This is a genomic window from Streptomyces sp. TSRI0281 (assembly GCF_001905125.1).
In the GTDB taxonomy this organism is placed as follows: Bacteria; Actinomycetota; Actinomycetes; order Streptomycetales; family Streptomycetaceae; genus Streptomyces.
Window position 1 is genome coordinate 508,854 of record NZ_LWLE01000034.1, and the last position, 57,671, is coordinate 566,524.

General features: G+C 71.3%; 48 protein-coding genes and 2 pseudogenes (2 of these 50 cut by a window edge). 30 read left to right on the forward strand and 20 right to left on the reverse strand.

What is annotated here, in order from left to right; genetic code table 11:
* From A6A29_RS34390 to A6A29_RS34405, 4 genes and pseudogenes are all read right to left on the reverse strand, one after another.
* Positions 1-282 carry the 5' portion of a roadblock/LC7 domain-containing protein gene (locus tag A6A29_RS34390; protein ID WP_073726374.1) on the reverse strand. The gene continues 189 nt to the left of window position 1, outside the view, so the window shows 282 of its 471 coding nt (coding positions 1-282); its start codon is at positions 280-282; the stop codon falls past the left edge of the window.
* 38 nt (positions 283-320) lie between these two features.
* Positions 321-1,064: a DUF4388 domain-containing protein gene (locus A6A29_RS34395; protein ID WP_073726595.1), complete on the reverse strand. Its 744-nt coding sequence runs from the start codon at positions 1,062-1,064 to the stop codon at positions 321-323.
* An 80-nt stretch (positions 1,065-1,144) separates the two neighbouring features.
* Positions 1,145-1,558: a hypothetical protein gene (locus tag A6A29_RS34400; RefSeq protein WP_073726376.1), complete on the reverse strand. Its 414-nt coding sequence runs from the start codon at positions 1,556-1,558 to the stop codon at positions 1,145-1,147.
* A 242-nt stretch (positions 1,559-1,800) separates the two neighbouring features.
* A pseudogene (locus tag A6A29_RS34405) lies at positions 1,801-2,892 on the reverse strand (APC family permease); the annotation flags it as partial.
* Between the two features lie 88 nt (positions 2,893-2,980).
* Between A6A29_RS34405 and hutU the strand changes: the two are divergent.
* Positions 2,981-4,651 carry a urocanate hydratase gene (hutU, locus tag A6A29_RS34410; RefSeq protein WP_073726378.1) on the forward strand — a complete coding sequence of 557 codons (1,671 nt, stop codon included), beginning with the start codon at positions 2,981-2,983 and terminating at the stop codon, positions 4,649-4,651.
* A 40-nt stretch (positions 4,652-4,691) separates the two neighbouring features.
* Here hutU and A6A29_RS45585 read toward each other — a convergent pair whose 3' ends face one another.
* On the reverse strand, positions 4,692-4,841 hold the full coding sequence (locus A6A29_RS45585) for a hypothetical protein (RefSeq protein ID WP_158074500.1): 150 nt from the start codon (positions 4,839-4,841) through the stop codon (positions 4,692-4,694).
* A 4-nt stretch (positions 4,842-4,845) separates the two neighbouring features.
* Here A6A29_RS45585 and A6A29_RS34415 point away from each other — a divergent pair, with 4 nt between their 5' ends.
* From A6A29_RS34415 to hutI, 3 genes are all read left to right on the forward strand, one after another.
* Positions 4,846-6,075: an allantoate amidohydrolase gene (locus A6A29_RS34415; protein WP_073726380.1), complete on the forward strand. Its 1,230-nt coding sequence runs from the start codon at positions 4,846-4,848 to the stop codon at positions 6,073-6,075.
* A complete protein-coding gene (locus tag A6A29_RS34420; RefSeq protein WP_073726382.1) occupies positions 6,066-7,433 on the forward strand; it encodes a formimidoylglutamate deiminase in 1,368 nt (455 codons plus the stop codon). Before A6A29_RS34415 ends, A6A29_RS34420 begins: the two co-directional genes overlap by 10 nt.
* A gap of 95 nt (positions 7,434-7,528) precedes the next feature.
* Positions 7,529-8,701, forward strand: a complete 1,173-nt coding sequence (gene hutI / locus A6A29_RS34425) for an imidazolonepropionase (protein ID WP_073726384.1) — start codon at positions 7,529-7,531, stop codon at positions 8,699-8,701.
* Positions 8,702-8,852: 151 nt separating this feature from the next.
* Here hutI and A6A29_RS34430 read toward each other — a convergent pair whose 3' ends face one another.
* Entirely contained in the window at positions 8,853-9,866 is a 1,014-nt protein-coding gene (locus A6A29_RS34430; RefSeq protein ID WP_073726386.1) for an RNA polymerase sigma factor SigF, read from the reverse strand.
* A gap of 285 nt (positions 9,867-10,151) precedes the next feature.
* Between A6A29_RS34430 and A6A29_RS34435 the strand changes: the two genes are divergently transcribed.
* From A6A29_RS34435 to A6A29_RS34460, 6 genes are all read left to right on the forward strand, one after another.
* Complete coding sequence (locus A6A29_RS34435; RefSeq protein ID WP_073726388.1) at positions 10,152-10,520, forward strand: STAS domain-containing protein; 369 nt, start codon at positions 10,152-10,154, stop codon at positions 10,518-10,520.
* 190 nt (positions 10,521-10,710) lie between these two features.
* Positions 10,711-11,202, forward strand: a complete 492-nt coding sequence (locus A6A29_RS34440) for an ATP-binding protein (protein ID WP_073726390.1) — start codon at positions 10,711-10,713, stop codon at positions 11,200-11,202.
* Positions 11,203-11,406: 204 nt separating this feature from the next.
* Positions 11,407-12,096, forward strand: coding sequence for a peptidase (locus tag A6A29_RS34445; RefSeq protein WP_073726392.1), 690 nt, complete (start codon positions 11,407-11,409; stop codon positions 12,094-12,096).
* 110 nt (positions 12,097-12,206) lie between these two features.
* Positions 12,207-13,175, forward strand: coding sequence for a COG1470 family protein (locus tag A6A29_RS34450; protein WP_073726394.1), 969 nt, complete (start codon positions 12,207-12,209; stop codon positions 13,173-13,175).
* A 53-nt stretch (positions 13,176-13,228) separates the two neighbouring features.
* Entirely contained in the window at positions 13,229-14,344 is a 1,116-nt protein-coding gene (locus A6A29_RS34455) for a hypothetical protein (RefSeq protein WP_073726597.1), read from the forward strand.
* Between the two features lie 14 nt (positions 14,345-14,358).
* On the forward strand, positions 14,359-15,705 hold the full coding sequence (locus tag A6A29_RS34460; RefSeq protein WP_073726396.1) for a hypothetical protein: 1,347 nt from the start codon (positions 14,359-14,361) through the stop codon (positions 15,703-15,705).
* Between the two features lie 200 nt (positions 15,706-15,905).
* Here A6A29_RS34460 and A6A29_RS34465 read toward each other — a convergent pair whose 3' ends face one another.
* Positions 15,906-17,393: a peptide MFS transporter gene (locus tag A6A29_RS34465; RefSeq protein ID WP_073726398.1), complete on the reverse strand. Its 1,488-nt coding sequence runs from the start codon at positions 17,391-17,393 to the stop codon at positions 15,906-15,908.
* Positions 17,394-17,889: 496 nt separating this feature from the next.
* Here A6A29_RS34465 and A6A29_RS34470 point away from each other — a divergent pair, with 496 nt between their 5' ends.
* Both A6A29_RS34470 and A6A29_RS34475 read left to right on the forward strand, forming a co-directional pair.
* Positions 17,890-18,567, forward strand: a complete 678-nt coding sequence (locus tag A6A29_RS34470) for a response regulator transcription factor (protein ID WP_073726400.1) — start codon at positions 17,890-17,892, stop codon at positions 18,565-18,567.
* A gap of 35 nt (positions 18,568-18,602) precedes the next feature.
* Positions 18,603-19,868, forward strand: coding sequence for an ATP-binding protein (locus A6A29_RS34475; RefSeq protein ID WP_073726402.1), 1,266 nt, complete (start codon positions 18,603-18,605; stop codon positions 19,866-19,868).
* Positions 19,869-20,091: 223 nt separating this feature from the next.
* Here A6A29_RS34475 and A6A29_RS34480 read toward each other — a convergent pair.
* Positions 20,092-20,601, reverse strand: a pseudogene (locus A6A29_RS34480) (GtrA family protein); the annotation flags it as partial.
* A 134-nt stretch (positions 20,602-20,735) separates the two neighbouring features.
* On the opposite strand from A6A29_RS34480, the gene A6A29_RS34485 reads away from it, so the two are divergent.
* Genes A6A29_RS34485 through A6A29_RS34495 form a run of 3 tightly spaced genes read left to right on the forward strand, consistent with a single transcriptional unit; the run spans position 20,736 to position 23,639 of the window.
* The gene (locus A6A29_RS34485; RefSeq protein ID WP_198953474.1) at positions 20,736-21,887 is read left to right on the forward strand and encodes a 5-(carboxyamino)imidazole ribonucleotide synthase; all 1,152 of its coding nucleotides are present in this window, start codon (positions 20,736-20,738) and stop codon (positions 21,885-21,887) included.
* The gene (purE, locus tag A6A29_RS34490; protein WP_073726406.1) at positions 21,884-22,438 is read left to right on the forward strand and encodes a 5-(carboxyamino)imidazole ribonucleotide mutase; all 555 of its coding nucleotides are present in this window, start codon (positions 21,884-21,886) and stop codon (positions 22,436-22,438) included. The genes A6A29_RS34485 and purE overlap by 4 nt, the downstream gene beginning before the upstream one ends.
* A gap of 7 nt (positions 22,439-22,445) precedes the next feature.
* Entirely contained in the window at positions 22,446-23,639 is a 1,194-nt protein-coding gene (locus A6A29_RS34495) for a dipeptidase (protein ID WP_073726408.1), read from the forward strand.
* A 64-nt stretch (positions 23,640-23,703) separates the two neighbouring features.
* On the opposite strand, the gene A6A29_RS34500 is transcribed toward A6A29_RS34495, so the two are convergent.
* Positions 23,704-24,075 carry a VOC family protein gene (locus A6A29_RS34500; RefSeq protein ID WP_073726411.1) on the reverse strand — a complete coding sequence of 124 codons (372 nt, stop codon included), beginning with the start codon at positions 24,073-24,075 and terminating at the stop codon, positions 23,704-23,706.
* Between the two features lie 96 nt (positions 24,076-24,171).
* Between A6A29_RS34500 and A6A29_RS34505 the strand changes: the two genes are divergently transcribed.
* Positions 24,172-24,705, forward strand: a complete 534-nt coding sequence (locus A6A29_RS34505; protein WP_073726413.1) for a CGNR zinc finger domain-containing protein — start codon at positions 24,172-24,174, stop codon at positions 24,703-24,705.
* A 73-nt stretch (positions 24,706-24,778) separates the two neighbouring features.
* Here A6A29_RS34505 and A6A29_RS34510 read toward each other — a convergent pair whose 3' ends face one another.
* Entirely contained in the window at positions 24,779-26,122 is a 1,344-nt protein-coding gene (locus A6A29_RS34510; RefSeq protein ID WP_073726415.1) for a UDP-glucose dehydrogenase family protein, read from the reverse strand.
* Between the two features lie 209 nt (positions 26,123-26,331).
* Between A6A29_RS34510 and A6A29_RS34515 the strand changes: the two genes are divergently transcribed.
* Positions 26,332-27,489 (forward strand): acyl-CoA dehydrogenase family protein, encoded by a 1,158-nt coding sequence (locus tag A6A29_RS34515; protein WP_073726417.1) that lies wholly within the window; start codon positions 26,332-26,334, stop codon positions 27,487-27,489.
* 191 nt (positions 27,490-27,680) lie between these two features.
* Here the strand turns inward: A6A29_RS34515 and A6A29_RS34520 are convergent, their stop codons facing one another.
* Positions 27,681-28,979 carry an LCP family protein gene (locus A6A29_RS34520; protein ID WP_073726599.1) on the reverse strand — a complete coding sequence of 433 codons (1,299 nt, stop codon included), beginning with the start codon at positions 28,977-28,979 and terminating at the stop codon, positions 27,681-27,683.
* Positions 28,980-29,097: 118 nt separating this feature from the next.
* Here A6A29_RS34520 and A6A29_RS34525 point away from each other — a divergent pair, with 118 nt between their 5' ends.
* Complete coding sequence (locus tag A6A29_RS34525; RefSeq protein WP_073726601.1) at positions 29,098-29,646, forward strand: acyl-CoA thioesterase; 549 nt, start codon at positions 29,098-29,100, stop codon at positions 29,644-29,646.
* A gap of 148 nt (positions 29,647-29,794) precedes the next feature.
* Here A6A29_RS34525 and A6A29_RS34530 read toward each other — a convergent pair whose 3' ends face one another.
* Positions 29,795-31,282, reverse strand: coding sequence for an LCP family protein (locus tag A6A29_RS34530; protein ID WP_443333367.1), 1,488 nt, complete (start codon positions 31,280-31,282; stop codon positions 29,795-29,797).
* A gap of 181 nt (positions 31,283-31,463) precedes the next feature.
* Here A6A29_RS34530 and A6A29_RS34535 point away from each other — a divergent pair, with 181 nt between their 5' ends.
* Positions 31,464-32,486, forward strand: coding sequence for a glycosyltransferase family 2 protein (locus tag A6A29_RS34535; protein WP_073726421.1), 1,023 nt, complete (start codon positions 31,464-31,466; stop codon positions 32,484-32,486).
* Between the two features lie 152 nt (positions 32,487-32,638).
* Here the strand turns inward: A6A29_RS34535 and A6A29_RS34540 are convergent, their stop codons facing one another.
* The 4 genes from A6A29_RS34540 to A6A29_RS34555 form a co-directional block, all read right to left on the reverse strand.
* Positions 32,639-34,372, reverse strand: coding sequence for an LCP family protein (locus A6A29_RS34540; protein WP_073726423.1), 1,734 nt, complete (start codon positions 34,370-34,372; stop codon positions 32,639-32,641).
* Positions 34,373-34,419: 47 nt separating this feature from the next.
* Positions 34,420-36,207, reverse strand: coding sequence for an LCP family protein (locus A6A29_RS34545; protein WP_079183147.1), 1,788 nt, complete (start codon positions 36,205-36,207; stop codon positions 34,420-34,422).
* Between the two features lie 223 nt (positions 36,208-36,430).
* Positions 36,431-37,936, reverse strand: a complete 1,506-nt coding sequence (locus A6A29_RS34550; protein ID WP_073726425.1) for an LCP family protein — start codon at positions 37,934-37,936, stop codon at positions 36,431-36,433.
* Positions 37,937-38,111: 175 nt separating this feature from the next.
* Positions 38,112-38,864: a TIGR03089 family protein gene (locus A6A29_RS34555; protein WP_073726427.1), complete on the reverse strand. Its 753-nt coding sequence runs from the start codon at positions 38,862-38,864 to the stop codon at positions 38,112-38,114.
* 137 nt (positions 38,865-39,001) lie between these two features.
* Between A6A29_RS34555 and A6A29_RS34560 the strand changes: the two genes are divergently transcribed.
* From A6A29_RS34560 to A6A29_RS34570, 3 genes are all read left to right on the forward strand, one after another.
* A complete protein-coding gene (locus tag A6A29_RS34560) occupies positions 39,002-40,309 on the forward strand; it encodes a peptidoglycan recognition protein family protein (protein ID WP_073726429.1) in 1,308 nt (435 codons plus the stop codon).
* 81 nt (positions 40,310-40,390) lie between these two features.
* Positions 40,391-41,482 (forward strand): nucleotidyltransferase family protein, encoded by a 1,092-nt coding sequence (locus A6A29_RS34565; RefSeq protein ID WP_073726431.1) that lies wholly within the window; start codon positions 40,391-40,393, stop codon positions 41,480-41,482.
* A 61-nt stretch (positions 41,483-41,543) separates the two neighbouring features.
* Positions 41,544-42,554, forward strand: a complete 1,011-nt coding sequence (locus A6A29_RS34570) for a DNA-3-methyladenine glycosylase family protein (RefSeq protein ID WP_073726433.1) — start codon at positions 41,544-41,546, stop codon at positions 42,552-42,554.
* Between the two features lie 541 nt (positions 42,555-43,095).
* Here the strand turns inward: A6A29_RS34570 and A6A29_RS34575 are convergent.
* From A6A29_RS34575 to A6A29_RS34585, 3 genes are read right to left on the reverse strand one after another with little or no spacing between them, the layout of a single operon-like run.
* On the reverse strand, positions 43,096-44,418 hold the full coding sequence (locus A6A29_RS34575; protein ID WP_073726436.1) for a coenzyme F420-0:L-glutamate ligase: 1,323 nt from the start codon (positions 44,416-44,418) through the stop codon (positions 43,096-43,098).
* Positions 44,415-45,371 carry a 2-phospho-L-lactate transferase gene (cofD, locus tag A6A29_RS34580; protein ID WP_073726438.1) on the reverse strand — a complete coding sequence of 319 codons (957 nt, stop codon included), beginning with the start codon at positions 45,369-45,371 and terminating at the stop codon, positions 44,415-44,417. The genes A6A29_RS34575 and cofD overlap by 4 nt, the downstream gene beginning before the upstream one ends.
* Before the next feature lie 13 nt (positions 45,372-45,384).
* Entirely contained in the window at positions 45,385-45,885 is a 501-nt protein-coding gene (locus tag A6A29_RS34585) for a cysteine dioxygenase (protein ID WP_073726440.1), read from the reverse strand.
* 682 nt (positions 45,886-46,567) lie between these two features.
* Here A6A29_RS34585 and A6A29_RS34595 point away from each other — a divergent pair.
* The 3 genes from A6A29_RS34595 to A6A29_RS34605 all read left to right on the forward strand — a co-directional run bounded on the left by A6A29_RS34595 (position 46,568) and on the right by A6A29_RS34605 (position 52,834).
* A complete protein-coding gene (locus tag A6A29_RS34595) occupies positions 46,568-46,831 on the forward strand; it encodes a WhiB family transcriptional regulator (protein ID WP_014046372.1) in 264 nt (87 codons plus the stop codon).
* A gap of 445 nt (positions 46,832-47,276) precedes the next feature.
* On the forward strand, positions 47,277-51,278 hold the full coding sequence (locus A6A29_RS34600) for a glycosyltransferase (protein WP_073726442.1): 4,002 nt from the start codon (positions 47,277-47,279) through the stop codon (positions 51,276-51,278).
* Positions 51,275-52,834 carry a DUF5719 family protein gene (locus A6A29_RS34605; RefSeq protein ID WP_073726444.1) on the forward strand — a complete coding sequence of 520 codons (1,560 nt, stop codon included), beginning with the start codon at positions 51,275-51,277 and terminating at the stop codon, positions 52,832-52,834. Before A6A29_RS34600 ends, A6A29_RS34605 begins: the two co-directional genes overlap by 4 nt.
* 129 nt (positions 52,835-52,963) lie before the next feature.
* Here the strand turns inward: A6A29_RS34605 and A6A29_RS34610 are convergent, their stop codons facing one another.
* Complete coding sequence (locus A6A29_RS34610; protein WP_073726446.1) at positions 52,964-53,392, reverse strand: metallopeptidase family protein; 429 nt, start codon at positions 53,390-53,392, stop codon at positions 52,964-52,966.
* A 321-nt stretch (positions 53,393-53,713) separates the two neighbouring features.
* On the opposite strand from A6A29_RS34610, the gene A6A29_RS34615 reads away from it, so the two are divergent.
* The 5 genes from A6A29_RS34615 to manA form a co-directional block, all read left to right on the forward strand.
* Positions 53,714-54,091 carry a DUF3499 domain-containing protein gene (locus tag A6A29_RS34615; RefSeq protein ID WP_198953476.1) on the forward strand — a complete coding sequence of 126 codons (378 nt, stop codon included), beginning with the start codon at positions 53,714-53,716 and terminating at the stop codon, positions 54,089-54,091.
* A gap of 57 nt (positions 54,092-54,148) precedes the next feature.
* Positions 54,149-55,519 carry a phosphomannomutase/phosphoglucomutase gene (locus A6A29_RS34620; RefSeq protein ID WP_073726448.1) on the forward strand — a complete coding sequence of 457 codons (1,371 nt, stop codon included), beginning with the start codon at positions 54,149-54,151 and terminating at the stop codon, positions 55,517-55,519.
* A 576-nt stretch (positions 55,520-56,095) separates the two neighbouring features.
* Positions 56,096-56,278, forward strand: a complete 183-nt coding sequence (locus tag A6A29_RS34625; RefSeq protein WP_030927015.1) for a Trm112 family protein — start codon at positions 56,096-56,098, stop codon at positions 56,276-56,278.
* 106 nt (positions 56,279-56,384) lie between these two features.
* Positions 56,385-57,521, forward strand: coding sequence for an SIS domain-containing protein (locus A6A29_RS34630; protein ID WP_073726450.1), 1,137 nt, complete (start codon positions 56,385-56,387; stop codon positions 57,519-57,521).
* A 148-nt stretch (positions 57,522-57,669) separates the two neighbouring features.
* A protein-coding gene (gene manA / locus A6A29_RS34635; RefSeq protein WP_073726452.1) for a mannose-6-phosphate isomerase, class I crosses the window boundary here: on the forward strand, positions 57,670-57,671 show a 2-nt sliver of it. It continues 1,177 nt past the right edge of the window; a 2-nt sliver of its 1,179-nt coding sequence is all that appears in the window; its start codon straddles the right edge of the window (only 2 of its three bases are visible, at positions 57,670-57,671); the stop codon falls past the right edge of the window.

Genomic DNA, 57,671 nt, shown 5'->3' on the forward strand with positions numbered 1-57,671 from the left:
CACGGCGGCGGAGCCGGCCGCGTACGTGGCGATGTAACCGTTCTCGCCGCGGACCAGGAGTTCACGGAAGCCGCCCCGGCCGGTGGCGTCGGTCATCCGGATCGCGACGCCGAGTGCGGCGGCCGTCAGCGCGGCGACGCCTTCGGCCTCCACCCCGGGGGTGTCATGGGCCAGGACCAGGCCGTCGGTGCTGGCCGCAAGGGCACCGGCGAGGAGGGGCACCCGGGCCCGTAATCGCTGAAGTTCGGCGAGGACATCGCGCACGTCGACCTCGGGCACCATCAGCTGTCTCCTCCCGGCACGCTGTCTGAGCGCGCGTATCACAGGGCCTCCAATGCGTCTCTGAGCCGGCGCAGCAGGGCGACATCGGGGTCGGCCGTGACCTCGGGCAGCGTGACCCGGTCCGTCGCGAGGCCGGCCGTCGCCGCGGTCGGACCGACCGCCTCGACCAGCCCGGCCGCCGTGAGCCGTCGCAGGCCGACCAGGATGTGGAACGCCGAACGGCCCAGCTCCCGCGCGATGTCCGAGGCCGTACGCACGCCGTCGACCAGGTCCAGGACCCGGCGCTGACGGGGCGGGACCGGGGCGTCCACGGGGTGCGCCGTCCGGGCGAGCGGGGCGCTGTCGGTCACCGCGTCGGGCCAGATCCGGTCCAGCAGCTCCCGGCGCCGCAGCGTCTCGCGCTGCACCGCCGCCACCGGTACGGGGCGGACGGGGCCGATCCAGTGCGAGACCCCGTAGCGGAACCTGGCCGGGGTCCCGGTCGGGGAGAGCGCGAAGAACGCCGCGTCGTACAACGCCCCCAGATGGCACAACTCCAGTGCACCGCCCGGCACATGGCCGCTGTCCACGAGGTAGCGGCCCACCCGCTGCCCGGCACCCGCCTGGGCGATCGCGTCCCACCAGCCCTCGTGCCGCAGGGTCCCGCCCGTGGTGAGCAGGACGTCGATACCGGGGGTGGCCGGGCTTTCGGCGTGCACCACCTGGCCGTCGGCGAGGTAGAGCGTGCCGCGATCGCGCAGCAGGGCGCCGGTGGCCCGTTCGGCGGCGAGGCGCTGGAGCATCGGGGAGAGCACGGTGCCCGGTCCGGTGTCCTCCCCGGAGCCGGAGGGGGCTGTGGCACCGGAGGCGGTCGCCCCGGCACTCATGCCAGGACCATCCGCTCGGCCATCTCGCCGAGCCGGATCCGGGCGAGGGCGAGGTTGCCCTGCGTACGGTCCAGCCAGAGATGCAGGAAGACGCTGCTGTCGAACGCCGTCTCGACGAACCGGAGGATGTGGTACCCGGCGCGGGTGGTGATGATGACGTCCTCGACCGGGGTGCCCGGCGATCCCGACGGCTGCACGGGGCCGTCCTGCGACGGGAGGAGAGCGAAGGCGGGCTGCTCGGCCGCCATTCTCGCCACCTCGGCCGTCTCGGCGGCGGTGGCCTCGTGATCGCCGTTGGGCGAGTCGCCGATGGTGCCGAGGGCGAGACCGCTCGTCCAGTCGACCACCGCGGCACCGCGGGCGCCGGGCAGCCTCATGACTTCGAGCAGGCACTCGTCGATTCCGGGCACACGCACTCCCCTCCCGGCATGGCGTTCGGCTGTGACCCCGAGGCTACGCAACGTATTTACGGCAGGCGGAGGTTCCGGCATTTTCGCTTGGTACATGCGCCGGTGCGTATATAGGGGCGTACGACCGGCGCGTGGGAGCGTGCGCATAGGCGTGCGAGGGGAGCGTGTGAGCAGGCGTGCGGAGGAGACCGCGAGACCGCAGCGGGGTCGGCCGGTGACCGGAGCCGCGCACGGGACAGCCCTCAGGGGGTCTTCTCGCGGGCCGTCATCACCACCTTGTTGACGGCCCGGAGGCCGATGCCGATCAGCAGCAGGACCCCGGCCCGGACGTAGACGTCCGCGTCCCGGTCGGCGAGCGGGCTCGCCAGGATCAGGGCCGTGATCGCGCCGAGTACGGGCAGCGCCGTCGGCGTACGGAAGTGCCGGTGGTCCACGGGGTCCCGGCGCAGGACGAGGACGGCGATGTTGACGACAGCGAAGACGCAGAGCAGCAGGAACGAGGTCGTGTCGCCGAGCCCCTCGATCTCACCGGTGGAGACCAGCCCGACGGCGAGCACGGAGACGAGGAGGATGCCGGCCCAGGGGGTGCGCCGCCGGGGCAGGACGCGGCCCATGGCGCGCGGCAGGATGCGTTCGTCGGCCATGCCGTAGCAGAGCCGCGAGGCCATCATGATGTTGATCAGCGCGGAGTTGGTCACGGCGAACAGCGCGATCAGCGCGAAGAGCCGGGGGCGGGAAGTCGATGCCGCCCGCCTTCACGACTTCGAGGAGCGGGCCGCTCGACTGCTCCAGGGTGCGGTGGTCGACCAGCAGCGAGGAGACCAGGGCGACCAGGAGGTAGAGGGTGCCCGTCACGGCCGCGCCGATGAAGATGGCGCGCGGGAACGTACGGGCCGGGTCCTGGGTCTCCTCGGCCATGTTCACCGAGTCCTCGAAGCCGACGAAGGCGCAGAAGCCGAGCGCGGTCGCGCCGAGGACCCCGGTGATCAGGGCGTATCCGGTGCCGCTCGCCTCGAACCCGGTCGGCCGGGAGGCTCGCCGTCGCCGTTCAGGACCGCGTACGCGCCGATCGACAGCATCACCAGCAGCCCGATGACCTCGACGGCCGTCAGGACGACGTTCGTCTTCACGGACTCCGCGACTCCGCGCAGGTTGAGCGCGGCGAGGATCAGGATGAACAGGATCGCGACCGGGGTGGGCGGCACAGCGGAGGTGAATTCGCCGAGGTAGTCGCCGCTGAAGGCGCGGGCCGCGGCGCTCGCGGACGACAGGCCCGAGCACATCACCATGAAGGCGACGACGAACGTCAGGAACGGGACCTTGAACGCCTTCTCCCGGCGGCGTGGCGCGCACCTGTTGACTATAAGTATTCAGACCTCCAGGATATGAATACAGAATTCACAGTCGCGAGGAGGCATCCCCATGTCAGGACCCCGCCCCGTACGGGCACCGCGCGGTACCGAACTGAGCGCCCTGGGATGGCAGCAGGAAGCCGCCCTGCGCATGTTGCAGAACAACCTCGACCCCGAGGTCGCCGAGCACCCCGACAAGCTCGTCGTCTACGGCGGTACCGGGAAGGCGGCCCGCGACTGGCGCTCGTTCGACGCCATGGTCCGTACGCTGCGCACGCTCAAGCAGGACGAGACGATGCTCGTCCAGTCCGGGCGGCCGGTCGGCGTCATGCAGACCCACGAGTGGGCGCCGCGCGTCCTGATCGCCAACTCCAATCTGGTGGGGGACTGGGCGAACTGGGAGGAGTTCCGCCGCCTGGAGGCGCTCGGGCTCACCATGTACGGCCAGATGACCGCCGGGTCGTGGATCTACATCGGCACGCAGGGCATCCTCCAGGGCACGTACGAGACGTTCGCCGCCGTCGCCGCGAAGAAGTTCGGCGGAACGCTCGCCGGGACGATCACCCTGACCGCCGGGCTCGGCGGCATGGGCGGCGCCCAGCCGCTCGCCGTCACCATGAACGACGGCGTCGCGATCTGTATCGACTGCGACCCGCGCGCCATCGAGCGCCGGATCGAGCACCGCTTCCTCGATGTGAGGGCCGACAGCCTGGAGCACGCCCTCCAGTTGGCCGTCGAGGCGCGCGACGCCCGGCGCCCGCTCTCCATCGGGCTGCTCGGCAACGCGGCGGAGCTGCTGCCCCGCATGCTCGCCGAGGGCGCCCCGGTCGACATCGTCACCGACCAGACCAGCGCGCACGACCCGCTGGCCTATCTGCCGCGCGGCGTCGACTTCGAGGACATGGCCTCGTACGCCGCCGAGAAGCCGGCCGACTTCACCCTGCGGGCGCGGGAGTCGATGGCAGCGCACGTCGAGGCGATGGTCGGCTTCATGGACGCCGGGGCGGAGGTCTTCGATTACGGCAACTCCATCCGGGGCGAGGCCCAACTCGCCGGATACGAGCGGTCCTTCGACTTCCCGGGCTTCGTGCCCGCGTACATCCGGCCGCTCTTCTGCGAGGGCAGGGGGCCGTTCCGCTGGGCGGCGCTGTCCGGCGAGGCGTCCGACATCCGCAAGACGGACAAGGCGATCCTGGAGCTCTTCCCGGAGAACGAGTCCCTGCACCGCTGGATCAAGATGGCCGGCGAGCGGGTCCAGTTCCAGGGGCTCCCGGCGCGCATCTGCTGGCTCGGCCAGGGCGAGCGCGACAAGGCGGGCGACATGTTCAACGACATGGTCGGCAACGGCACCCTCGCCGCGCCCCTCGCGATCGGCCGCGACCACCTCGACTGCGGCTCGGTCGCCTCCCCGTACCGCGAGACGGAGGCCATGCTCGACGGCTCCGACGCGATCGCCGACTGGCCGCTGCTGAACGCCATGGTGAACGTCGCGTCCGGCGCCTCCTGGGTCTCCATTCACCACGGCGGCGGCGTCGGCATGGGCCGCTCCCTCCACGCGGGCCAGGTCTCCGTCGCGGACGGCACGAAGCTCGCGGGCGAGAAGATCCGCCGCGTGCTCACCAACGACCCCGGCATGGGCGTCATCCGGCACGTCGACGCGGGCTACGACATCGCGGAGCGCGTGGCCGACGAGAAGGGCGTCCGCATCCCGATGCGCGAGGGTGGGGGCGAGGACGCGTGAGCGACCTCCGGGGCGACGATTCCCCCTCACCCGTCCCGCCTCACCCGCGGACCTCACCCGCCTCACCGACCTCACCGGCTTCGTCCGCCTCACCGACCTCACCGGTCTCGTCTGCCTCACCGACCTCACCGACTTCGTCTGCCTCACCGGTCCCGTCCGCTTCGTCCTCCTTCTCGTCCGCCTCGTTCACCGAGATGTGGGCCGAGCTCGCGCCCCTCGGGCGGGACTCCGGCAGCGGCGGATACCGGCGGTACGCCTGGTCCGGGGCGGACGCCGACTGCCGGGCCTGGTTCCGGCAGCAGGCCGAGGCCCGCGGGCTCACCCATGAGGTCGACCGCAACGGCAACCAGTGGGCCTGGCTCGGCGACCCCCTGGCCGGTGACGCCGTCGTCACCGGCTCGCACCTCGACTCCGTACCGGACGGGGGCGCCTTCGACGGCCCCCTCGGCGTCGTCTCCTCCTTCGCCGCGCTCGATGAGCTCCGCCGCAGGGGAGCCCGGCTCGTCCGGCCGCTGGCCATCACCAACTTCGGTGACGAGGAGGGCGCCCGCTTCGGCCTCGCCTGCGTCGGCTCCCGGCTCACCGCCGGACGGCTGACCGCGCAGGACGCCCACCGGCTCCGCGACGCGGACGGCATCACCCTCCCGCAGGCCATGGAGGCCGCCGGATACGACCCCGAGGCCATCGGTCCCGATCCGGAACGCCTCGCCCGCGTCGGAGCGTTCGTCGAACTCCACGTCGAACAGGGACGCGCCCTCGACCTCAGCGGTGACCAGGTCGGGATCGCCTCCGCCATCTGGCCCCACGGGCGCTGGAGGTTCGACTTCCGGGGCGAGGCCAACCATGCGGGCACCACCCGCCTCGTCGACCGGCGCGACCCCATGCTCACGTACGCCGAGACCGTGCTGGCCGCCCGCCGCGAGGCGGAACTGACCGGCGCCCTCGCCACCTTCGGCAAGATCGCGGTCGAGCCCAACGGGGTCAACGCCATCCCCTCCCTCGTACGCGGCTGGCTCGACTCGCGCGCCGCCGACCAGGCCACCCTCGACGCCGTCGTCACCGGCATCGAGCGCGCCGCCCGGGAGCACGCCGAACGGGCCGGGATCGATCTCGATGTCGTACGGGAGTCCTTCACGCCCGTGGTGGAGTTCGAGCACGCCCTGCGCGACGAGCTCTCCAAGATCCTCGAAGGCGGTCGCGGAGCGCGGGGCGGCGCCGGTGACACGGGGCGCGCCGTACCCGTCCTCGGCACCGGCGCGGGACACGACGCGGGTATTTTGTCCGCTTCGGTACCTACCGCCATGCTGTTCGTACGGAACCCCACCGGAATCTCGCACTCGCCGGCCGAGCACGCCGCCGAGGACGACTGCGTGGCCGGGGTGATCGCACTCGCCGACGTACTGGAAGGTCTCGCGTGCAGCTGACAACGGAGCCCACCGGCAAGCCCGTCACCGCGACGTACTGGATGTCCCACGCCTGGCTCGGCACCCATGTCGAGCCGGGCGTCACCCTGGACGTCGCCGGGGACCGCATCGCCGGGGTCCGCACCGGCGTCGACACACCGCCGCCCGGCGCCACGGTGCTGCGCGGCCTGACGCTCCCCGGCCTCGCCAACACCCACTCGCACGCCTTCCACCGGGCCCTGCGCTCCACGGTCCAGGTGGGCTCCGGCACCTTCTGGACCTGGCGCGAGCTGATGTACCAGGCGGCCGCCCGGCTCACCCCCGACACCTACTTCGACCTCGCCCGTGCCACGTACGCCGAAATGGCCCTGGCCGGCATCACCTCCGTCGGCGAATTCCACTATCTGCACCACGCGCCCGGCGGCACGCCCTACGACAACCCGAACGCGATGGGCGAGGCGCTCATCGCCGCCGCGGCCGAAGCGGGCATCCGCATCACCCTGCTGGACACCGCCTACCTCGCCGCCGGATTCGGCGAGAAGCCCAACCGGCACCAGCTGCGCTTCTCCGACACCACCGCCGATGCCTGGGCCGAGCGCGCCTCCCTCCTCAAGGGCGACGACCACACGCTGATCGGCGCCGCCATCCACTCCGTACGGGCCGTCCCGGCCCCGCAGCTGGCCACCGTCGCGGCCTGGGCCGAGCAACGGCAGGCCCCGCTCCACGTCCACCTCTCCGAGCAGACCGCGGAGAACGACGCCTGCCGCGCCGCCCACGGCCGTACCCCCACCCGGCTCCTCGCCGACCACGGGGTCCTCGGCCCGCGCACCACCGGGGTCCACAACACGCATCTCACCGAGGAGGACATCGGGCTGATCGGCTCCTCCGCCACCGGCACCTGCATGTGCCCCACCACCGAACGCGACCTCGCCGACGGCATCGGTCCCGCCGCCGCCCTCCAGCGGGCGGGCTCGCCGCTCTCCCTGGGCAGCGACAGCCACGCCGTCATCGACCTCTTCGAAGAGGCCCGCGCGATGGAGCTCAACGAGCGCCTGCGCACCCATCGACGCGGCCACTGGACGGCGGCGGCCCTGCTCCGCGCCGCCTCCGCGGGCGGGCACACCGCACTCGGCCGGCCGGACGCGGGCACCCTCGAACCCGGTGCGCCCGCCGACCTCACGACCATCGCCCTGGACTCCGTCAGAACAGCGGGGCCGGTGCCCCGGATGGCAGCCGAAGCAGCCGTATTCGCCGCCTCCGCCGCTGATGTACGCCATACGGTCGTGGGGGGACGGCACATCGTCCGGGACGGTCTGCACACACGGATCGAGGATGTCCCCGGAGCACTCGCCTCAGCCATCGCCGCCCTGCACGGCTGAGCCCCGAACCGCCGGAGCCACGGGAAACCCCCCAACCGCCGGAGCCACCCGAACCGGCACAACCCAAGCCGGAACCCAAGGAGAACGGTCTCCAGATGACGACGACCGCCATCACCAACATCGCCAGCCTGGTCACCAATGACCCCTCCCTCGGAAACGGGACCCCCCTGGGCCTGATCCGGGACGCGGCCGTCGTCATCGAGGGCGACCGCATCGTCTGGACCGGTGAATCAAGCAAAGCACCCGCCACTGACAACGCCCTCGACGCGGCCGGCCGAGCGGTGATCCCCGGCTTCGTCGACTCCCACTCCCACCTCCTCTTCGCGGGCGACCGCACCCAGGAGTTCAACGCCCGGATGTCGGGCCGCCCCTACACCGCGGGTGGCATCCGGACCACGGTCGCCGCCACCCGCGCGGCCTCCGACGACGAACTCTCCGCCAACGTCGCCCACTACCTCGCCGAGGCCCTGCGCCAGGGCACCACCACGTTCGAGACCAAGTCCGGCTACGGGCTCACCGTCGAGGACGAGGCCCGCGCCCTGCGCATCGCCGCCCGCCACACCGACGAGGTCACCTATCTCGGCGCCCACGTCGTGCCCGCCGAATACGCCGACGACCCGGCCGGCTACGTCGACCTCGTCACCGGTCCGATGCTGAACGCCTGCGCCCCGCACGCCCGGTGGATCGACGTCTTCTGCGAGAAGGGCGCCTTCGACGGCGACCAGGCCCGCGCCATTCTCACCGCGGGCCGGGCCAGGGGCCTGCACCCCCGCATCCACGCCAATCAGCTGACGTACGGCCCCGGCGTCCAGCTCGCCGTCGAACTCGACGCCGCCTCCGCCGACCACTGCACCCACCTCACCGACGCCGACATCGACGCCCTGGGACAGGGCGCCACGGTCGCCACCCTGCTCCCGGGCGCCGAGTTCTCCACCCGCGCGAGCTGGCCCGACGCCCGCCGACTCCTCGACGCGGGCGCGACCGTCGCGCTCTCCACGGACTGCAATCCGGGCTCGTCGTTCACCTCGTCCATGCCGTTCTGCATCGCGCTCGCCGTACGCGACATGGGCATGACCCCCGATGAAGCCCTCTGGTCCGCGACCGCGGGCGGCGCCGCCGCACTGCGCCGTACGGACATCGGCCGCATCACGCCCGGCGCCCGCGCCGACCTCGTACTCCTGGACGCTCCCAGCCATGTCCACCTCGCCTACCGGCCGGGAGTTCCGCTGGTCGGCGCGGTGTGGCAGCGCGGCGAACGCACGGTCTGACCGCGCGACGGGGCCGCGTGACGTTGGCCGCGCGACAAGGCACGTGACCGCTCTGCGGGCCGCGTGACGGGGCCGTACATGCGGAAGGACCCGCGCCCATGGCTGGGGCAGGTCCTTCCGCAAGTGATCTCCGGTGCCGGGGGCGGACCGGTCATTCCTCCAGGGTCAGGCCCTTCCGGAGCTTGACCAGCGTCCGCGAGAGCAGCCTGGACACATGCATCTGCGAGATGCCGAGCTCGTCACCGATCTCCGACTGGGTCAGATTGGAGACGAACCGGAGCGAGAGGATCATGCGGTCCCGCGAAGGCAGCGCGGCGATGAGCGGCTTCAGGGACTCGACGTACTCGATGCCTTCGAGTCCGTGGTCCTCGTAGCCGATGCGGTCCGCGAGCGCGCCCTCGTGCTCGTCCTCCTCGGGCTTGGCGTCCAGCGAACTCGCGGTGTACGCGTTGCTCGCGGCCATGCCCTCGACGACCTCGTCGGCGGTGATGCCCAGGCGCCCGGCCAGCTCGCTCACGGTGGGCGAGCGGTCCAGCTTCTGGGCGAGCTCGTCGCCCGCCTTGGCCAGGTCGAGCCGCAGCTCCTGCAGGCGGCGCGGCACGCGCACGGACCAGCTGGTGTCGCGGAAGAAACGCTTGATCTCGCCGACGATGGTCGGCATCGCGAACGTCGGGAACTCGACTCCGCGGCTCAGCTCGAACCGGTCGATCGCCTTGATCAGGCCGATGGTGCCGACCTGGACGATGTCCTCCATCGGTTCGCTGCGGGAGCGGAACCGGGAGGCGGCGAACTTGACGAGGGCCAGGTTGAGTTCGACCAGGGTGTTACGGACGTAGGCGTACTCGTGGGTGCCCTCTTCGAGGGATTCGAGCCGCTCGAAGAGCGTCTTCGACAGCGCCCTGGCGTCCAGCGCCCCTACTTCGGCGTAGGGCGGGATCTCGGGAAGCCCTTCGAGCCCCGTGTCGCCGGTGTCCGCGGCGGTGCTGTCTGTGGTGGTGCTGTCTGTGGTGGTTCCTGTGTTGCCGGCGGTACTGAGGGTGGTGCTGGTGGTGCCGGTGCGCGGGCCGGGTACGGCGTTCGCGGCAGGGAATTCGGAATCGGTCGGTCCCTGAGGACATATCGACGTCGCGTTGTGGGTACGCGCCTCGTCGAGCCGGGGTGACATGCTTCTCCTCCATCGTTCTCGGCATATGGCTGCCGATGCCCATACGTGTTCCTGCGGTGAAGCGGCGCCTCCAAAGCCGGCCGTGTTTCTGGTGTCCCTCTACCCTTACCCGGTTCGTACGGGGACTTACAAGCGCCAAATACCGCTATATGTCCGCTTTGTTGAGTTCTTCGACTACCGCGTGGCGTACGGAACGCGTACTGTTTTACGAACGTCGGCGGCAGCTACGCATGCAGCCGCACAGGCAGTGACGCGCACAGTGACGAGCGGCGAAGAGGGACGGGCATGGACCGCGGGACGGTCGGCAGTGCGAACCGGGGGCGACTTCACGTCGAGGCCCGGACCGAGGGATGCAGCGAGATCGTGACGCCGGTGGGTGAGCTCGATCACCACACCGCCGATCTGCTGCGGGAACCTTTGGAGAGCGCGGTCGAGCAGGGGCGTGCGCGCCTGGTGGTCGACTGCTCGCGCCTCGAATTCTGTGATTCCACCGGGCTGAATGTGCTGCTCGGTGCCCGCCTCAAGGCTGAGGCGGCCGGGGGAGGGGTCCATTTGGCCGGCATGTTGCCCGTCGTGGCGAGAGTTTTCGAGATCACCGGGGCCGAGGCGGTTTTCACCGTCCACGCCACTCTCGCGGAGGCGCTGGACACCTGACCGCGCCGCGTTTCGTGGCTCCCGGCGCCTTGAGTGTCGCCTGTGTCACGCGATCGTGTGGGTGAAGTGGGTGTTGTCACGATTCGGCCGGGCAGGAGACACCCCGGCGGTGTCCTGGCGGCCCGCACACTCTGTATCTGATCAGTATCTGTTCGATGGCGACACGGTGAATCGGTGAGGTGAAGCGCTGATGAGCACCACCCGGCAGCATCCGCCGGGCGACCTCGGCCGCGAGCCGGACGGCGCGGGCGCACCCTCGCCCGTTCCGGCGGAGCGGCAGTGGCGCACGCTCTCACTGGGGCAGGCCAGTGGCATTGTGCCGATGGCCCGCGACTTCGCCCGGCAGGCGCTCCACGACTGGGGCTGGCTCCCGGCGTCCACCGCCGACCGCCGCGCCGCCGCCGAGGACGTCCTGCTGGTCGTCTCCGAGCTGGTCACCAACGCCTGCCTGCACGCGGAGGGCCCCGAGGAACTCCGGATCGGCTGCATGGCGAAGGTGCTGCGGGTGGAGGTCGTCGACCGCGGTGCCGGGCAGCCCGCACCGCGCACCCCGCACCGGGCCGGACGGCCCGGTGGTCACGGCATGTTCATTGTGCAGCGGCTCTGCCTGGACTGGGGCGTGCAACGTACGCCGGACGAGCCGGGCAAGACCGTCTGGGCGGAACTCGCCGCTCCTGCGTAACTCGCGGCGCGTCACCGCGCCCGCCCCTCCCCGCACATCGCCCCCACCCATGAACACCCAAGAGCGCGCCGGATCGGCGCGCTCTTTGTCTTCCCTCCACAAGGCGCCGGGCGTACCTTGAGCGCCCAATCTGATGTGTCGTCAGCAAATCGCGCCGGTACGGAACACGGCGCGCGGCGACTTCCGGCGTGAGGGGAACACGAGGTGTCGAACCAGAAGCGGACAGCGCTGGCGCTGGCGTCTGCGCTGGCGGGCTCGGTGGTGCTGATGGCCGCACCCGCCGCGCATGCCGAGGTCGTGGACGTCAACTACCAGTGTCAGACGCCCATCGGGCCCAAGGGCGCGGTGTCGCCCATCGATATCAAGGGCGTCAAGAGCGGCAGCGGCTACCAGCTCACCATGTCCTTCCAGAAGGGCGTCTCCTCCAGTCCGGTCGAACTGGGCAAGGGGGCCATGAAGCCGAGCGCGGTGATCAAGCTGGGCGGCGCCGAGCAGGGGCAGATCCAGGTGACCGGACCCGCCAACGCGGAGGCGATTCCGCCCAACACCCCCATCAAGATCAGTGACTTGACGGGCATGTACACCCCGAAGAAGAGCGGCAAGGTCACCTTCACCGCCGGGGTGCTCACCATCAAGGCCGTCGGTACGACCACCACCTGCACGCCCAAGAACAGCCCCGGTCCTTCGCTCGAACTCGATGTGCAGGGCTCGGGCGGTTCCTCGGGCGGCTCGGGCGGCGCCCCCGCGGCCCCTCCGGCGGGTGGCGGCGAACTGCCGAAGACCGGCCCGCTCGACTCGGCGGCAGCGCTCGGCACGCTCGGCGGCACCGTGCTGCTGACCGGGGCGGCCGGGGTGCTGTGGCTGACCCGGCGCGGGCAGCGGACCACGGGCTGAGCCCCTGCCGCCGAGCCGCCCGCGCCGAAGAACGCGCGGGTCGCGCGGGCGCAAAGGGCGCAAAGGGCGTGAACGTCGCACAGGGAGCATCAAGGGAGCGGGAGCCGTCCATGTCGCCGTTGACCGCGTACGCCGCCCGAGCGGCGCTCACCGTACTGCTGTGCGCCTGCTCCATCACCCCGGTGGCGGCGGCGGACGGCTCCTCGGACACCGCGGGCTCCGCCGGCTGGGTGGCGCGGCCGGCGGCCGGGGGCGCCCGTACCGGCGACAGCGGGCGGCCGTACTTCTACCTGGAGGGCGTACCCGGCACGGTCCTCCAGGACCGGCTCTCGGTGACCAACCCCGGCCGGACCCCGCTGACCGTACGGCTGCGGGGCACCGACACGTACCGGCGAGAGGGCGCCGACCCTGCCGTACGGGAGGCGAAGGGCTCCACCGGGGCCGGGGCATGGCTGCGGCTCGCCTCGGGGAAGGTGACCGTGCCCGCCCGCACCCGCGCCGAGGTGCCGTTCGCCGTCACCGTGCCCCCGGACACGGCGCCCGGCGACCACGCAGGGGCGATCGTGGCGGAGAGCGGCGGCCGTACGGTGGGCGTCCCGATCCGGCTGCGGGTCGGCGGGCCGACGCTGGCGGCGCTCACCGTGGAGGACGTCGCGGTGTCCGGGCGCACCATCCACTACACGCTGGTCAACCGCGGCAACGCGACCCTGGCGCCGCGGCTGGCCGTGAGCGCGGACGGGGTCTTCGGCGCGCTGCTGCGCCGCGAGGCCCGCGCCCTGCCGCTGGAACTGCGCCCCGGACAGCGGGTGGAGCTCACCGAACCCTGGCGGGACGCCCCTGCCCTCGACTCCGCGACGGTCCGGCTGCGGGTCACGGCCGCGGGCGGTGCGCACGACGAGGCGTCGGCCTCGGCGACGTACGTCCCCGGAGCCCCGTTGGCGGGCGGTGCGCTGCTGGTTCTGGGCGCCCTCGCCGCAGGCGCGTACCGGCTCCGGCTCGGGCACCGGCTGCGGCTTCGTCACGGACATCGACAGGACTCCGACGAAAGGCACGTGGTGAAGGCGGGAGCGGACACGTGAGGGAACTGACCGGACCGGCGACCCCAGGACGCGGCAACCACCGCCGACCCCCCATACCGCTTCGCGCGCCGCTGACCGTACCGCTTCGCGCTCCGCTGCCGAAGCTGCTCGTCGCGCTGCTGCTCTGCCTGCTGCCCGCGCTGCTGCTCCTGGGCTCCACCGGAGCCCGTGCGGCGGACGGCCGGCCCGCCGTCACCCTGTCCAAGAAGGAGGCGGGCAAGGGCGGCGAGATCACCGTCAAGGGCAGTGGCTGGCGGGCCGACACCCTGCTGATGCTGCTGATCTGCGGGCAGTCCACCCCGGACAAGGGCGTGATCGGCGGCACCAACTCCTGCGCCAACGCCGAGGGCAGGGCCGTCACCACCGACAAGTCCGGCGCCTTCAGTAAGAAGATGCCGGTGGCCGAGCCGCCGAAACCCTGCCCGTGTGTCGTGCATGTCGTCACGGTGACCGGGGAACAGGCCGTCGCCGACGCGGTGTTCACGGTCGCCGGGCACCCGACGGCACCGCTGCCGCGGCCGACCGGCGGGAAGCTCGCGGTACTGGCCACCACCCGGCTGGAGGGTGACAGCTCACTGCTCACCTGGTTCGGTGCCCCGGCGTCGCGGCGGCTGGTCGTCACCGTCGGCAATCTCGGCTCCGCCCCGGTCACGGACCCCGTCTTCGAGGTGGGCACCGCGCACGGCGTGTACGCCCCGCAGTGGGAGGAACACCAGTGGCGCGGCACCGTCGCGCCAGGCCGCAAGGCACAGATCAAGCTCCCGGTCGAACTGGCGGCGGGCGCCCACGGCGACTACCAGGTCTCCCTGCGGTACGGCACGAAAGTGCTGGCCGAGCAGCCCTGGGGAGTGGGCCGCCCCTGGGGCGTGACGCTCTTCTGGATCCTGCTGTGCGTCGTCGTCCCGGCCGCCGTCTTCCGTATCGGCATGGCGATCGTCGACAAAGTACGGCCCCGCTCGGACCGGGCGGGCGCCCGTTCCGGCCGCCACCGCCCCCCGCAGCCGCCGGAGGCGACCGCGAACCTGCCCGTCCTGCGCCGCAGAGGCGGCACGGCACCGCAGGCGCCCCCGGCCGAAGGCCCGACGACGACGACCACGGCCGCGCTGCCGTGGTTCACCCCGGATTCCGCACCGTCAGAGAACCGACCCACGACGAAGGGACATTCGTGAGCACGCAACGGAGGATGAGCGCGGCCGGAGTCGCGCTGATGCTCGGCGGCGCGGGCATTCTGCTGGCCGCGAGCCCGGCCCAGGCCGCCGACGTCTCGTACAGCACGGAGTGCATACCGCCACCCATTTCGGGGCTGCCCGCCGTGCAGGGCACCACCAAGGTGCAGCTGACCGCGCCCGCCGAGGCGAAGGTCGGTGACGAGATCGAGGTCGTCTGGAAGACGGTGGCCGCCGCTTCCAAGAATCCCGACATCCTCGACCTGGGCAAGGACACGGTGAAGCCGACCGGCACCATCAAGGTGGGCGGTGCGGCGAGCGGCGAGCTGAAGCTGGAAGGGCCGCGGCAGAACCCGCCGATCCCCAAGAACAGCCCCATGGTGCTGCCCGACATGAAGGGCACACTGAAGCTGGACATGGCCGGGGAGATCACACTGACCCCGGACGCGTACAGCATCAACGTGTCCAAGCCGATCTCCACGGACACCAAGTGCGCCCCGAAGGAGGCCGTCCAGCCCGGCGCCACGATCAAGGTGACGGAGGGCGGCGGCACCACGACCGGCGGCACGGCCAACGGAGGCACGACCGTCGGCGGCACGACGGCAGGGGGCACGACCGCCGGTGGTACGACGGCGGGTGGTACATCGGCCGGTGGCACGGACTCCGGGGGCTCCGGCCCCGGCGGGTCCGGCGGCTCCAGCGGCGGCGGCGAGGGGCAGACCGACTTCCCCGGCAAGGAAGTGTCCGTCGCGTACGCCTGCAAGACGCCCATCGGGGACAAGAAGGCCACGTCCCCCGTGAAGATCAGCGCCAAGAAGAGCGGCGGCGGCTACGCCCTCACCGTGAAGTTCAGCAAGTCGGTGATGGACAGCCCGATCGACATCCCGGCGAACCAGGTGAAGCCCTCCATGGAGGTCAAGCTCGGCGGGGCGGACAAGGGCACCGTCCATGTCGTGGGCCCCCTGAACAAGGAGGTCATCAAGACCGGCGCACCGATCGAGATCCCCGATCTCACCGGTACGTACAAGCCGGGCGCGAGCGGGAAGTCCACGCTGAGCCCCGGCGTACTGACCGTGCTGGCCGCCGGTACGACGACGACCTGCACCCCGCCCGCGGGGGTCGCCGTCTCGCTGGAACTGGACACCTCCGCCCAGCCGGGCGGGGCGTCCGGCGGTGACACGGCGGGCTCCGGCGGCGCCGCGGCATCGGGCGGCGGTACGGACTCCGGCGGTGGCCTGGCCGCCACCGGCGCCGAGGACGACGGCGCCCTGCGCGCACTCGGTCTGGTCGCCGGTACGGCGATCCTGCTGGGCGGCGCGGTGTTCACGTTCACCCCGTGGCGCAGGCTGCGCGGTACTCGCTGACGCACCGCGCGACGAGCCGTACGGCACGACGAGCCGTAGCCGTATGGCACGACGAGACACCGCACGACGAGACACACCGCACGACGAGCCGTACCGCACGACGAAGAGCCGCCGCACCGTTCTCCCGGTGCGGCGGCCCTTCCGTTCACGGACGGGGTGCGGCGGCCCTTCCGTTCACGGACGACGAGTGTCAGTACCCGTCAGCGCACATCACCCATGAGGGTGGCGACCTTCTTGCGGTACATCCAGATCGAGAACCCGGCCACGATCGCGAGCGCCGCTTCCAGCCCCACCATCCCGGTTCTGTTCAGATCCACCCCGGCCAGCGACAGCAGGCTGGTGGTGCAGTCGCCCGCGGTGACGGCCAGGAACCAGACACCCATCATCTGGCTGCCGTACTTCGCCGGAGCCATCTTCGTGGTGACCGAGAGGCCGACAGGCGAGAGGCACAGCTCACCGACGGTCTGCAGGAAGTAGATCGATACCAGCCACATCGGGCTGACCTTGTCGCCGTCCGAGGCCAGCGTCAGCGGCATCATGAAGACGAGGAACGACACACCGACGAGGAAGAGACCCGAGCCGAACTTGACGACCGTGCTCGGCTCCTTGCCGCGCCGGTTGAGCGCCAGCCAGATCCAGGCCACCACCGGCGCGAGCGCCATGATGAAGACCGGGTTCACCGACTGGTACCAGGAGGTCGGGAAGTCCACACCGAACAGGCTGTTCGAGGTCGAGGACTCGCCGAAGAGCGACATCGTCGAGCCGCCCTGGTCGTAGATCATCCAGAAGACGGCCGCCGCCACGAAGAACCAGATGTAGCCGGACATCTTCGACTGCTCGGTGGCGGAGAGGTCCTTGTCCCGCTTTATGCGCGCCAGCACGGCGACCGGAATGATCAGACCGGCGACGGTGATCGGGACGAGCGCCCAGTTCAGCGTGTAGACGTCCGTGGCCACCAGTACGCCGTAGAAGACGACGGCGACGATCAGCCACAGCAGACCCTTGCGCAGGGTGGAGCGGCGCTCCTGGGCCGACAGCGGCTTCGGGACGATGCTGGAGCGGGCGTCCAGGTGGCGCGTACCGATGAGGAACTGGGCCAGACCCAGCGCCATGCCGAGCGCGGCGATGGCGAAACCGAGGTGCCAGTTCACCTTCTCGCCGATCGTGCCGATGATCAGCGGGGCGGCGAAGGCACCGAGGTTGATGCCCATGTAGAAGACGGTGAAGCCACCGTCGCGTCGCGGGTCGTCCGGGCCGGAGTAGAGGTGGCCGACCATCGTGGAGATGTTGGCCTTCAGCAGACCGGAACCGAGTGCGACCAGCGCCAGACCGGCGAAGAACGTGCCGGTGCCGGGCAGGGCCAGCGTCAGGTGGCCGAGCATGATGACCCCGGCCGAGATGGTGACCGTCCTCCGCGGCCCCCAGACGCGGTCTCCGAACCAGCCGCCGGGCATGGCGAGCAGGTAGACCATCGCCATGTAGATGGAGTAGATCGCGGTGGCGGTCGCCGCGTTCATGTCCAGGCCGGAGCTGGAGACGAGGTAGAGCGGAAGCAGGGCCCGCATGCCGTAGAAGCTGAAGCGCTCCCACATCTCGGTCATGAAGAGAGTGGCCAGGCCGCGGGGGTGGCCGAAGAAGGTCTTTCCGCCGGTCGTACTGGCCGAATCCTTCGTCAGGCTGGACGCCATGGTCGATCCTTGCTGGTCGGGACGCGTCGCCTGGTGAGCGTTACGCGCCCGGTGGGGGGTAGCCGGCACCGACACGGGCAGCCCCACCCCCGACGCCCGAAGGGGGATTCGCCCCGTACGCCGGGCTCCGTAGGGGAGAGCTCGGCGCCGCGGGCTGGGGAAGAACCGCATCGGGATCCACGCCCGACGCGCGTCCTCGCGCTCCGGGCCCGGCCCACAGGTCATTCACTCATGTCACGGCCGGCGGGTAACCGGCCCGCACACAAAAGAGACCCTTGGCGCTTAAAGCTGCCCAAAGGTCCTTGAGTAGTGCAACAGGCGTCGGGACACCATACGACACGACACAGCCGGATATGAAAGGACATGAGACCTGGATCACAGGTGTTGAAGGAATCGGGCTCGCACATTCAAAGGTGTCGGTCCGTTCTGTGGCCCAGACCCGCAGGCGTTGGCGAGCGCTTCACCCTGGGCGCCCCGTGCGGTCTACCATCACCACATGACCCGTGTACTGCTCGCCGAGGACGACGCATCCATCTCGGAGCCACTGGCCCGCGCCCTGCGTCGGGAGGGTTACGAGGTCGAGGTCCGCCAGGACGGTCCGACCGCGCTCGACGCCGGACTCCAGGGGGGCGTCGACCTGGTCGTCCTCGACCTGGGCCTGCCCGGGATGGACGGCCTCGAAGTCGCCCGCCGGCTCCGCGCCGACGGACACACCGTGCCGATCCTGGTGCTGACGGCCCGTGCCGACGAGGTCGACACGGTGGTCGGCCTCGACGCGGGGGCCGACGACTACGTCACCAAGCCGTTCCGCCTCGCCGAACTCCTCGCCCGGGTCCGCGCCCTGCTGCGCCGCGGTGCCACCGAGCCCGCCCCGCAGCCCGCCACCCACGGCGTCCGGATCGACGTCGAGTCGCACCGGGCCTGGATGGGCGAGGAGGAACTCCAGCTCACCGCGAAGGAGTTCGACCTGCTGCGGGTCCTGGTCCGGGACGCCGGACGGGTCGTCACCCGCGACCAGCTGATGCGCGAGGTCTGGGACACCACCTGGTGGTCCTCCACCAAGACGCTCGACATGCACATCTCCTGGCTGCGCAAGAAGCTCGGCGACGACGCGGCCAACCCCCGCTACATCGCGACGGTCCGGGGCGTCGGCTTCCGGTTCGAGAAGAGCTGAAGCGGAACCGGAAGAGCTGACGAAACGAAGCAGTCATGCGCCGTCGACTGATCAACTCCACGCTCGCCGTGGTGCTCGTGGTGATCGCCGTCTTCGGTGTCTCCCTGGTCATCGTGGAGACCCGCACCATCAGCGCCAGCGCCCAGGAGAGCGTCGACACCGAGGCGCTGCGGCTGATCAGCGTCGTGGAGAGCCGGCTGCTGGGCGAGGAGCGGATCACCTCCCCGGTACTGGCCGAACAGGTCGACTCCAGCCGCTACGCCCTGGTCGAGATCCGCGGCCGGGCCCCCATCGAGGTCGGCGAGCGCCCCACCGGCAACGTCATCCGCAGCACGGCCGAGGGGGAGCAGGGCGAGAAGGTCACCGTCGAGGAGTCCCGCTCGGCCGTCACCCGTGAGGTCGGCCGGACCCTGCTGATCATCGGCGCGGTGGCGCTGCTCGCGATCGTCTCCGCGGTACTCCTCGCCGTACGCCAGGCCAACAAGCTGGCCTCACCCCTCACCGACCTCGCCGAGACCGCCGAACGCCTCGGCTCCGGCGACCCGCGCCCCCGCCACAAGCGCTACGGGGTGCCGGAGCTGGACCGTGTCGCCGACGTCCTGGACTCCTCGGCCGAACGCATCGCCCGGATGCTGACCGCCGAGCGACGGCTGGCCGCCGACGCCTCGCACCAGCTGCGCACGCCGCTGACCGCGCTCTCCATGCGGATCGAGGAGATCTCCGTCACCGACGACCCGGACACGGTGAAGGAGGAGGCGAACATCGCGCTCACCCAGGTCGAGCGGCTCACCGACGTGGTGGAGCGGCTGCTGACCAACTCCCGCGACCCGCGTACCGGCTCCGCCGTCGCCTTCGACCTGGACGAGGTCGTCAAGCAGCAGATCGAGGAGTGGCGCCCGGCCTACCGCAGCGCGGGCCGCGCCATCGTCTGCTCGGGCAAGCACGGGATGCGGGCCGTCGGCACCCCCGGCGCGGTCGCCCAGGTCCTGGCCGCGCTGATCGAGAACTCCCTGATGCACGGCGGCGGCACCGTCGCCCTGCGGACCAGGGTCACCGGCAACCAGGCGGTCATCGAGGTGACGGACGAGGGCCCCGGAGTCCCCGCCGACCTCGGGGCGCGGATCTTCGAGCGGACCATCAGCGGCCGCAACTCCACCGGGATCGGCCTGGCCGTCGCCCGGGACCTCGCGGAGGCGGACGGCGGGCGGCTCGAACTGCTCCAGCAGCAGCCCGCGGTGTTCGCGCTCTTCCTCAGCCGGGTGGCGCTCAACCGCAAGGATCCGGAGCGCCCGGTCCGCTGAGCGCGGCCTCGGCGGCGTACGGGTTCCGGAGCGGTCGGCGGACGCCGGCGGGACAGCGTCAGCGGGGCAGCGTCACCGGACCGGGGGCCACCGAACCGGGGGCCACCGAACCGGGGGCCACCGAACCGGGTGCCACCGGGCCGGACGGCATCACCGGGGCGGGGGGTGTCACCGAACCGGACGGCAGCACCGGGGCAGCCGGGGCGGCCGGGGCCGCCGGTGTCACCGGGGCCGACGTCATCGGGTCGGACGGTCCCCGCTGCTCCAGAAACTTCTCCGGGCTGAGCACGGCCTCCTCGGCGGGAAGCGCCTTGAAGACCCAGGTGCGGTAGGACCAGAAGCGGAACAGGGTGGCGATCCCGATGCCGAGGATCTTGAAGACATTGCTCTGGACCGGGCTGTTCCAGCCGAAGCCGTACGTCGCCAGGTACAGCACACCGGTCTCGATGACCGCGCCCACCGCGCTGAACAGCAGGAACAGCATCAGCTCGCGGGTCCGGCCGCTCTTGTCGCGGTCCCGGTAGGTCCAGTAGCGGAACCCCACGTAGTTGAAGAGGATGGCGACGCAGGTCCCCATCAGCCCGGCCCGCACCACCGGGATGTCCGTGGTGCGCCAGATCAGGTTGGAGACCGCGATATTGACCAGCAGGCCGAACGCGCCGACCGCGCCGAACTTGGCGACCTCCCGGGCCAGCAGATCAAGCCGGGTCCGCAGTGCGCCCCGTTCGCTCATGGTGATCGCTCAGCCCCGTCCGTAGGTTTCGTCAACCCGGTCATGCTATCCAGCCCTCCCGTGTGATGCCCATGAGGAGGAGAGGGAGCCGGACGGCGTAGGGGGAGCACCTGGACGGCGGATACCCTGGAGGCGTGACGTTCCCGGTAGTCGGCATGGTCGGCGGCGGTCAGCTCGCCCGTATGACCCACGAGGCGGGTATCCCCCTCGGCCTGAAATTCAAGCTCCTCAGTGACACTCCTCAGGACTCGGCCGCCCAGGTGGTCGGGGAAGTCGTCGTCGGCGACTATCGCGACCTGGAGACGCTGCGTGCCTTCGCGCAGGGCTGCGATGTGATCACCTTCGATCACGAGCATGTCCCGACCGAGCACCTGCGGGCCCTGGAGGCGGACGGCATCCCCGTGCGCCCCGGCCCCGATGCCCTGGTCCACGCCCAGGACAAGGGGGTGATGCGCGCCAAGCTCATGGAGATCGGCGTGCCCTGCCCCCGCCACCGCATCGTGACCGACCCGGCCGACGCCGCGGCCTTCGCCGAGGAGGTCGGGGGCTTCCCCGTCGTCCTGAAGACCGTGCGCGGCGGCTACGACGGCAAGGGCGTGTGGGTGGTCCGCTCCGAGGCGGACGCCGCCGAACCGTTCCGGGCCGGGGTCCCGGTCCTGGCGGAGGAGAAGGTCGACTTCGTACGGGAGCTGGCGGCCAACATCGTCCGCTCGCCGCACGGCCAGGCCGTCGCCTACCCGGTCGTGGAGTCGATACAGACCGACGGCGTCTGCGACACGGTCATCGCGCCCGCCCCCGGTCTCGACGAGAAGCTGGCGGGCGAGGCCCAGCAGCTCGCCCTGCGGATCGCGGCCGAGCTCGGCGTCGTCGGCCACCTCGCGGTCGAGCTGTTCGAGACCCGGGGACCGGACGGGAAGCCCGGCATCCTCGTCAACGAACTGGCGATGCGCCCCCACAACTCCGGACACTGGACCCAGGACGGCGCGATCACCTCGCAGTTCGCCAACCACGTGCGGGCCGTCCTCGACCTGCCGCTCGGCGACCCGCGTCCGCGCGCCCCCTGGACGGTCATGTGCAACGTCCTGGGCGGCGACTACCCGGACATGTACCAGGCGTATCTGCACTGCATGGCCCGCGATCCGCAGCTCAAGATCCACATGTATGGCAAGGACGTGAAGCCCGGCCGCAAGGTCGGACACGTCAACACCTACGGCGACGATCTGGCGGACGTGCGGGAGCGCGCCCGGCACGCGGCCGACTACCTGCGAGGAACGATCACCGAATGACTTCCCCCCGCACCGGAACCTCCTCGGGTACCTCACCCGTCATCGGCATCGTCATGGGCTCCGACTCCGACTGGCCCGTTATGGAAGCGGCCGCGAAGGCGCTCGACGAGTTCGGGATCCCGTACGAGGTCGATGTCGTCTCCGCCCACCGCATGCCGCGCGAAATGATCGCGTACGGCGAGCAGGCGGACGGCCGCGGGCTGAAGGCGATCATCGCGGGCGCGGGCGGCGCGGCCCACCTGCCCGGCATGCTGGCCTCCGTCACCCCGCTGCCCGTCATCGGCGTACCGGTTCCGCTGAAGTACCTGGACGGCATGGACAGCCTGCTCTCCATCGTGCAGATGCCCGCCGGGGTCCCCGTCGCCACCGTCTCGGTCGCCGGCGCACGCAACGCGGGCCTGCTCGCCGCCCGGATCCTCGCCGTCCACGACAGCGAGCTGCTGGCCCGGATGCGGGAGTTCCAGCAGGAACTGAACGAACAGGCCACCGAGAAGGGCAAGCGGCTGCGGTCCAAGGTCGAGGGCTCCGACTCCTTCGGCTTCGGGAAGTAGGCGTCCGATGGACTACCTGGACCGGGCCCGGGAGCTCCTCGCCGCCCACCCCGTCGTCGACGGCCACAACGACCTGCCGTGGGCACTGCGCGAACAGGTCGGCTACGACCTGAACGCACGGGACATCGCCACCAGCCAGACCGGTCTCCTGCACACCGACATCCCCCGGCTGCGCGCCGGTGGCGTCGGCGCGCAGTTCTGGTCGGTCTACGTCCGTACGGACATGCGCGGCGACGCGGCGGTCAGCGCCACCCTCGAACAGATCGACGTGGTCGGCGAGCTGATCGCCCGCTACCCCACGCACCTGCGGCGCGCGCTGAGCGCCGACGACATGGAGCGCGCCCGCGCCGAGCGCCGGATCGCCTCCCTGATGGGCGCCGAGGGCGGCCACTCCATCAACAACTCGCTGGGCACCCTGCGGGCCCTGCACACCCTCGGCGTCCGCTACATGACGCTGACCCACAACGACAACATCGACTGGGCGGACTCGGCGACCGACACCCCGCGCATCGGTGGCCTCTCGGAATTCGGCCACGAGGTCGTACGGGAGATGAACCGCATCGGCATGCTGGTCGACCTCTCCCATGTCGCGGCCACCACGATGCGCGACGCGCTCGCCACCAGCACCGCGCCGGTGATCTTCTCGCACTCCTCCGCCCGGACGGTCTGCGACCACCCGCGCAACATCCCCGACGACGTGCTGGCCGCGCTCCCGCGCAACGGCGGCATCGCCATGGCGACGTTCGTGCCGAAGTTCGTGCTGCCCGAAGCCGGCGACTGGACCCTGGCCGCCGACCGGAACATGCGCGAGCACGGGATGCACCACCTCGACACCACCCCGCCGGCCATGCGCGTCCACGAGGACTTCGAGGCGGCCTACCCCCGTCCGGTGGCCACCGTGGCGACGATCGCCGACCACCTCGACCACATGCGGACGGTCGCCGGCATCGACCACGTCGGCATCGGCGGCGACTACGACGGCACGGCGTTCCTCCCGCGCGGCCTGGAGGATGTCTCCGGCTACCCGAACCTGATCGCCGAGCTCCTCGCCCGCGGCTGGTCCGACACCGACCTGGCCAAGCTGACCTGGCGGAACGCGGTACGGGTGCTGCGCGACGCGGAAGCCGTCGCGCAGGACCTCCAGACCCGGCGCGGCCCGTCCCACGCCACGATCGACGAGCTGGACGGCCCGGCCGTCTGACCCGTTCGCGGGGGTACGGGTCCGGGTCGGGCCCGCACCCCCGCGACGTACGACGGTCGGCCCGTCAGCCCGCGCAGAGACAGAACGGATGACCGGCGGGATCCGCGTACACCCGGAACGACCGCTTCCGGTCCGCCGCGTCCAGCACCCGCGCCCCCAGGGCGAGCACCTCACGCTCCGCCGCGTCCAGATCCGGCACGGTCAGGTCCAGATGGAACTGCTGGGACCCGTCCGGACTGGGCCACCGCGGCGGTACGAAGCCGGGTGCGGCCTGGAAGGCGAGCGGAGTGCCCGCACCTCCGGTGAGCTCCACCCACCTGTCCTCGCCGTCCTCGCACCGCTCGACGCTGCCGCCCAGCACGGCGGCGTAGAAACCGGCGAGCGCGGCAGGATCGGGGCAGTCCAGTACGACGGTGCCCAATGTGGCGATGGCCATGATGCTTCTCCTCCAGGCGTCGAGGCAGTTACCGGTAGGCAGGCTTGTGCGGCAACCGTTACTCCATGCTGCCGCAATAGGGGTAACGTCGCAACCATGAATGAGAGGGCAGCGGCACCCGGGGCACTCGTCCTGATCGAGGACCTGGTCAACACGCTGAACATCGAGACCGGCGTCGACACCCTCGGCACGGCGGACGGCCGCGCCCCGTTCGGCCTCACCGAGGCCGAGGCGCCCGGCGCCCGGGACCTGCGCGAGGCGCTGCGCCGCGCCTGTCTGGCCCACGCGGGCCACCGGCTGCCCGAGAGCGCCCCGGAGCCGCCCCCGCTCGACGAACTGCTGGCCGCCGCGCCCCTGCGGGTGACGGTCGACGCCGAGGGCGCGGCGGCACTCCGGCCCGCTGTCGGGCCCCCGGACTCCACGGCCCTGACCGCCCTCACCGCCGGTGTCGCGCAGGCCGTCGCCGCCGCGGCGGCCGACGGAACCTGGATGCGGCTCAAGGCGTGCGAGGCGGAGGACTGCCACTGGGTCTACTACGACCGCAGCCCGGCGGGGCGGCGCCGCTGGTGCTCCATGTCGGTGTGCGGGGCCCGCGCCAAGATGCGTACCTACCGCGCCAGGCGCGCCTGAGGGCTGTCCCCGTCAGGGATCACGGGACAGCCCTTAGTCAAGACCGTGCCGCCGTGCCGCCGTGCCGCCGGGCTCAGGCCCTCGGGCGGCCCATCGCCCGGTACGTCCAGCCGGCCCCGCGCCACACCTCGCTGTCCAGCGCGTTGCGGCCGTCCAGGATGATCCGGTGGGTCACGGCCTCGCCCAGCGCCGCCGGGTCCAGCTCGCGGAACTCGCGCCACTCCGTGAGGTGCAGCACCACATCCGCGCCGCGCACCGCCTCCAGTGCCGAGTCCGCGTAGCCGAGCGTCGGGAACAGCCGCCGGGCGTTGTCCATGCCCTTGGGGTCGAAGACCGTGACCTGGCCGCCCTGGAGGTGGATCTGTCCGGCCACGTTCAGCGCGGGGGAGTCCCGTACGTCGTCGGAGTCCGGCTTGAACGTCGCGCCGAGCACCGCCACCCGCTTGCCCAGGAACGAATCGCCGCCCACCGCCTCCCGGGCGAGCTCCACCATGTGGCCGCGGCGCCGCATGTTGATGGAGTCGACCTCGCGGAGGAAGGTCAGCGCCTGGTCCGCGCCCAGCTCACCGGCGCGCGCCATGAACGCCCGGATGTCCTTGGGCAGACAGCCGCCGCCGAACCCGATCCCGGCCCGCAGGAACTTCTTCCCGATCCGCTCGTCGTGCCCGATGGCCTCGGCCAGCTTCACCACATCGCCGTCGGCGGCCTCGCAGACCTCGGCCATGGCGTTGATGAACGAGATCTTGGTCGCCAGGAACGAGTTGGCGGAGGTCTTCACCAGCTCGGCGGTCGGGAAGTCGGTCACCACGAACGGCGATCCCTCGGCGACCGGTACCGCGTACACCTCGCGCAGCAGCTTCTCGGCGCTCTCGCTCTCCACCCCGACCACGATCCGGTCGGGGTGCAGGGTGTCCTTCACGGCGAAGCCCTCGCGCAGGAACTCCGGATTCCAGGCCAGCTCCGCGGCCGTGCCCACCGGCGCCAGCTCCGCGAGCCGGGCCGCGAGCCGGGCGGCGGAACCCACCGGCACGGTCGACTTCCCGACGACGAGGGCGGGCCGGGTGAGCTGGGGCGCGAGCGACTCGAAGGCGCTGTCCACATAGCTCATGTCGCAGGCGTACTCGCCGTGCTTCTGCGGGGTGTTCACACAGACGAAGTGCACATCACCGAAGGCGCCGACCTCCTCCCAGGAGGTGGTGAACCGCAGCCGTCCGGTGGAGCCCTCGATGCCCTCGACGTGCTTCTGGAGGATCTCTTCGAGCCCGGGTTCGTACATCGGTACCCGGCCGGCCGAGAGCAGCGCGATCTTCTCCGGTACGACATCGAGGCCGAGCACGTCGAAGCCCAGCTCCGCCATGGCCGCAGCATGGGTGGCACCGAGGTAGCCGGTGCCGATCACAGTGATCCTGAGGGCCATGAAGTGCTCCTGGAAGATACGGACGGGCGTGCGGAGCCGAGCATAGTCGGGCCCTCCGGCCGCGGAATTCCCGTCTCCCTTTGCCGGGAATGCCCTGTATGCCCCACCCCTGTCGTGAAGCTCACGTGTCATGCGCGTAGGCCATCGAGCGGGCTGACCACTAAAATTGGGTTACTTAACGGTAGTTAGCACCTTGGGGAGTGAGCGTCTTGGCGGGTTCGACCGATTTCGACCTGTACCGTCCGGCCGAGGAGCACGACATGCTCCGCGAAACGATCCGTTCGCTCGCCGAGGCGAAGATCGCCCCGTTCGCCGCAGCCGTGGACGAGGAGGGCCGCTTCCCGCAGGAGGCGCTGGACGCTCTGGTCGCCTCGGACCTGCACGCCGTCCACGTCCCGGAGGAGTACGGCGGCGCCGGCGCGGACGCGCTGGCGACGGTCATCGTGATCGAGGAGGTGGCCCGCGCCTGCGCGTCCTCCTCCCTCATCCCGGCCGTGAACAAGCTGGGCTCGCTCCCGGTGATCCTCTCCGGCTCCGAGGCGCTGAAGAAGAAGTACCTGGGCCCGCTCGCCAAGGGCGACGCGATGTTCTCGTACGCCCTCTCCGAGCCGGACGCGGGATCGGACGCGGCGGGCATGAAGACCAAGGCCGTCCGCGACGGTGACTTCTGGGTCCTCAACGGGGTGAAGCGCTGGATCACCAACGCGGGCGTCTCCGAGTACTACACGGTCATGGCCGTCACCGACCCGACCAAGCGCTCCAAGGGCATCTCGGCGTTCGTCGTCGAGAAGTCGGACGAGGGCGTCTCCTTCGGTGCCCCGGAGCGGAAGCTCGGCATCAAGGGCTCCCCGACCCGTGAGGTCTACCTCGACAACGTCCGCATCCCCGCCGACCGCATGATCGGCGAGGAGGGCACCGGCTTCGCCACCGCGATGAAGACCCTGGACCACACCCGCATCACGATCGCGGCCCAGGCCATCGGCATCGCCCAGGGCGCCCTGGACTACGCCAAGGGCTACGTCAAGGAGCGCAAGCAGTTCGGCAAGCCGATCGCCGACTTCCAGGGCATCCAGTTCATGCTCGCCGACATGGCGATGAAGCTGGAGGCGGCCCGGCAGCTCACCTACGCGGCGGCCGCGAAGTCCGAGCGCCTCGACAGCGACCTCACGTTCTTCGGCGCCGCGGCCAAGTGCTTCGCCTCCGACGTGGCGATGGAGGTCACCACGGACGCGGTCCAGTTGCTCGGCGGCTACGGCTACACGCGGGACTACCCGGTGGAGCGGATGATGCGCGACGCGAAGATCACGCAGATCTACGAAGGCACGAATCAGGTTCAGCGGATCGTGATGGCCCGCAACCTGCCGTAGCACTCCAGCCGCAGCGCCCTCCAGCCGCAGCGCCCTCCAGCCGCAGCGCCCTCGTGCCGTAGCGCCCTCGTACCGCGGCACGAGGGCAGTCGCCGGGCAGTCACGGCGAGAGGGGCGTCCCCACGGGGCGCCCCTCTCCTGTCGGCAGCGTCCGGGAGGGCGGCCGGCCGCCCCCACCGCGCCGTCGGCCGTCAGTTACCGGTGACGGTGACCTTCTCGTCGTTCTTCAGCTGCTGGACGAGCTGCTTGACCTTCTCCTTGTCCCAGACCAGGTTCCCGCCGATGCTGCCCGAGATCGGCATGTTCATCGACGTACCGTCGCCGCCCGTGACGCCCTTCATCGCGAAGAACATCTGGCTCAGGGACCAGAGCGACATGTCCTTGTCGACGATCAGGGTGTCCAGGCCCGCGCCCATCGTCGGGTACAGCTTGAACGGGTTGATGATCGTGGACGGGGTCGCGGTCTGGCTCGCCAGCGCCGCGAGGAACTTCTGCTGGTTCTTCGTACGGTCGAGGTCGCTGCCCGCGAACGCGTACCGGGTGCGGACGAAGGCGAGGGACTGCTCGCCGTTCAGCGTCTGCTTGCCCGCCTGGAAGTCGGCGCCGGACTTCTTGTCCTTGAACGCCTTGGGGATGTCCAACTCCACCCCGCCGATTGCGTCCACGATCTTGGCGAAGCCGCCGAAGCCGATCTCGACGTAGTGGTCGATGCGCAGCCCGGTGTTGAACTCGACGGTCCGCACCAGCAGTTCGGGGCCGTCCTCGGCGTACGCCGCGTTCAGCTTCACGGTCCGGCCCCTGCCCGGGTACTTCTTGCCCGACTCCGAGCCCACGAACGAGGGGATCTCGACGTTCGAGTCACGCGGCAGGGAGACCAGCGTCGGGCCGTCGGACCCGTCGTGCAGGATCATCATCGAGTCGGTCCGCTTGCCCTCGGCGGAACCGGTGTGGAGCTTCTTCTTGTCCTCGGCGGTCATCCCCGCGCGGCTGTCGGAGCCGACGATCAGGTAGTTCGTGCCGTCGCCGCCCTCGGGCCGCTCGATGACCTTGGAGAGGTCGACCTCGCGCTTCAGCTTGGAGTCGGCCCAGAAGTACGTGGAGATGGAGACGGCGAGCACGACGACCACCAGGGTCAGCGCGCCGATCTTGATCCGCCGGCGCCAGTCGGGAGCGGGGCGGCCCTGGACGTAACCACCGTCGCCCCCGCCACCGCCACCGCCGCCGCGCCGTCCGCCGCCGTGGCCGGAGCCGTTGCCGCCGCCGTATACCTGGCCCGTGTTGTAACCGTTGTCGTAGGCGGAATCACCTTCGCGGCCGCCGTAGCGGTCGTCGTACCCCTGGCCCTGCGGCGGTACCTGCGGTGCCCGCGGCGGGGCCGGTCGACGCTGGATGTGCGGCATCGCGCGGGCGCTCTCGGGCTGGGGGCCTGAGCTGCCCTGCCCGTAGCGGTCGCTGCGGTCGCCGGTCCGTCGATCGGGCCAATCGTTCATGCCGACCAGTGTGCCGCCCCGGCCCATCGGTATTACAGGGTGTAGGGGAAATCGGTCCAGGGATGTTGCGAAGCTGATGCATTCCGCGCTGCCCAAGCCCGCGCATAAGGTGGAGGGCATGACAGATCAGGCCCCACGCCCGGAGGGCGAGATTCCGGGCAAGTCGACCGCGGCTTCCCGGACCACCCTCAGCCACATCATGACCGGCAACGACACCAACCTGCTGGGTACGGTGCACGGTGGCGTGATCATGAAACTGGTCGATGACGCGGCGGGCGCCGTGGCCGGCCGGCACTCCGGCGGACCGGCCGTGACGGCGTCGATGGACGAGATGGTCTTCCTGGAGCCGGTCCGCGTCGGTGACCTCGTTCACGTACGCGCCCAGGTGAACTGGACCGGCCGGTCCTCGATGGAGGTCGGGGTCCGGGTGATGGCCGAGCGCTGGAACGAGTCGACCCCCGCCCAGCAGGTCGGCAGCGCCTATCTGGTGTTCGCGGCGGTCGACGGGGACGGCAAGCCGCGCGCCGTACCGCACGTGATCCCCGAGACGGAGCGTGACAAGCGGCGCTACCAGGAGGCCCAGATCCGGCGTACGCACCGGCTGGCCCGGCGCCGCGCGATCAAGGAACTGCGCGAGAGGCGCGTGGCCGACGGTATCGACGACTGAGCGCGTGGCCGGCGGTGTCGGCGACTGAGCTCATGGCCGGCGGGCTTGATCGGTCAAGCCCGTCCGGCGATCGAGGACAGGGCGTCGCCGTGGGCCGTGTGACCCGGTGAACGGACGCGGCCCCTCCCGCGCCGGCCAGCCGTCACCGTCATGGGCAGACGACCTCGTCCCCCGTCACCGCGCCGAACCTGCCCTGCTGCGGGCTCTCCGCCCGCACCCGCTGCACCGTGCCGAAGTCCGAGCCCGCCGTCACCTTCATCGTGCCGCCCTGCCCCTGCACCGCCCTCAGCTCGCTCCCCGGCAGCGCGGCGGCCAGGGACCTCGCCGACCGGTCCCACCGGGGGTCGAACGTCACCAGCGTCCGCCGCAGGTCGCGCAGCTCCCCGTTGAGCGGGGCGCGGGTGGTGTCGAAGCCGGTGGCGCGCAGCGCGTCGTCCATCTCCTTGCCGAGGCCGTCCTTCGGAGTCCCGTTGTAGACCTGCACCCGGATCTGCTGCGGTGCCACATCGACGAGCGCCCCCTTCGGCTTCTGCGGCCCGCCCACCTTCCGCGAGGCGAGCGGCTTGTCCTCGCGCAGCGCCCGGAACAGCTTCTTCGACTTCTTCGCGTCCCACTGCACGGTGGAACCGATGCCCTTGACCGGGAAGCTGACGTTCCCGACCGGTACGGAGGTGAACTCCGACGACGCCGGGCTGAAGCCGCGCATCGCCTTGCCGAGCGTCAGCATCTGTTCCGTACCGAACCCCTTGTCGGCCCGGACCGAGCCGAGCATCGAGGAGGAGACCCGCTGGAACCTCACCGGGTTCAACAGCACCCCGCTGCTGGTCGCCTGCTTGATCAGCGCCGCGATGAACTTCTGCTGGCGCTGCATCCGGCCCAGGTCGGAGGCCCCGTCGATGTGCCGGGAACGTACGTACTGAAGGGCCTGACCGCCGTCCAGCTCATGGGTGCCCGCGGCCAGGTCGAGACCGGTGTACGAGTCCTTCATCGGCCCGGCCGTGCAGATCTTCACCCCGCCCACGGCGTCGACCGTCTTCATGAAGCTGGTGAAGTCGACCTCCAGATAGTGATCGACCTTGACACCGGTCATGTGCTCGACGGTCCGTACGGTCAGGGTCGGTCCGCCCTCCGCGTAGGCGGCGTTCAGTTTCACCGGGTGGGTGGCGTGGTGCTTGCCCGTGTTCCGGTCGGTGTGCGCGGGGATCTCGGCGTAACTGTCGCGCGGGAGGCTGACGACGCTCGCCCGCTCCTTGTCGGCCGACAGATGGACCAGCATGATCGTGTCGGTGCAGTGGCAGGGGGCGCCGCCCAGCCGGTACTTCGTCTTCTCGGCCTCGGTGATCTTTTCCCGGCCGTCGGTCCCGACCAGGAGCAGATTCATGCCGTGCCCCGCCGCGGGCCGGTTCTTCATGTCCTTGAAGGGGTCGACGCGGTCGATTCCGGTTTCCAGCCCGCTCACCACCGCATGGCCGATCCCGCCCGCGCCGAGCACGAGCACGGACAGGCCCGTGGCCACCCGCATGCCCCAGCGGGGCCGCTCGTCCTGCTTCCGGGTCCGGGGTCGGCGCGCCGGTCTGGCCTGCGGGGGAGTGGTGCGGGGGTGCGGCGATCGGGACGATCGGTGAGGCGTGGGCACGGGGGGACACCTCCGCGGTGCAAGGGGGACCGTTCGCACCATAGGCCCATACGATCTGCGGAACGGGCCGCAACCCGTGGGGGCACGCCGCTATCCCCCATTCGCGGTAACGTGGCGGCCGAATAACGACGCCTCCCGGGGTGCGGAACCCCTGGCGCCCCCAGGACCACCCGAGGACCACATGCCTGCCGCGCAGCACCCCGCCGTCTCCGTGATCATGCCGGTACTCAACGAGGAACGCCATCTCAGGAACGCGATCCGGCACATCCTGGAGCAGGAGTACGCCGGTGAGATGGAGGTCGTGATCGCGCTCGGCCCCTCCACGGACCGCACCGACGAGATCGCCGCGGAACTCGTCGCGGAGGACCCCCGGGTCCACACCGTCCCCAACCCCACCGGCCGCACCCCCGCCGCCCTCAACGCCGCGATCAAGGCCTCCAGCCACCCCGTCGTGGTGCGGGTCGACGGGCACGGGATGCTCTCGCCGAACTACATCGCGACCGCGGTCCGGCTGCTGGAGGAGACCGGGGCGCAGAACGTCGGCGGCATCATGCACGCCGAGGGCGAGAACGCCTGGGAGGACGCCGTCGCCGCCGCGATGACCTCGAAGATCGGCGTCGGCAACGCGGCCTTCCACACGGGCGGCCAGGCGGGTCCGGCCGAGACGGTGTACCTGGGAGTCTTCCGCCGCGAGGCCCTGGAGCGGGCGGACGGCTACAACGTGGAGTTCATCCGCGCCCAGGACTGGGAGCTGAACTTCCGTATCCGTGAGGCGGGCGGCCTGATCTGGTTCTCGCCCGAGCTGAAGGTCCAGTACCGCCCGCGCCCCTCCATCAAGGCGCTCGCCAAGCAGTACAAGGACTACGGCCGCTGGCGCCACGTCGTCGCCCGCTACCACGCGGGCTCGATCAACCTGCGCTACCTGGCCCCGCCGACGGCCGTCTGCGCCATCGCGGCGGGCATCGTGGTGGGCGCCGCCGTCACCCCGTGGGCCTTCGTCGTCCCGGCCGGTTACGTGGCGGCCATCGTCGCCGGGTCGCTGCCCGCCGGGAAGGGACTGTCGCTGAAGGCCCGCGCGCAGATCCCCCTCGCGCTGGCCACCATGCACATGTCCTGGGGCTACGGCTTCCTCACCAGCCCGCGCTCCCTGGCGAGGAAGGTCATCGCCAGCCGCCGCCCGGCGGCCCCCCGGCAGACGGTCTGACGCGGCGCACGGCCCGCCCGCAGGGCGCCCCGCGGGCAGGCCGTGCGGACTTCTTCACCGCTGACGAGGCGCGGCGGACCTCTTCACCGCCGACGACGGGAGGGGCCCCACCGATCACGGTGGGGCCCCTCCCGTCGTTCCGTTCCGGCCGGTCAGGACCAGATGTAGTTCGGGTTGACCTTCATGCACGCCTCTTCCTCGCCGTTGAGCGCCTCGGCCGAGTCCGGGGTCTTCTCCTGGCCCTTGGGCGCGGGGTAGGCCCCGTCCTCGCGCCAGTCGGCTCCCACCGCCAGCGAGATGCCCGAGACATCGGTCGACTTCTTCACCAGCGAGACCGGGATGCCGAGCGCCTTGGCGACCGCCTGCGCGTCACCCTCCATATCGGCACTGGGGTACAGGATTCCGGTCCGCGCGGCGCCGGTCACGTTCTGCGAGTCGACCGTGGTCTTCGCGAAGCCCGCGTCCTTGAGCTGCTTCTCCACCGCACCGGCGCGCCCCCCGGCCGAGCCGAGGGTGTCGGTGCGGGTCGCGTTGCGCACGCTCACCGCGATCTCGCCGACCGGTGCGGACGGGTCCTTGGTGACCGTGGCCTTGCGCTTGGACGCCTTGCCGTCGAGCGGGATGTCCTCGCGCACCATCCGGAACAGCTGCTCGGCGTCACCCGCCTTGGGGAACACCCGGCCCTTGAGCGTGCCCGTGCCGTACACGTTCGGCATGGTCGACATGGTGATGCGCTTGGTCGGGACCTTCTTGAGCTCCTCGGCCAGGTCGTAGAGCTTCTTGACCGTGCCGAGGCCCTTGTCGACCGTCAGCGCGTCCGTGGCGGCCTCGGCGAGGTTCATCAGCTTCGCGGGGTCGGTCAGCTTGGTGCCCTTGCGCAGCTGGCGGACCATCGAGTTCATGTACTGGTGCTGGGCCTTGGCGCGGCCGAGGTCGGTGTTGTCCTCGAAGCCGTACCGGGTGCGCAGCCACTGGAGCGCCTGTTTGCCCTTGATGGGCGTGGTGCCCTTCTTCAGCTTCAGCCCGGAGCCCTTGCCGTCGCTGGAGCGCGATTCGATGTTGGCGTCGACACAGACCGGGACGCCGCCGATCGCGTCGGCCATCGAGACCACGCCCGCGAAGTCGATCATCATGAAGTGGTCGATCGTGATGCCGGTGAGCTCGTACCAGGTGGCCACCGTGCAGCCGGGGCCGCCGCGGCCCAGACTCTCGTTGGTCTGTACGTTCCCGGTGCTGGCCGGATACACCTTGTCCGTCTTGGGATCGGTGCACTTGGGCATCTTCAGCATCGTGTCGCGCGGCATGCTGACGACCGAGAGGTTGCTGCGGTCCGCCGAGAGGTGGAGCAGCATCTGCACATCCGCGAGCGGGCGAGCGCCGAAGGTCTCCTTCGCGCCGCCCAGCTTCTGGTTCTCCTTGGAGTCCCGCGCGTCGGAACCGATGAGCAGGATGTTCAGCGGGGTCTGACCGGCGGCGTTGGCCTTGTGATCGGCCATCTTCTTGTCGCCGAGCGTCAGGTCCTCTTTCTTGATGTTGCCGTTGAGGTGCTCGTAGTAGAGGTAACCGGCGCCACCGGCACCGAGTATCAGCAGCGCGAGCACGGCCGCGACCCAGCGCAGTATGCGCCGTTTGCCGCTTTTGGTGGTACGTCGGCTGCGGCGGTTGGGTGGCCCCCCGCGCCGGCGCCCGCTCTCGGGCGCGCCGGAATCCTCGCCCCCGCCGGGCCGTTCGCCTCCGCCGGTGCCCCGGCCCCGGCTCCTGCCGCCGCTCCTGTTCCCCTCACCGTTCTCGTCGTCCCCCTCGTAGAGACTCTCGTCCCAGCCGAGTTGATCGGCGTGCCGGACGCGTGGTCGCGTCCCCTCCCCGGGCGTGCTGCTGCGTCCCACCGGACCCCCTGCTGCTCAGACTCTTGCTGTAGCGCGGTGACCCGGTGTCACTTGGCGCATTCCGCCTTGTCGGCGCTTGCTCTCTGGATATCGGCCGGCGCCTTTGCCGGACCGGTGATGGGCTTGCCCGCGCCCTCGAAGTCCGCCCCCAGGGTCAGCACCATCGCCTGCAGTCCTTCGGCGTCGGTGGTGCCCTTCTTGAGGGCCGAGGCGGGCAGCCCCATCATCTCGGCGAGCGCCCGCGCCTGGTCGGCCTGGTTGGGCGCGTACGCGAGCGTCGTCTTGTCGATCTTGGCCGGGGCGTTGGCCTTGTTGGTGGACTTCAGTACGCCCTTGTCGTTCTGGAGCCAGGTCACCGTGGAGCCCGCGGCCCCGGGGATGTTGCCGCCGTTGAGGACATCCACGCGTACGTCGGCCGCGTCGGCCTTCGGGCCCTTGAGAAGCTTCGCCTGCTTGCTCTTGGCGGCCTTCTTCTGCTTGTTGACCTCGGTGAGCGAGGTGTCCGAGCGCATCATCGCGAACAGCGCCTCGGCCTTCTCGGGCGCCGGTACGACGGTGATCGGGGTCGGCTCGGCCGGGTTGTCGATCACCGGCATGGTCACGAAGGTGATGTTCTTGGTGTCGACCTTGCCGAGCTCCTGGGCGAGGCTCGTCAACTTCTTGACGCTGCCGATGCCGGAGTCGACCGTGAGCGCCTTGGTGGCCGCGTCCGCCAGCTTGTACAGCTTCGGGGCGCTGGTCAGGGTGTCGTCCGACTTCATCTGCCGGATCATCGAGCCGAGGAACTGCTGCTGCACCTTGATCCGGTCGAGGTCGCTCTCGTTGCCGAAGCTGTGCCGGGTGCGCAGCAGGGCGAGTGCCTTCTCGCCCTGGACGGTCGACTCGCCCTCGGGCAGCTTGAGGTGCGACTTCGGGTCGTCGATCGGCTTGGCCATGCAGACCTTGACGCCGCCGACCGCGGTGGACAGCTCCTTGACCGCATTGAAGTCGACCATCATGAAGTGGTCGACCTGTATGCCGGTGATCTGCTTGACCGTCCGCATGGTGCAGCCGGGGTCGCGCCCTGCCTGGCCCAGGCTGGTGTTGAAACGGTCGTTCGCGGTGCCGGGGATGACCTTGGTCGAGCCGTCCTTCTGCTTCGTCCCGCAGTCGGGGATCTCGATCATCAGGTCGCGCGGGATGCTCATCGCCGTCGCGTTGGTGCGGTCCTCGGAGACGTGGAAGAGGATGTTGGTGTCGGCGTGGCCGGTGCTGCCCTTGTCGCCGTACCCCTCGTTGCCCTTGCCGGTGCGCTTGTCGGTGCCGATGATCAGGATGTTCATCGGTCCTTCGGCGATGACGTTCTTGCTGCCCGCGTCACCCACGTCGACCGTGTTGAGGTTGCCGTTGAAGTGCTGGTAGAGGGCGTACGCACCGGCCGAGCCGGCGACGACGACGAACGCCATCACCCCGCCCGTCCACAGCAGCGCCTTCTTCCTGCGGGCCTTGGGGGGCTTGCGCTTGCGGCGCCCGGCGCCCGCCGCGGCGGTCTCCTGGCCGCGGCCGGCCTGCGACGAACGGCGGCTGCGCTGGCCCGGCACCTCGCGGCGCGGAGCGTCCGCCGGTTCGGTGCCGTCGCCCGTGCGCTGCCCCCGGCGTCCGGACCCGTCACGCGAGGCGCTCCGGGCTGGCCCGTCCTTGTGGCCCGATCCGCGGGGTCCCGCCACTCGCGGCGCACCGGACGACTCCCCTGCGGATTGATCCAGTCGCAGTTCGTAGTTGCCGGTGTGCGGGTTCAGTACCCACTGGTCTGCGGGGTCGATATCGTCCGCCCGCCCACGGCTTTGCGCATCCACGGTTGCTTGGGTCCTCCGTCGGTGCCACGCGAGGCGCCTCCCCCGACAAGGCGCTCGTTCTTTCGCTCCAGCAGTGCACGACCTGATGGCCGGTAGCACCGGATCGCGTCACACTATCCGCCCGGTTCGGAGTCGAGCGACGTGCGTGACACATTCCACGCTGCTTACAACTGGGCATTCTTCCCATTATGCGTCGATTGCCCTGTATGACTTGGGAATTGCTTTACTGCTTACACAGGTCGTCGGCCGCGCTCGAACCCGAATACGTGGGCTCGGGGGTCGGAGTTCCGGAGCCGGTGTCGTCCGGTTTCCCGTCGGAAGTGCCCCCGTCGGTCGCCTTGTCGGCGCCCTTGTCCTTGAGTTCGCCGGCCGGGACCACGGTGACCGGCTGGTCCTCCCGGAGTTGCTTGAACAGCCTGCTCGCGTCCGGTTCGACGAGTTCGTCCCGGTTAATGTTCTGGCTGTACGGCTGCCGGGGCACCGTCAGGAACTGCACCTTGTCGGTCGGTACGTTGCGCATCCCGCGGACCAGGTCGTACAGGTCCCTGAGCGAGTCCAGCCCCGGGTCCGTCGTCAGCGACTTGGTCGCCGCGTCCAGCACCGGGTACAGCCGGGTCGGGTTGAGCAGGACACCGTTGCTCTGCATCTTGTTGACCAGGGCACCCAGGAATCTCTGCTGGCGGTCCATCCGCTCGGTGTCGCTGCCGTTGCCGATGGACTTGCGGGCACGGACGTATCCGAGCGCCTCCTCGCCGTCGAGCTTCTGCCGGCCCGCGGGGAGCTTGAGATGCGCGTCGGCATCGTCGATCGGGTCCTTGAGACAGATCTCGACGCCGTTCACCGCGTCGACCATGTCCTTGAAACCGTTGAAGTCGACGACCATGTGATGGTCGACGCGAATGCCGGTCATCCGCTCGATGGTGCGGATCGTGCACGCCGTCCCGCCGAGCTCGAAGGCCGAGTTGAACTGGGCGAACTGTTCCCTGGTGTGCTGCTTGTCCGCGGTGCGGCAGCTCGGGATGTCCGCCATCAGGTCGCGGGGGACGGACATGGCGGTGGCGCTCTTCCGGTCCGCCGCGAGGTGCAGCAGGATCGTGGTGTCGGAGCGCTGGCTGCCGCCGTCGTCGCGGCCGTACTCGCGGTTGTCGCCGGACCTGCTGTCCGAGCCGATGAGCAGGATGTTCTGGGCGTTCTGCGCGACCGGGGTGGGCCGTTCCTTCTCGTACGCCTTGAGCTCGGCGGCGACGCTCGTATCGGTTCTGATGTTGCCGTCGAGCTTCTTGTACAGCCACCAGCCGACGCCCGCGGCGATCAGGACCAGGAACGAGGCGGCGAGGGCGGTCCAACGGAGCCAGTGACTCCTGTGCTTGGCGGCGATGCCGTCCTTGGGCCGGTCGGCCCAGGTCTGCACCCCGCCGCTGGTGGGGCCCGCGCCGGGGGCGGGGCTGGGGGCTGGGTCGGTGCCGGGGTCGGCGTCGGTGTCCCCCGCGCCCTTGGCAGCCTCGCCCGCCTTGCCCGCTTCGTCGGCCCCGCCCGCCTCGTCCGTCCCGTCCGCCTCGTCCGTCCCGTCCGCCTCGTCCGTCCCGTCCGCCTTGTCCGTCCCGTCCTGTGCGGCGGCGTCCCGGGAGTCTTCCTGCGACCCGCCCCGCGACCCGTCCTGCGGCTTGTTCTCTGCCGGGGGCTCCGGGTCGGCCGGCGTGCCAGCGCTGTCGGTCACGTCTGCGTCCATCCTTCACGTTCGGCGGCGCGATAGGCCGCCGGTCGCAGGAGTAGACGGCTGAACCTCACGCTTGGTTGTGCATCCGGGGAGAGTGGTCTGCACCGCCGATCATGTACCTGAGTGGATGCTCAATCCGGGGGACTCGGCCCGCTGTGGGCCGGACGAGTGACACTCAGGGTGCTTGTCATACTGCGGTGTTGGTCACCCGCTCGCTCTCCACGCGCTTGGCCAGACCGTCCTCGCCGAGCTGTCCGAGGTGTCGGCACAGGACCACGGAGCCTCCGGCGGCCAGCGGCGCGAAGAGCCCGGCACCGAGCCCCTCCCAGCTGTCGTACGTATGCCCCGTGAGCAGCCGCGATCCGGGTGCGAGCCCCAGAGCGGCGGCGTCCTCGCGCGCCTTGGCGACGAGTTGCGCCCCTGTCAGCTCGACCCCGCCCACGGCGAGCGCGGGCGCGTCCGGGTCCACCGGCGCGAACGGAGCGAAGCGGTCGCCCTGGGCGGGTACTTCCACCGCGTAGTCCATGAAGCCCTCGGGCGGCTGCGGGAACCGCCCGCCGAGCGGGCGCAGCGCCAGCGCGACCCGTTCGCCGCGGCAGGCGCGGGCGCGCTCCAGCGTGTCCGGGCCGCTGACGACGAGGTCGGCCGAGGCCGGGTCGCCCTGCACATCGGCGACCACCCCGACCGAGGAGCAGGCGAGCAGCCAGACCGCGGACTGCCAGTGCGCGGGAAGCAGCAGGGCGAGCCGGTCGCCGGGTTCCGCGGCCAGGTCGCCCTGCAACAGATTGGCGGTCTTGGCCACCCAATTGGCGAAGGTGGCCACCGACAGTTCGACCCGCTCTCCGGTGGCGTCGTCGTAGAAAGTGACCAGTGGGCGGGCCGGGTCCGAGGCGAGTGCGGATCGCAGCAGGTCGGCGGGGGTACGGTCGCTGGCGTTCATCCGCGCAAGGGTACGCGGCGGTGGTGGACGGGAGCGGTGCGACGAGCGTCGCGTACACCGGTTCGGCAGACGGGTCATCACATCAGGGGGTATGTCCCGGTGGCCGTAGTTGTGCGTGTATGGCCAGGATCATTCGTATGCGCACTCTTCTCGCCACCTCGATCGGCGTCACCTGTGCGGCGGCGCTCACCCTGCCGCTCGCCGTACCCGCGTCCTCCACGTCCACCTCCGCCACTTTCTCCTCGGCCCGCGCACCCGCCTCCGTCGAGCCCGCCGCCGAACTGCCGGGTTCGACGCAGTCGCTGCCCCTGTCCCCGCTCGCCCCCACGGCCACCCGGGCCACCGGAGCACCCACGACCGGCGCCGCGCAGGGGCTGCCCCGACGCGACGCACGGCCCTTCTCCCTGGTCGGAGTGGTCTGGGACGATGCCGACGCCGAACTGCACGGCACGGTCCAGATCCGCACCCGTGCCACCGGCACCACGACCTGGTCCGGCTGGCAGGACGTCGAGACGCACAACACCGAGCACGCCGCCGACGAGGGCAGCGCCGAGCGCGAAGCGGGCAAGGTCCGCGGCTCGACCGCCCCGCTCTGGGTCGGCGACTCGGACGGCGTCGAGGTGCGGGTGAACCCGGAGCCCGCCGACCCGCGGAACCGGGCGGCCACCTCCGTGGCACTCCCCGGGGGCCTGCGCCTCGAACTCGTCGACCCCGGCGCGGACCCGCGGCAGCCCGTCGCGGGACGCGCCCGCTCGGCTGCCCGGACGGCCTCGGTGATCCCCGCCCTGACCCAGGAGGACTCGGCGCGGGAAGCGGTCGTCGCGGCAGGGGCGAAGCCGTACATCGGCCCGCGGCCGCGCATCATCACGCGCAAGGGCTGGGGCGCGAACGAGAAGCTCCGCGAGCGCCGGTTCGCGTACACCAAGACGGTCAAGGCCGCCTTCGTGCACCACAGCGCCACCGGCAACAACTACCGCTGCTCCCAGGCGCCCGCCGTCCTGCGCGGCATCTACCGCTACCACGTCCAGAGCAGCGGCTGGCGCGACTTCGGCTACAACTTCGCCGTCGACAAGTGCGGAAACATCTACGAGGGGCGCGCCGGGGGCGTGACGAAGGCCGTCCTCGGGGCGCACACGCTCGGGTTCAACACCAACAGCATGGGGGTCGTGGTCCTCGGCACCTTCACCTCCAAGAACCCGCCCGCCGCCGCGGTGAACTCCATCGCCAAACTCACCGCCTGGAAGCTCGGACTGTTCGGAGCGAACCCCAAGGGCAAGACCACGCTGGTCTCCGGCGGCAGCAACAAGTACAAGAAGGGCAAGAAGGTCAAACTCAACGTCATCTCCGGCCATCGGGACGGATTCGCAACCGAATGCCCCGGAAAGCGTCTCTACAAGAAGCTCGGCACGGCACGGACCACCTCCGCACGTCTGCAGGGCCGCTGACCGGGGGACGTTCCGACCCGGTCTGCATACACTGGCCAGCCGAAACCGGGCCAGGCCCCAGCAGGAAGCAGAGACGGTGCTGTGACAGAGGCAAAAGAAGCGATTCTTCTGGTCGGTGGCAAGGGCACCAGGCTGCGGCCGCTCACGGTGCACACCCCGAAGCCGATGGTTCCGGCGGCGGGCGTCCCGTTCCTCACGCACCAGCTGGCACGGGCCCGAGCGGCCGGAGTCGAGCACATCGTGCTCGCGACGTCCTACTTGGCGGAGGTCTTCGAACCGTACTTCGGCGACGGTTCCGCGCTCGGCCTCCACATCGAGTACGTCACCGAGCGCGAACCGCTGGGGACCGGCGGCGCCATCCGCAATGTGGCGTCCCGGCTCTCCTCGGGCCCCGACGACCCGGTCCTCATCTTCAACGGCGACATCCTGACGGGACTCGACATCCGGGCCCTGGTCACCGCGCACGCGACCTCCGGGGCGGATGTCTCCCTCCACCTCACCCGGGTCGAGGACCCGCGTGCCTTCGGCCTCGTACCGACCGACGGCACCGGCAGGGTGACGGCCTTCCTGGAGAAGCCGCAGACCCCCGAAGAGATCGTCACCGACCAGGTCAACGCGGGTGCGTACATCTTCCGCAGGTCGGTCATCGACACCATCCCGGCCGGCCGGCCGGTCTCCGTGGAGCGCGAGACCTTCCCCGGACTGCTCGCCTCCGGCGCGCATCTCCAGGGCATGGTCGACTCCACGTACTGGCTGGACCTCGGCACCCCGCAGGCGTTCGTACGCGGCTCCGCCGACCTGGTGCTCGGCCGCGCCCCGTCCCCGGCCGTCCCCGGCCGCTGCGGCGACCGCCTCGTCCTGCCCACCGCCTCCGTGGCCCCCGACGCCAAACTCACCGGCGGTACGGTCATCGGCGACGGCGCCCTGATCGGCGGGGGCGCCCGCATCGACGGCTCCACGATCCTGTCCGGCGCGGTCGTGGAACCCGGCGCGGTCATCACCGACTCCCTGGTCGGGGCCGGTGCCCGGATCGGCAGCCGTACGGTGCTGGCGGGTGCGGTGATCGGCGACGGGGCCCAGGTGGGTGCCGACAACGAGCTGCGCGACGGGGTACGCATCTGGTGCGGGGCGGTCCTCCCGGACGCGTCGGTGCGCTTCTCGTCGGACCAGTGACCCGGCCCCGGCCGTACCCTCGATAAGCACCCCCACCCACCCAGCACCGAGGGCCTCACCCGTGGCAGGACGCTTCGCCCCCCGCACCGCGCGACCGGCTGTGCCGCATCAGGCTGCCCCGGCGGCGGCGGCGGCGTCCGTCCCGGCCGGGCGGGCGGAGCAGGCGCTGACCAGGGAGTGGACCCCGCCGGGCCCCCTGGACCTGCGACTGGTCCTGGGCCCCCTGCGCCGGGGCCCCGCCGACCCCACGTTCCGTATGGTCGCGGACGGTACGTTCTGGCGGGCCACCCGCACACCGGCTGGCCCCGGCACGCTCCGTGTCGCGGCGCGCGACGGCCGGATCGAGGCGGCCGCCTGGGGTGCGGGCGCGGAATGGCTCCTGGACCAGCTCCCGGTCCTCCTCGGCGCGACGGACGACCCGGACGCCTTCGTCCCGCGCCACCGGCTGCTCGCCGTGACCCGGCACCGCCGCCCCGGCCTGCGGCTGCTGCGGACGGGCCTGGTCCTGGAATCCCTGATCCCGTCGATCCTGGAGCAGAAGGTCACCACGGACGAGGCGTACCGCGCCTGGCGCCTCCTGGTCCGCCGGCACGGCACTCCGGCGCCGGGCCCCGCCACGGACCTGGACCTCCATGTGATGCCGGACCCGCGCACCTGGTCGCTGATCCCTTCCTGGGAATGGCACCGGGCGGGCGTCGACAACAAGCGCTCGGCGACGATCCTGCGCGCGGTCCGGGTGGCCCGCCGGCTGGAGGAGGCGGCGGGAATGGAGCTGCCCGAGGCGAAGGCCCGCCTGGAACTGATCCCCGGCATCGGCCCCTGGACCTCGGCCGAAACCCTTCAGCGCTCGAACGGTTCCCCCGACGCGGTCACCGTGGGCGACCTCCACCTCCCGGGCATCGTCGGCCACGCCCTGGCGGACAACAGAGACGCCGACGACGACGCCATGCTGACCCTGCTCACCCCCTACGAGAGCCAACGCCACCGAGCGACCCGCCTGATCCTGCTCTCGGGCCACACCCCGAAACGACGCGCCCCCCGCATGACCCCACGCAACATCGCACCCCTGTAACGCACCGCGCAGCCCGCCGGACGTACTTCTTCAGCCCGCTGCAGCGCACTTCTCAGCCGCCCAGCGACGGACGTATTTCTCAGCCGCCCAGCCACGGACGCACCTCTTCAGCCCGCCGAGGCCCACCGCTCAATTGCCCGACGGACGCACCCTTCTCAGCCCGCCCGGCGTTTGAGGGCAGCTTTTCAGCCTCTCCGGCGCTTGAGGAGCGGGGCCGGGGGCGGAGCCCCGATTCCAGCCGGCCCGGCGCTTGAGGGCACAGCATGACCGGGGCCGGGGGCGGACCCCTGATTCCAGCCGGCCCGGCGTTTGAGGGCAGAGCGTGAGCGGTCCGGGGGCGGAGCCCCGATGCCAGTCGGCCCGGCGCTTGAGGGCAGAGCGTGAGCGGGGCCGGGGGCGGAGCCCCGATTCCAGCCCGCCCGGCGCTTGAGGGCAGAGCATGACCGGGGCCCGGGGCGGAGCCCCGGTTTCGGGAAGGGGCGGGTAGGGGACCAGCCCGCGCAGCGGCACACCCCCACGGCACCCCCCACCCCCGCCAGACTCACCGCACGGCAACAAACCCCTCCACGTCCCGAACCCCCCGCTCCCGCGCCGCCCCCGCCGCGCGCCCCACCGCCACCGCCCCCAACGGATCCCAGGACTCCGGCAGCTCCAGCACCTCCCGCACCACATCCCGGCAGAACATCGTCGAGGACACCCACGCCGAGCCGAGCCGCTCACCCGCCAGCGCCACCAGGAAGTTCTGTACGCCGGCTCCCGCGGCGACCACGAACATCTCGCGCTCCGCGGTGTCCCGGCGCTCGTCCCCGTACGTGTGGGAGCCGTCCATCACCAGGCACGGCACCGCCAGATACGGCGCGTTGCGCAGGACATCGCCCCGCCGCACCCGCTTCGCGATCGACTCCTCGCTCCTGCCGTCGCGCCGCAGATCCGCGATCCAGGCGTCCCGCATCGCGTCGAGCAGCCGGGTCCGCGACTCGGGCGACTCCAGCAGGACGAACCGCCACGGCGTCGTATGGTGCGGCGCCGGAGCCGTCACCGCCGCGGCCACGGCACGCCGTACCGCCCCCGGATCCACCGGATCGTCCGTGAACTCGCGCACCGTACGCCGCAGGCCCACCGCCTCGCGCACCGCCTCCGACGTCCCGAGCCGGAACATGTCGTCGGCCGCGCCCCGCACCAGGGCGCGGGCCCCCTGATCCGTGTCACCGGACCCGACCACCACATGCGGGAGCCCCCGCACCACCGCGACGGGCAGCCCCGCCGCTTTGCCCTTGACCAGGTCACCGGCTGCGGCCAGCTCGTCCGCGGTCGCGACGACCGTGGCGCTGAGGGGATTGCCGTACGCGTCCGTCCCGCCCCGCAGATCGTCCAGCACCCGGACCCCGGACGCCCCGATCGCGACATCGGTCAGTCCGGTGCGCCAGGGCCGTCCGAAGGTGTCCGTGACGACGACCCCGATCTCCACCCCGAGCGTGTCGCGCAGCCCGTCCCGGATCGCCCGTGCCGAGGCGTCGGGGTCCTCGGGCAGCAGCAGGACGGTCCCGGCGGGTGTGTTCGAGGCATCGACCCCGGCGGCGGCCATGACCAGCCCCTGCCGGTTCTCCACGATCCGCAGCGTGCCGCGCCGCGCCACCACCCGTACCGTCTCGGCGTCGATCGCCGCCTCCCGGTCCGCGGCCTCGACGATGCGGCCCTCCGCCTTGGAGACGATCTTCGAGGTGACGAGCAGGACGTCGCCGTCCACCAGACCGGGCTCCACGGCGGTGATCAGCTTCGCGAGGTCGTCCCCCGCCCGCACCTCGGGCATCCCGGGCAGCGCCCACACCCGGAAGGAGGGCGCGTCGGCGCCGGTCCCGCTCATGCCCGTACCTCCTCGGCCAGCGCCAGCGCCTGGCGGGCCATCTCGGCCGCCGCGTCCACGTCCGTCATCATCAGCGGCACCGCACGGCAGCGGATTCCCGCCGCCTCGACCTCGTCGACCGCTCCGGCGTCCACCGTGTCGACCAGCCAGCCGTCCAGCAGCCCCGAACCGTAGTGCTGGGCCACCGCCGCGGCCGTCGACTCGACGCCCACCGCGGCCAGTACCTTGTCCGCCATCCCCCGCACGGGAGCGTCCCCGACGATGGGGGAGAGGCCGACGACCGGCACTCCGGCCTCGGCGATCGCTTCCCGGATCCCGGGCACCGCCAGGATCGTCCCCACCGACACCACGGGGTTGGACGGCGGGAAGACGATGACATCGGCGGAAGCGATGGCCTCCAGCACGCCGGGCGCCGGTTTCGCCTGATCCGCGCCGACCGGCACGATCGCCTGCGCCTCCACCGATGCACGCAGCTTGACCCAGTACTCCTGGAAGTGGATCGCCTTGGTCTCGCCGTCCACGTCGACCGCCACATGCGTCTCGACCCGGTCGTCGGACATCGGCAGCAGCCGTACCCCCGGCTGCCAGCGGGCGCAGAGCGCCTCGGTGACCGCGCTCAGCGGATAGCCCGCGCCCAGCATCTGTGTACGGACGATATGGGTCGCGAAGTCACGGTCGCCGAGCCCGAACCATTCGGGTCCCACGCCGTACGCCGCGAGCTCCTCCTTGACCTGGAAGCTCTCGTCGGTACGCCCCCAGCCCTGCTCCTCGTTGATGCCACCGCCGAGGGTGTACATGACGGTGTCGAGGTCGGGACATACCTTCAGCCCGAACAGATGGATGTCATCACCCGTGTTGCCGATCACCGTGATGTCCGCGTCGGGCGCGGCCTGCTTGAGGCCACGCAGAAAACGAGCACCACCGATACCACCGGCCAGAACCACAATGCGCATGCAGGGCAGTTTGTCAGGCGGGTACGACATTCACGGCCGCCGGGGCGCATTGGGCGGCGTGCATCGGCATCTCGGTCAGACCCGGGTAGTAGATGTGCAGACTTACGGCCGGTTCGAGCGAGTCGTTGACCGCTTCGTGGACGTAGCCGGAGGCGAAGACCCGCTGCGCACCGGCGCCCAGAACCCGGGTTCCCCGGTCGGTGTGCTCAGTCAACTCGCCTTCCAGGACGGTCAGTACGCCGGAGGACGGGCCATGGTCGTGGCGCCCGCTGCCCTGGCCGGGAACCCAGCTGAGCAACCACACCTCGTAGCCGGGAGCCGTGCGCAGCCGGTGGTACCAGCGGCTGGACGTATCGAAGCGGACGAGCGGTGCCCACTGCGCGCGGTCGGCGGCGAGGGAACGGGCGAGTCCGGCGAACTCGGCCACGGTGGAGGGGTGTTCGCGGGCCGGCTGAAGAAGGTGCTGGACCTCAAGGATGTCGCCGGCGATCTGAAGGTCGCTGTCGCTGTTCATGGCTGCGGTGGTTCCTCGGCATGGGGGGTTCACGTGCAGGGAGTCGCGATGCGCGGGGGACGGCTTCGGAGAGCCGTCGGGAAGAATGGAAGAGGGTGAGAGAAGTGCTGGATCAGAGCTGGAGCGCTACGGCATCAACAGCTGTGACAGCTGGAACAGCAACAGCGGGCCTGGACAGCGGTGCGGAACCCACGGACGTGGGTGGCGTACATCGCTGCGGTCGCTGGCATGAAGTCAAGGAGACCGGCTCGATCGCCCTCTGTCAACCCATTGACCGGTTTGGGGGACAATGTTTCACCTCTTCCGGTTAGTAGGGGTGGAGAAAGGTTTGTGCACCTGCCCTGGCGGAGATGTGGCGCATCAACCGCACTCTCAAACGCCGTTGAGATCTCGTGACCTGACTGTGATCTTGATCGCTTCAGTGATCGAATCGCAACATCAAGGACGTCCTGTTCGTCTCACCTGATGAGGAGGCGCGCGACAGGGCCTGTGGCACATGTCAGGTTTTTGGTGATTTCAACACTTTCTGCATAGGCTTGGTTCCGCAGAGTGAATACCTGGGCCAATAGCAGATCCTCGCTTGACTGGCCCGGAGCTACACACTTGTAATTTCACTCGTGTCGTTCGGCCGCAATCAGTAACGGCCGCATCACGGGACGCAAGAGACAGACGAGGGGCGCACATGACCGAGCTGTTCCAGCAACTGCTGGTCGAGGACGCGGACGAGGAACTCGGCTGGCAGGAGCGCGCACTGTGCGCCCAGACCGATCCCGAGTCCTTCTTTCCCGAGAAGGGCGGATCCACCCGCGAGGCCAAGAAGGTCTGTCTCGCCTGTGAAGTCCGTTCGGAATGCCTTGAGTACGCCCTTGCCAATGACGAACGTTTCGGTATCTGGGGCGGACTTTCCGAGCGGGAGCGAAGGCGCCTCAAGAAGGCCGCCATCTGAGGTCGCGACCGATCCGGTGAGTTGACCACTCACCGGACGCGCTCACCGGACGCGCCTACTGGACGCGCTCACCGGACGCGCCTAGCGGGGACGCATCCACCGGACGCACTGACCGGACGCCCCCACCCCGGCGGACCGTTCGGGCGGGCCGACCACGCGAGCGTTCAGGACGGCCGGGCTCCGAACCACCGCCCGACGCCGCATCCTCACCGCTCAACCCCGGCCGTGCCGATGGCCCGTCCCCCGGACCCTCCCGCAGGGTCCGGGCGGCGGGCCATCGGTATGTCCGCCCCCGTTCCACTGCTCGGCGCCGCCCCCACCCACCCGTACCGTTAGTGTGGGGCCCCGTCCGAGACGCGCCAACGCCCCGCCGGGGCGCGCGTGTACACCGATGCAGCCCCCGGGGGGACGCCCCCCGGCACCCGGCCGGAGGGCCCGTACCTCGATGTCCGTGCACAGCCACTCGGCGGCGCCGAACGCGGCCGCCGCCGCCCCAGAGTTCCCCCGGCATGTCGTCACCGCCGTGCTCGTCTCCCACGACGGCGCACGCTGGCTGCCCGACGCGCTCGCCGGGCTGCTCGGGCAGGAACGCCCCGTACAGAACGTCGTCGCCGCCGACACCGGCAGCGCCGACGACTCCGCCCGGCTGGTCACCGCGGCGCTCGGCGACGAACGCGTCCTGCACCTCGCGCGCCGTACGAGCTTCGGTACCGCCGTCGACGAGGCGGCCCGTACGGCCGGCGTCCTCACCCCCGACGACCTGCCCTACCTCAAGCGCCCCAGCGGCTGGGACCCGGTCACCCGGACCTGGCGGGACGACGCCTACGACCTGCCGGAACTGCCGCACGGCGAACCGGTCCAGTGGCTCTGGCTGCTGCACGACGACTGCGCACCCGAGCCCGACGCGCTCGCCGCGATGCTGCGCGTCGTCGACACCGACCGGCACGCCGCGATCGTCGGACCCAAACTGCGCGGCTGGTACGACCGCAAGCAGCTCCTCGAAGTCGGCGTCTCCATCGCCAACAGCGGGCGCCGCTGGACCGGCCTGGACCGCCGCGAGCAGGACCAGGGCCAGCACGACCAGGTCCGCACCGTGCTCTCCGTCTCCTCCGCGGGCATGCTGATCCGCCGCGACGTGTGGGAGGAGCTCGGCGGCTTCGACCGCAGGCTCCCGCTGATGCGCGACGACGTGGACCTCTGCTGGCGCGCCCACATGGCGGGACACCGGGTGCTCGTCGCACCCGACGCCGTCCTGCGGCATGCCGAGGCATCCGCCAGGGAACGCCGCCCCATCGACTGCGCGGGCCGCTCCGTCTCCAGCCCGCACCGCGTCGACAAGGCGGGCGCGGTCTACACGATGCTCGTCAACGCCGCGGGCAAGGCGCTGCCCTGGGTCCTGCTCAGGCTCGTCGTCGGCACCCTGCTGCGTACCCTCGCCTACCTGGTCGGCAAGGTGCCCGGCCAGGCACTCGACGAGGTCGCCGGACTCTTCGGCACCCTGCTGCGGCCCGGCCGGATCATCGCCGCCCGCCGAAGCCGCGGCAAGGGCGGGACGGACCCCGCCGAACTGCGCTCGCTCTTCCCGCCGCCCGGCGCCACCGTCCGCGCCACCGTCGAACAGGTCGCGGGCAACTTCGGCGGTGGCTCCGACGCCGACTCCGGCGGTTCACGGCACGGCGCCGTCGAATCGGGACCGGGCGGGGACGACGCCGACTTCATGGAGGTCGACCAGTTCGCCCGGCTCAAGCGGGTCGGCCGCAAACCGGGCCCCGTGCTCTTCGCCCTGCTCCTCCTCGTCTCGCTCATCGCCTGCCGAAGCCTGCTGAGCGGCGGGGCACTGGCCGGCGGCGCACTGCTGCCCGCACCCGGTGACGTCTCCGAACTCTGGGGACGGTACGCGGACGGCTGGCACCCGATCGGTACCGGCGGGACCCAGGGCGCACCGCCGTACCTGGCCCTGATCTCCGCCCTGTCCGCACTGTTCCTCGGGTCCACCGGCTTCGCGCTCACCCTGCTGCTGGTCTGCTCGGTGCCGCTCGCCGGCCTCACCGCGTACTTCGCCTCCCGGCCGCTGCTCGAATCACGGCTCCTGCGGGCCTGGGCGAGCATCGCGTACGCCTTCCTGCCCGCCGCGACCGGAGCGCTGGCGACCGGCCGCCTCGGCACCGCCGTACTGGCCGTCCTGCTCCCGCTCGTCGCCCGCGCGGCCGTCGCCGCACACGGACTGCGCGCGGCCCCCGGAACGGGATCCGGAACCGGCACACCGCGCGGCAGCTGGCGGGCCACCTGGGCCTACGCCCTGCTGCTCACCTTCACCATGGCGTTCACGCCCGTCGTCTGGCCGCTCGCCGCGGTCCTCGGCCTCGGAGTGCTGGCCCTGCGCCGGAACGACATCACGGCGTACGGGCTCCGCTTCCTCGCCGCGATCGGCACCCCGCTGCTGATCCTCGCCCCCTGGTCCCTGTCCCTGCTGACCAGCCCCTCCGGCTTCCTGAAGGAGGCGGGCCTGGACATCGGTCCGGGCACGGCCTCCGCGCTCGACCTGCTCGGGATCAGCCCCGGCGGCCCCAAGGCCGCGGGCGGCGTCCTGCTGCTGGGCATCGTGCTGGCGGCGCTGGCCGCGCTGCTGCGCGGGGAGCGGCAGTTCGCGATCCGTACCGCCTGGGCCGTGGCGCTCGTCGCCCTGCTCGTCGCGGGGATCACCAACGGTTCCAGCTGGGCCGGACCGGCCACCCTCGTCTACGGCATCGCGCTGATCGCCGCCGCCCTCCTCGGCGCCGACGGCGCCCGGGTGCGGGTCGCCGAGCTCAGCTTCGGCTGGCGCCAGCCCGTCGCCGCCCTGATCGCGCTGGCCGCCGCCGCGGCCCCCGTACTGGCCGCCTTCGGCTGGATGATCGGCGGCGCCGACGGCCCCCTGGAGCGGCGCGACCCGGTGCAGGTGCCCGCGTTCGTCGCCGAGGAGAGCACCACCCGCGACCAGCCGCGCACCCTGGTGCTCGGCGGTACGTCGCCGGAATCCGTCGACTACACCCTGGCCCGCGGCTCGGGCGCCCGGCTCGGCGACGCCGAGCTGACGGAGTCGGGCGACGGCAACAGCCACCTCGACAAGGTCGTCGCCAATCTCGTCGCTGGCTCCGGCGCCGACCAGGGCGGCCAGCTGAGCGGCTTCGCGATCCGCTACGTCCTCGTACGGGACGGGGCGCCGCGGCAGATGAGCAGGGTGCTCGACTCGACCCCGGGCCTGAGCCGGCTCAGCCAGCTGGACGGCAGCGCCCTGTGGCGCGTGGACCGTCAGGTCGCCCGGGTCATGATCGTCCCGTCCGGCGAGGGCGAGCGGCTGCCCGTCGGGTCGCTCGCCGTGGAGGCGCACTCCGAGATCCCCTCGGGCGGCGCGGGACGCGTGCTGCGGATCGCCGACGCGGCCGACCCCGGCTGGCAGGCCACGCTCGACGGGAAGCCGCTGACCCGCAAGACCGTCGACGGCTGGGCCCAGGGCTTCGAGCTCCCCGCCGACGGCGGCCGGCTGGACCTCACGTACGACACCCCGATCACGCACACCGCGTGGATCTGGGCGCAGGCGGCGCTCGCCGTCGTCCTGGTGGTCCTCGCCCTGCCGGGCCGCCGCCGGGAGATCGACGACGACCTGCCCGAGGAAGCCGTCGCCGTCGCGGCGGAGCCGATCGAGGGCGAGGGACGCCGCGCCCGCAGGCTGCGCGCGGTCGCGGAGGCCGAGGCGGAGACGGCGGAGACCGGTCAGGACGCCGGGATGGGCCCGGTCGGCCCGGACGGTCAGGCTGTGACGGTGGAACCGGAGGCGCCGGGTCTGCCCGCGACGCCGGGCGCGCCCGATGCGCCGGGTGCGCCGGGGATGCCGGGTGCGCCAGGGGAGTACATCCCCGCGCAGCAGACCGCCGACCCGTACGCCGCTGACCCGTACGCCACGTCCCCGGACGGGCAGGCCGCCTACGCCCAGCAGGGGGACACCGGGAGCTACGCGCCCGTGCCGCCGCAGCAGCAGTACGGGGAGTGGGACGCGCAGCAACAGCAGCAGTACCAGGGCGCCGACTACCCGCAGTACCCGTACCAGGCCGACCCGTACCAGCAACAGCAGAACGCCGAGTACGACCCTTACCAGCAGCAGAACACGGCCTACCCGCAGTACGAGGGTCAGGGGCAGGGTCAGGGCCAGGGCCAGGTCCCGTACGCGGAGCAGCCGCAGGCGTACCAGGAGCAGGCCGACCCCAACGGGCACACCGGCCACCCCCAGTACCCCGACAACACGGGCCACAACCAGTACAGCGACCCCGGCCAGTACCCCGATCCCGGCCAGTACCCCGATCCCGGCCAGTACAACGACCCCAGCCAGTACAACGAGCACGTCGACAACCCGGCCCCGGGCCAGGCCCCGTGGCAGACCGGTAACGCATCGCGAGGCGAGTCCGAGTGAAGTCCACCCATCTGTCCCTCATCGCGGGCACCGTCGCCCTCGCCGCCGTCACCGGGTTCGCCGCGCTCACCGCGCCCGGCGAGGGGGACGCGGCGGAGGCGAAGCCCGCGTCCCGGCTGCCCGTCGAACGCTCCAGCCTGCTCTGCCCGGCGCCCAGCGGCTCCGATCTCGCGGACACGCTGTACACGTCCTTCACCCCGGCGGGGAAGGGTGCCGCCGGGGCGGGAACCGCCGAACTGAGGCCGTCCGTGCCGCTCGTGGACGACGAGGCGGACGGGGACGACGCGGCGGCCGAGAAGGACCCGAAGAAGATCAAGAAGGCCGAAGAGGCCGCGAGGAAGGCGAAGGAGAAGGCCGAGAAGCCGGTCGTCACCGTCAAGGAGCCCGGCAAACCGGTCACCGCCGAGGCATCGGACTCCGACGCACCCGCCCTGGTCGGTACCGCCCACGGCCGGACTGCCCCCGGCTGGACCACCCAGCAGACCACCAAGGTCGCCGCCGGGGACGCCCGGGGCGTGCTGGGGGTCAGCTGCACCGCCCCGGACACGGACTTCTGGTTCCCCGCGGTGAGCACCGCGAAGTCCCGGCAGGACTACATCCACCTCACCAACCCGGACGACAGCGCCGCCGTCGCCGACATCGAGCTGTACGGCCCCGAGGGCGCGCTCAAGTCCGATGTCGGCGAGGGCATCACGGTCCCGCCGCGGTCGACCGTCGCGATGCTGGTCACCACCCTGACCAGCGAGGTCGCGGACAGTGTGACCGCCCATGTCACCACCCGCACCGGACGGGTCGGAGCGGTCGTCGGCGTCGCGGACGACAAGGCGGGCAGCGACTGGCTGGCGGCCGCCGCCGACCCCAAGGGCACCCTCGTCATGCCCGGCATCCCGGCCGACGCCACCTCCGTACAGCTGGTCGCCTTCGCCCCCGGCGAGGACGACGCGGACGTGAAGGTGCAGCTGCTGGGCAAGACCGCGGCGTTCGCCCCGGCCGGGAACGACACCCTGCACATCAAGTCGGGGATGACCGCGAGCGTCGACCTGAAGGACGTGACCCGGGACGAGCCGGGGTCCCTGCGGCTGACGCCCGTCCAGAGCAGCCGGGCCACTCCGATCGTGGCCGCGTTGCGTGTGGTGCGCGGCACCGGCGCCAAGCAGGAGATCGCCTTCATCCCGGCGACCGGCCCGGTGGGCGAGCGGGCGAGCGTCGCCGACAACCGGGCGAAGGGCTCGACGCTCTCCCTGTCCGCACCGGGTGCGACGGCGAAGGTGAAGGTCACCGCCTCGGCGGGCAGCGAGGGCGGCGAACAGGTCGTCAAGACGTACACGGTCAAGGGCGGTACGACCCTCGCCGTCGACCCGCCGGTGCCGTCCGGGCTCAAGGGCGGCTACGCGCTGACGGTCGAGACGGAATCGGGCGGTCCGGTGCACGCCGCCCGCACGCTCGCCCTTCCTGAGGGCGGGGTGGCGATGTTCACGGTGCAGACGCTGCCGGACGACAGGGGAACGGTGGTCGTTCCGTCGGCGAAGCAGGACCTGTCGGTCCTGTCCGACTGAGGCACGCGGACGTTCACACGCTCTGGGGCGCGGGGACGTTCACATATTCACACGTTCACACATTCACGGGCGGGGCACCGGGCACCGGGCTCCGCCCGTGACGGCTTTCCCGGCCCCGGTACGGGCGGCTCACTCCTGCCCGTACCGGGGGTCGACCGACTCGGGAGCCAGCCCTAGCAGTTCCGCGACCTGCTCCACGACGACCTCGTGCACCAGCAGGGCACGTTCGTCGCGGCTCTTGGTACGGATCTCGACGGGGCGCCGGTAGACCACGATCTGCGCGGGCTGCCCCTTGGAGGCGGACAGCGCACTGCCCAGCGGCACGGTCTCCTCCGGCGTCCCGGGTACGTCGAGGACCACGAAGTCCACCTCGGCCAGCTGCGGCCATCGGCGCTCCAGCCGCTCCACGGAGTCCTGGACGAGATCGCGGAACGTCTCGCCCCGGCTGGCGGACAGGGGGACCTGGGGCGGGGCGACGGGCCCGCGCATGCCGCGGCCATGACGGTCGCGACGACGGGGTCGCGGTTCGGACGCGTGGGGAGGTACGGGACTGTCCATCACCGACGCAGCGTAGCCCTCACCGGGGTGCGCCGCCGGTGATCGTGTCGCGGCCCGGCCACCTGTCCGCAGTTGAACATTCCGGCCAAGGTTGAGCCCGTTTCCGGCCCCGAACCCGACCGGCGGCCCCGCGCGCGACGCCGGCTCCCGTTCTCCGGGATGAACGGAGGCTTCCGGTCACAGCACGCGCTTTCCCGCCACCGCCCAGGTCAGGGCGGTCACCCGGAGGTACGCCGTGCCCGAGGTCACGGCGCGACACGGTGGGGTGACCTGAAGGGGTGTCGTCGCAGCCCGCTCAAGAGTGCGGTAGCGTCCAACATCGTGAGCCCTGTACGTCGCTGTTCGCGCACCGCGTGCGGCCGCCCTGCCGTCGCGACACTGACGTACGTCTATGCCGACTCGACTGCGGTCCTCGGCCCGCTCGCCACCTACGCCGAGCCCCACTGTTACGACCTCTGCGCCGAACACAGTGAGCGGCTCACCGCGCCACGCGGCTGGGAGGTGGTGCGGCTCTCCGACGGCTCCGCCCCCTCACAACCCAGTGGCGACGATCTCGAAGCGCTCGCCAACGCCGTACGAGAAGCGGCCCGGCCGACCGACCGCGGACCCGGCGGCGGGGGCCGGGGCCCGCGCTCCGCCGATCCGGTCGAGGTCGCACGCCGCGGCCACCTGCGCGTGCTGCGTTCCCCGGACTCCTGACGCATCGGCCCGCCGGGTAGTTTGGGCGTTCCGCCCCAACCCCCAGGAGGACCGGCCGTGGTTGCTGATCTGTCGCAGCTCGTGAAGGCGTACGACGTGCGCGGAGTGGTGCCCGATCAGTGGGACGAGCCGTTGGCCGAGCTGTTCGGTGCGGCGTTCGTCCAGGTCACTTCGGCGGACGCGATCGTGATCGGCCATGACATGCGGCCGTCGTCGCCGGGCCTGGCCGGGGCTTTCGCCCGGGGCGCGACGGCCCGTGGCGCCGACGTCACGCTGATCGGCCTCTGCTCGACGGACCAGCTGTACTACGCCTCGGGGGCACTGGACCTGCCGGGGGCGATGTTCACGGCTTCGCACAACCCGGCGCGGTACAACGGCATCAAGATGTGCCGGGCCGGAGCCGCCCCTGTCGGCCAGGACACCGGGCTGACCGAGATCCGCACCCTGGTCGAACAGTGGTCGGAACACGGGGCCCCGCAGACCCCCGCGACCACCACCCCCGGAACGGTCTCCGAACGCGACACCCTGACCGATTACGCCGCACACCTGCTGGGCCTGGTCGAACTCGACCGGATCAGGCCCCTGAAGGTCGTCGTGGACGCGGGCAACGGCATGGGCGGTCACACGGTCCCGACGGTCTTCGCGGGCCTGCCGCTCGACCTCGTCCCCATGTACTTCGAACTGGACGGCACCTTCCCGAACCACGAGGCCAACCCCCTCGACCCGAAGAACATCGTCGACCTCCAGGCACGCGTCCTGGCCGAGGGCGCCGACCTCGGCCTCGCCTTCGACGGGGACGCGGACCGCTGCTTCGTGGTCGACGAGCGCGGCGCGGGTGTCTCCCCGTCCGCGATCACGGCCCTGGTAGCGGCCCGCGAACTGGCCCGCAACGGCGGCAGGGGCACCGTGATCCACAACCTGATCACCTCCTGGTCGGTCCCGGAAGTGATCCGCGAGAACGGCGGAACCCCCGTCCGTACCCGGGTGGGCCACTCCTTCATCAAGGCGGAGATGGCCCAGCACGGCGCGATCTTCGGCGGCGAGCACTCCGCGCACTACTACTTCCGGGACTTCTGGAACGCCGATACGGGCATGCTCGCCGCCCTCCACGTCCTGGCCGCCCTGGGCGGCCAGCCGGGCCCGCTCTCCGAACTGGTCGCCCAGTACGACCGGTACGCCGGCTCCGGCGAGATCAACTCCACGGTCGATGACCAGCAGGGCCGCCTGGCCGCGATCAGGGCGGCCTACGGCAACCGCGACGACGTCACGTTCGACGAACTCGACGGCCTCACGGCAACGTCCACCGACTGGTGGTTCAACCTCCGCGCCTCCAACACGGAACCGCTCCTGCGCCTGAACGTCGAGGCAAGGGACGAAGAAACGATGACGGCGGTACGAGACGAGGTCCTGTCGGTGGTCCGCGGCTAGCCCCGCCCCAACCCGGGCCCCGCCGGGAAACCCAGCCCGCCCCGCCCCAACCCCAGCCCCCGTCCGTCCCTGGCCCCTGCCCGCCCACCCCCAGCCCGCCCGGCCCTGCCCCAGCCCCTGCCCGTCCCTAGCCCCCGCCCAACCTCAGCCCGCCCGGCGCTTGAGGGCATCCTTTTCCCGAGCCCCGGGGCCGCAGCCCCCATCCCAGCCCGTCCGGCGTTTGAGGACAGCCGGACCCGGGGCCGCCCCCAACCTCAGCCCCTCCGGCGTTTGAGGAGCGGGGTCCGGTACAGCGCCCCGAATCCCCAGCCCGTCCGGCGTTTGAGGACACCGGGGCCCCGGGGGCCGCCGCCCCCAACCCCAGCCCCTCCGGCGCTTGAGGAGCGGGGCCCGGGGCAGCGCCCCGGTTTCGGGAAGGGGCGGGTAGGGGACAGGCCCGCCGCAGGCGCCCCACCCGCGCCGCCCCCACCTCCGCCCCCGCCCCGGCCGCGCCCCCGCCACCCCAGCGGTAGGCTGACGACGCCTGATCCACGCGAACCCGAACCGCTTGTTCGAACGCTCGAAGGGACCCACCCCATGCCGCTCGAAGCCGGCCTTCTGGAGATCCTCGCCTGCCCGGCCTGTCACTCCCCGCTCGACGACCGGTCGGCAGCCGACAGCCCGGAGCTGGTCTGCACCGGCACGGACTGCGGCCTGGCCTACCCGGTACGGGACGGCATCCCGGTCCTGCTCGTCGACGAGGCCCGCCGCCCCGCCTGACAGCGAGCGACGCGCGTACTCGGCGCGGGCGGGCGACGAAAACCGCCGTACCCCGCACCCGTACCACGCACCCCGCACCCCGCACGGTGATCGGAGGCCCACCGCCATGCTCGACGAGTCGCTGCTCGACGCCCCGGAAGACCTGGCCCGAGCCGACCGCCGCGGTCTGCTCCGGGGCGCCGCCGAGGCCGGTGCCCGCGTCCGTACCGCTGCCCGGCACGCCGCCGAGGCCGGCATCGGCAACCTGAACCCGGAGGGCCGGCCCCGCGCCGTCCTCGTCGCCGTCCCCGGCACCGCCGCGTCCGGTGTCGCCGACCTCATCGGCGCACTGGCGGGGGCCGCCGCACCTGTCGCCCGGATCCACCCCTCCGGCGTCGCCCCTGCCGCCGGCGCCCTGCGCTGGACGCTCCCCGGCTGGGCCGGATCCGTGGATCTGCTGCTCATCGCCACGGCCGACGGTTCCGAACCGGGCCTCGCCCTGCTCGCCGAACAGGCGTACCGCCGCGGCTGCACCGTGGTCGCCGTGGCCCCCACCCGCTCCCCCCTGAGCGAAGCGGTCGACGGGGCCCACGGTCTCGCCGTACCGATGGCGGCCGCCCCGCACGGCGAGTACGACGCGGAGACCTCGGCCGCCGGACCGGGGACCCTGTGGGCGCTGCTCACCCCGCTGCTGGCGCTGCTGGACCGGGTGGGGCTGGTGACCGCGCCACCCGAGGACCTGCAGAAGGTGGCCGACCGCCTGGACCGCACCGCCGAACGCTGCGGCCCGGCCATCGCCACGTACAGCAATCCGGCGAAGACCCTCGCCGCCGAGCTCGCCGACATGCTGCCGCTCGTGTGGACGGAGGGCGACGCCGCAGGTCCCGTCGGGCGCCGTTTCGCCGCCGTACTGTCCGAACTCGCGGGCCGCCCGGCCCTCGCCGCCGAACTTCCCGAGGCGCTGCCCTCGCACGGGGCGCTACTGGCCGGAGACTTCGCCGCCGGGGCCGATCCCGACGACTTCTTCCGTGACCGCGTCAGCGAGCGGGAACCCCTGAGGGCCAGGGTCGTCCTGCTCCGGGACCGGCCCACGGGCGGCCTGAGCGCCTACCCGGCGGCACGCGAACTGGCACTCGGCCACGACACGGCCATCAGCGAACTCGAACCGGACGAGGGCGGCGCGCTCGAAGCCCTCGCCGAACTTCTCGCCATCACGGACTTCGCCGCGGTCTACCTGTCACTGGCTGCGGCCCCCCGCCCCTGACGCGCGCCCGGACCGGCCCCCACGCCGCCTCCTCCACACCCAGCCCCATACCTCGCTCCCCACACCCAGCCCCCATACCTCGCTCCCCACACCCCCCGCTTCCCTCTCCCACCCCTCCGCACCCGCGCATCTCCCGAGGACGAATCCCAT

What these genes read in the sequence shown, in the direction of transcription:
- cofD (WP_073726438.1), bottom strand. Translation starts at nt 45,371, where the DNA reads ATGCGCATTGTGGTTCTGGCCGGTGGTATCGGTGGTGCTCGTTTTCTG.
- A6A29_RS34535 (WP_073726421.1), top strand. Translation starts at nt 31,464, where the DNA reads ATGCCTGCCGCGCAGCACCCCGCCGTCTCCGTGATCATGCCGGTACTC.
- A6A29_RS34495 (WP_073726408.1), top strand. Translation starts at nt 22,446, where the DNA reads ATGGACTACCTGGACCGGGCCCGGGAGCTCCTCGCCGCCCACCCCGTC.
- A6A29_RS34625 (WP_030927015.1), top strand. Translation starts at nt 56,096, where the DNA reads ATGCCGCTCGAAGCCGGCCTTCTGGAGATCCTCGCCTGCCCGGCCTGT.
- A6A29_RS34475 (WP_073726402.1), top strand. Translation starts at nt 18,603, where the DNA reads ATGCGCCGTCGACTGATCAACTCCACGCTCGCCGTGGTGCTCGTGGTG.
- A6A29_RS34470 (WP_073726400.1), top strand. Translation starts at nt 17,890, where the DNA reads ATGACCCGTGTACTGCTCGCCGAGGACGACGCATCCATCTCGGAGCCA.
- A6A29_RS34585 (WP_073726440.1), bottom strand. Translation starts at nt 45,885, where the DNA reads ATGAACAGCGACAGCGACCTTCAGATCGCCGGCGACATCCTTGAGGTC.
- A6A29_RS34600 (WP_073726442.1), top strand. Translation starts at nt 47,277, where the DNA reads ATGTCCGTGCACAGCCACTCGGCGGCGCCGAACGCGGCCGCCGCCGCC.
- A6A29_RS34415 (WP_073726380.1), top strand. Translation starts at nt 4,846, where the DNA reads ATGTGGGCCGAGCTCGCGCCCCTCGGGCGGGACTCCGGCAGCGGCGGA.
- A6A29_RS34560 (WP_073726429.1), top strand. Translation starts at nt 39,002, where the DNA reads ATGCGCACTCTTCTCGCCACCTCGATCGGCGTCACCTGTGCGGCGGCG.
- A6A29_RS34510 (WP_073726415.1), bottom strand. Translation starts at nt 26,122, where the DNA reads ATGGCCCTCAGGATCACTGTGATCGGCACCGGCTACCTCGGTGCCACC.
- A6A29_RS34460 (WP_073726396.1), top strand. Translation starts at nt 14,359, where the DNA reads ATGAGCGCGGCCGGAGTCGCGCTGATGCTCGGCGGCGCGGGCATTCTG.
- A6A29_RS34525 (WP_073726601.1), top strand. Translation starts at nt 29,098, where the DNA reads ATGACAGATCAGGCCCCACGCCCGGAGGGCGAGATTCCGGGCAAGTCG.
- A6A29_RS34555 (WP_073726427.1), bottom strand. Translation starts at nt 38,864, where the DNA reads ATGAACGCCAGCGACCGTACCCCCGCCGACCTGCTGCGATCCGCACTC.
- A6A29_RS34395 (WP_073726595.1), bottom strand. Translation starts at nt 1,064, where the DNA reads ATGCTCCAGCGCCTCGCCGCCGAACGGGCCACCGGCGCCCTGCTGCGC.
- A6A29_RS34505 (WP_073726413.1), top strand. Translation starts at nt 24,172, where the DNA reads ATGAATGAGAGGGCAGCGGCACCCGGGGCACTCGTCCTGATCGAGGAC.
- A6A29_RS34435 (WP_073726388.1), top strand. Translation starts at nt 10,152, where the DNA reads ATGGACCGCGGGACGGTCGGCAGTGCGAACCGGGGGCGACTTCACGTC.
- A6A29_RS34450 (WP_073726394.1), top strand. Translation starts at nt 12,207, where the DNA reads ATGTCGCCGTTGACCGCGTACGCCGCCCGAGCGGCGCTCACCGTACTG.
- A6A29_RS34550 (WP_073726425.1), bottom strand. Translation starts at nt 37,936, where the DNA reads ATGGACGCAGACGTGACCGACAGCGCTGGCACGCCGGCCGACCCGGAG.
- A6A29_RS34610 (WP_073726446.1), bottom strand. Translation starts at nt 53,392, where the DNA reads ATGGACAGTCCCGTACCTCCCCACGCGTCCGAACCGCGACCCCGTCGT.
- A6A29_RS34630 (WP_073726450.1), top strand. Translation starts at nt 56,385, where the DNA reads ATGCTCGACGAGTCGCTGCTCGACGCCCCGGAAGACCTGGCCCGAGCC.
- hutU (WP_073726378.1), top strand. Translation starts at nt 2,981, where the DNA reads ATGTCAGGACCCCGCCCCGTACGGGCACCGCGCGGTACCGAACTGAGC.
- A6A29_RS34440 (WP_073726390.1), top strand. Translation starts at nt 10,711, where the DNA reads ATGAGCACCACCCGGCAGCATCCGCCGGGCGACCTCGGCCGCGAGCCG.
- A6A29_RS34520 (WP_073726599.1), bottom strand. Translation starts at nt 28,979, where the DNA reads ATGAACGATTGGCCCGATCGACGGACCGGCGACCGCAGCGACCGCTAC.
- A6A29_RS34500 (WP_073726411.1), bottom strand. Translation starts at nt 24,075, where the DNA reads ATGGCCATCGCCACATTGGGCACCGTCGTACTGGACTGCCCCGATCCT.
- purE (WP_073726406.1), top strand. Translation starts at nt 21,884, where the DNA reads ATGACTTCCCCCCGCACCGGAACCTCCTCGGGTACCTCACCCGTCATC.
- A6A29_RS34465 (WP_073726398.1), bottom strand. Translation starts at nt 17,393, where the DNA reads ATGGCGTCCAGCCTGACGAAGGATTCGGCCAGTACGACCGGCGGAAAG.
- A6A29_RS34575 (WP_073726436.1), bottom strand. Translation starts at nt 44,418, where the DNA reads ATGAGCGGGACCGGCGCCGACGCGCCCTCCTTCCGGGTGTGGGCGCTG.
- A6A29_RS34430 (WP_073726386.1), bottom strand. Translation starts at nt 9,866, where the DNA reads ATGTCACCCCGGCTCGACGAGGCGCGTACCCACAACGCGACGTCGATA.
- A6A29_RS34595 (WP_014046372.1), top strand. Translation starts at nt 46,568, where the DNA reads ATGACCGAGCTGTTCCAGCAACTGCTGGTCGAGGACGCGGACGAGGAA.
- hutI (WP_073726384.1), top strand. Translation starts at nt 7,529, where the DNA reads ATGACGACGACCGCCATCACCAACATCGCCAGCCTGGTCACCAATGAC.